Source organism: Paraburkholderia sp. BR10872, from assembly GCF_040965835.1.
Lineage (GTDB): Bacteria > Pseudomonadota > Gammaproteobacteria > Burkholderiales > Burkholderiaceae > Paraburkholderia > Paraburkholderia nodosa_A.
In genome coordinates, this window is sequence record NZ_JBFRCN010000016.1 from 1 (window position 1) to 57,671 (window position 57,671).

Below are 57,671 nucleotides of genomic sequence, written 5' to 3' on the forward strand. Positions count from 1 at the left end.
CTTCGTGTACGGCGCCTCGAAAGCCGCTGTGATAGGGTTGACGAAGGCTGTGGCCGCGGACTTCGTGACGCGCGGCGTCCGCTGCAATGCGATTTGCCCGGGCACGGTGTCGTCGCCGTCGCTGGAGGAGCGCATCGCCGCGCAGGCGGCGGCGCAGGGCACGAGCGTGGACGCGGCGCGCGCCGCGTTCGTCGCGCGCCAGCCGATGGGGCGCGTGGGCAAGCCCGAGGAAATCGCGGCGCTCGCGCTCTACCTCGCTTCCGACGAATCCGGATTCACGACCGGCCAGGCGCATGTGATCGACGGCGGATGGTCGAACTAGTTAGCCCGAACCATCGCCCCAGGCGATTCTGACCGACTGCAACGCACAGACACACGAGGAACACAGACGATGAAACTGCTTCGCTACGGCCCGAAGGGCCACGAGAAACCGGGCCTGCTCGACGCCGAAGGCCGCATTCGCGCGCTCTCGGGCAACGTGGCCGACATTGCGGGCGACGTGCTCTCGGACGCCGGCCTCGCGCAACTGCGCACGATCGACCCGGAAACGCTGCCGCTCGTCGAAGGCAATCCGCGTATCGGGCCCTGCGTGGGCCACATCGGCAAGATGGTCTGCATCGGTCTGAACTATGCCGATCACGCCGCCGAGTCGGGCATGCCGGTGCCGAGCGAGCCGGTTGTCTTCAACAAGTGGACGAGCGCCATCGTCGGCCCGAACGACGACATCGAGATCCCGCGCGGCTCGAAGAAGACCGACTGGGAAGTGGAACTGGGCGTGGTGATCGGAAAGCACGCAAAGAACGTGAGCGAGGCCGATGCGCTCAACTACGTGGCGGGCTACTGCGTGATCAACGACGTGTCCGAGCGCGAATGGCAGATCGAGCGCGGCGGCCAGTGGGACAAGGGCAAGGGCTTCGACACCTTCGGCCCGACCGGCCCGTGGCTCGTCACGCGCGACGAAGTGGCCGATCCGCAGAACCTCTCCATGTGGCTCGAAGTCGACGGCCATCGCTACCAGAACGGCAGCACGCGCACGATGATCTTCACGGTCGCGAAGCTGGTTTCCTATCTCTCGGAGTGCATGAGCCTGCAGCCGGGCGACGTGATCTCCACCGGCACGCCGCCGGGCGTGGGCATGGGCGTGAAGCCGAATCCCGTGTTCCTGAAGGCGGGGCAGACGGTGCGCCTTGGCATCGAGGGCCTGGGCGAGCAGCAGCAGAAAACGCGCGCGGCAGAGTAAGCGCGCCTGACGCACGAAAAAGCGCGCGAGGGGAGGCGGGACAAACCCGCTTCACCTCGCGCGCTTTGTTTTGCGGCGCAGACTTTTCAGTTCGTCGGACTTTTGTCTTCCGGCCCGCTGCCTTCCGCGAGCCGGTTCACCGTCCCCTGCGCCAGCGCCACGAGCTTTTCGTCGCCGTTTTCCATCACGTACACGCTGCACTGGCAGGTGGCCTGGTGGCGCCCCGCGTGCACTACACGGGCGCGCGCCATCAGCGTGCCCTTGAGCGCCGGGCGCAGATAGTTGATCTTGTATTCCCCCGTCACCACCCGCGGCCCAAGGGCCAGCGCGCCGGCAAAGGTCAGCGCGTTGTCGGCGAGATAGCTGATCACGCCGCCATGCACGTAGCCGTGCTGCTGCTTGAGGTCGTCGCGTACCGGCAGGCGCAGGGTCAGCTCGTCCGCTCCCACGTGTGTCAGTTCCGTTCCGAGCAGCACGCTGAACGGTTGGGCATGCAAAGCGCCGCGTGCGCGGTCCACAAGATCTGTCATCGTCGCATTCCCTGGGTCTATCCCCGAGTGGTTTCCTAACCACTCTAGGAAGCCTTAGCGTCGAGTCAAGGTGAATCGAATCGAGCTGCCAACTTACATTAGTTGCGTATACGAAAAGGGCCCAATTACGTATACGAACGACTCCCCTGTCAGCAAGCATTTGATTGCAAAATGTATACGGAACTAGCCCATTTGGCGCCATTTTCCCATCTTGGTCGTCAATTCTTTGCAAACACGGCGTGATTTTCGCTGGTCGTCAGGCCGTCAGCCCGTCAGCTCAAGCGCTGCCATCCTCCTTGCGAGGAACATGAAGCCCTGCGCCCCAACGCGCTAAGGTGTTGAAAGAGTGGAGACAAAAATGGGACCAGCCGACTTCGGCGCATTCGAGCACGAAGGTTGGGAACGTGTCGCGCAGGCCTATCACACGTATTTCGGCGATTTGACTGCCCAGTCGAACCGCGCGATGCTCGAGACGCTTGGCGTGGGGCGTGGCACGCGCTTTCTCGACGTCGCATGCGGGCCTGGCTACCTCGCTGCCGCAGCCAGGCGCCGTGGTGCGGACGTCGCCGGCGTGGATTTCTCGGTCGCGATGGTCGACAGACGTATCGGCGCGATGCCCGACCCGAACATCCTTCGTCCGCTTCGGATACTCCTCGAGGCGGAGGGCTATCGTGTGCTCACGGCGCTGAACGGCCTCGCGGCTATGCCTGTCACGGCAGCCGGACGCCCGGACGTCATCGTCACCGACTGGATGATACCGGCGGTCGATGGCGTTGCCTTCTGCCGGTGGCTGAAGGCCGACCCTGCGACGGCAACCATTCCCGTTGTGATGCTGTCGGCTGCGCTACCGCCCTGTCCGACAGGCAACCTATGGGACGTCCTCCTGATGAAGCACACGCCGATAGGGCGCCTGCTTCATGTCATCGGCCGGCTACTGGACGCGCACGGCACCGCGACCTGACGCCGACGCGCCCGCGATGGGCTAAGGTCCCGGTTACGCGCGGCGCCGGGCTTTTTCAACTTCCGCGTCTCAGCGAATCGATAACCGTCGCAGCCTGGCTATCTGCGCAGGATGTCGGCCAGCCGCCACCGGACGCACCGCGTCCACTGCCTGCGCTTCGCGGTGCCGGGCTCGTGCAGCTCAGCGCGCAGGGCGAAGTCATGCGCGTGACGACCGCCCCTCGTGCAGAGCCCGACGGGGTCGTGCTGCGCAAGGGTACCGTCATCAAGCTGGCGCCTGACCCGGCGCAGCAGTCCACGAGCCTGTTGCGCCTAGGCGCGAGCGTCGCCGCTATACGCCGCGAAACGTTCTTTTGAGCGCCGCAAGCGCTTGTCTGCACGGGCACACGCTACCCGTGCGAGTCCACCCACGCGCGAGCCTAAGCCAGTCCCGCCACCTGCGCGTCGTCTGGCGTGCCGAAGATGCCAAGTATGACGGAAGCCTCGACCGGTCTTTGCTCCCGAGTAATCGGGCCGCTTGCGGCATAACGCACCGGGGCAAGGAGTTCTGTTGCGCGATGGCGTGCCCCCATAGCACGTAACCTTTGTACTCTTCCTGCTCCATGTGCAAACGGCCTCGCCCGACGTGGTAACCCAACGCCGATTGTATGAGAACCTTCAGCACCGGCTGTCACGCTGCGCAGCTCGGCATACCATCCGCCTCCAATCCACGTCGTCGCGCGTTCGCAGGACTTCAAACACGCGTGCAAACGATTGTCTGCGTATTCGAGCAAGCTAGATGTCTACCGACGCCTCGTCAACTCCATCTGCCACGCATGTGCAATTGCGACCTTGTCGTTTGGCGGCATAGAGCGCCGGTCCGCTGCAGCCACCAGGAGCGTCGGGTCGTGACCATCGCTCGTGTGGAGGACGGCGACACCGAGGCTGATGGTAACAATCCCGGAATTGCTCCCCCGGTGCGGAAGACGGAGGCTTTCTACCGCCTGTCGGATTCGCTCGGCTACGACTAGTGCGCCATCCCGGTCGGTGTCGCGCAATATCAACGCAAATTCTTCGCCGCCATATCGCGCTACGGTGTCAGTAAAGCGCGCGGCCGACGATGCAATTGTTCCGGCAACGATGCGCAGGCATTCATCGCCGCGTTGATGGCCGTAGAAGTCGTTATAGCTCTTGTACGCGTCAACGTCCGTCATGATGACGGCCAGATATCCCCGCTTGTCGGCACGCGACTCCTGTTGCCAGTGATGCGCCAGCTCGCGGTCGAAATGGCGCCGATTGAACAGTCCAGTCAGTCCATCCCGGAAGGCGAGGCCGCGTAACTCGGCTCTTTCTTCAGCGGCACGTTTCTCCAATAGCGTTCGTTCAGTGATGTCTCTGACCGTAGCGGTCAGAGAATCGGGCTTTCCCGAGAACGGTTCGATTACGCAGCGCAGGTGGGCCTCCATCCATAGAACGCTACCGTTCATGTGTCGGAGGCGACTGGTTTCAGAAGCTTCGACCTCACCCGAGGCTACTTTCGCTATGGCCGCTGCGAGCGCATCGCGGTCATCGGCTAACGCCAGGTCGGTCAGGTGTGTACCGGTGAGGTGCTCGGGCGAGTGCCCCAACAATGAGGTGATACGCGGGGACACGTAGGTCAGCCTGCCGTCCAACCCGAGACTCATGACGATATCAGTCGCGTTTTCGGCGAGCACCCGATATCGACGTTCGCCGTCACGCAGCATCATGAAGAGCCGGTTGCGCTGGGCCTGGGTGGCGGTGATGGGCAAAGCGATGCCCAATGCGGCGACGAGGAAAAGCTGCAGGCCGAAGATACGACCTTGCATCGTTTCATAGGGGAAGACCCATAGCGGGCCCGTTCCGCGCAGGGTGAAAGAGACGGCGATTGCGAGGCACAGAAGCAGGCCAACCATGACACCTGCGAGGTCTGCCTGAAATGCGAGCAGGACAATGGGCGGGAGCGCCCAATACAGGAGCGGAAAACGGCTTTGGCCGAACACGCCTACCGTGGCAATGCAAACCACCAGTAACAGGAACGCAGTCTTGCGGCGCTGGTCGGCGCGCAGCAAATGAGCCACGTCACCAGTCCAGAAAACAAGCGCGGCAGGCGTGAAGATGGCGAGACTCAGGGCATCCGAAATAAACCAGTTGGCGAGGTCAGGCAGCAGCCGCCCACTTAGTCGTCCATGCAGTAGCGTCATCGCAAGGACGCCCGACACCGCAGGCGCAAGCAGTACGCCGCCCGCCACAAATCTCGTCAGCGGCCTCGCCCGAACCATCTCGGAAACGGTCGAGATGCGTGGTGCAAAGGCAAGGGCGATAAGTACCTCAACGATGTCGGCAGACGAATAGGACGCAGATACGCCGAAACTCTCGCCCACGAAAAGATTGGCAGCCAGATTGCCAAGCACACCACCGGCGAAAACCGAATACCGTCGCCGAGGCGGTGCAACCATCAGTTGTGACAGCAGCACCGCGTTGGTTAGCCATATTGGCGCGATTTCTCCCGCCATGGTTTTGAGCGCTCCGCTGGCGAGACAGGTGAGCGTTGTTACCATGAACGCTAGCAATAGGTGCCAGACGTCCGCAGGGTGGCTGGCAAGACTTGACGACCGCGAATCTGCTCGCAAATCGGGCGAGCGGCGAGCAGCCGAATTCCCCATCTTTATCTCTCTGTATTCTTGGTCTTCGCTTGCATCCCGGATGGATGCGCGGCGCCCATGTGCATGTTCGGAAGGCACGTTAAGCAAGACGCCTTGCTGCCTCACGAATCCATTTATCGGCCAGGAACGGCGAAACTTTACGGGGCACCATGCTGGACGGCTCTAGTTCTGTGGACCGTCTGCGGAAAATACCTGTTTGTGCCGCCAGTGCAGGCACCCCCGCAAGCGGACCGCGAGGAGAAGGCCACGGAAGTCCGTTCTGCTCAATCCGAACTCTTCCAAAACTGATTGCGAAAGTGTCTTGAACAATAGTCAGAGTGTATTACGTCACGCGTGCAACCGATGTAGTTGCGTGAACAACTATTAGGGATTTAATTCTAAAACTTGCACTCGACGACGTTGAGAAACATTTGCGTCCTGGTTTCCCCCGTATGAACGCAGTCTTCGCCGCTGCGCTGGTTCGCTGGGCCGTTTGTGTTCCTCGGTTTGGTGCCCGCGCAAGCATATCCCGCCCGGGGTGCGCGTCTTCGACACGATGAACGCTCGGTCGGAGAGCGTTTCGCACCTTGCTCAGGACACGAGCTTCATTTAAATGGCTTGCCGCCGTCAATTACACAAACTTACACTATTTGGACAAAACGGCCGGGCTCACGCCTGCAGTTGCACAGCTTGCGGTTAAAGTCTGCTGCCACGAGTCTAGGTGTCCACAAGCTCGTCGACCGCGTGAACTGCATGCGCTCTTCGCGTCACGCACCTATTTTGGTCTTGCATATACTGGGGCGCGAAGCATGGCACGAAACTATTGCTGCGGTGCCGACCATAAACCCGTCATGATGACTCGGATGGCTGTGCCAGGACAGCGAGCCAGCAAACCGCGCCCCAAAGATGCTCGGTAGCCCATCAGAGTCGATAGACGCGCTCTGCATTGTCGTGGAACAGTGCACGACGCTCGGATTCAGAGAAGTCCTTCGTAATTGCCTTGAAGGCATCAAAGACCGCATCGTAACTGCTGAACAACTTGTCGACAGGAAAGTTACTCGCGAACATGCATCGCTCGACGCCGAATGCATCGATTGCATCGAGAACAAACGGCCGAATGCTGTCGACTGTCCACTTCCAGTCCGCCATCCCGAGCCCCGAAATCTTGCACGAAACGTTTGGCGCGGATGCCAGCATCCTCATCCCTTTTCTCCAGCCTTCGACTTCGGCGGGCATACGGTCCACCGGCATGCCAGTATGGTTGAGAATGACAGGAGTATCGGGATAAGCCTGGGCCAGCGCCGTCGCTTCTTCCATCTGCGTGCAGTACAGTTGCAAATCGAAGGACAGGTTGTAGCGTCGCAAGAGGGAGTAGCCCGCTCGCCATTGCGGGTCGCTCATGAGGTGCGGACTGTCAATGAACGTCTTGACTGGGTCACGATGGAAGTTAAGACACTGTCGGATTCCGCGCACGTTCGGATATTCGAGATGTGCCTCCATTACCTCCTGGACCTTCGGTGACGACAAGTCTGCAAAGGCGACGATTCCGTGCGGATAACCGTGCTTGTCTGCCACGCCCTGGAGCCACCGCGTTTCCGCCACCGGGTCATTATGGTCATATTCAACCTGCAGGTGGACCGTCTTGACGACATTCTGGTTCTTGATGTCGGCCAGAAAGTTTCCAATCAGATAGTCCTCACGAATCGCCGAGTAATCACCGAAAACGCGCTCAAGCATGGGCCCCTGAAGCCACGGATAGTCGCCGTTCTTCAGGTCGTAAAGATGATGATGCGGGTCAATGATGGGAAGGTTGTCCACAATGTCTCCGAATACGTTTGAATCAAGGCACGTGGCCGCCCGTTCGTCCACAGGCGGCCGTCGCACGAGCAAATGCGCTTAGTAGCTGCCGGCCGACGGCGGATACACGCGCTTCACAGTAGCCTGGGTGGCGGGCTGGTCAATCGTTTCCTTGGTAACGAGCGGCTCTTTAAGCGCCAGCTCCTGAGTCGTTGGCTTCTTGTTCAAGGCGTTGTTCACCTGAGTGGTGGCGTCGACACCCTGGCCAACGGCTTCCTGCAGGAAAATTCCCTGGACGGCACCATCACGCAACAGCTTGATGGTGGTCGGGCTTCCATCCGCCGTCACAACGGCAACCTTACCTGTGAGTCCCCGCGTTTGAAGCGCTTTGGCCGCGCCCGTCGCCGCTTCATCGTACATCCCGTAGATGGCCTTAACGTCGGGGTGGGCGGTCAGAATGTCGTTCGCCTGCGAAACAGCCTCGTTGACGGTCAGACCGTGGGTCTCAAGGACCTGAACCAGGTCGCAACCGTCCGCAGCAAACGATTCCTTTGCGCCCTTCATATATTTTTGCGCGTTCTCGCGGTCTTGCGGAAGCGACAGCATCGCAATTTTGTTACCGCCGCGCTCCTTCGCCAGCTTGCAGACATACGAGCCCTGTGCCTTGCCGGTTTCATAATTATTGGCGGTGACCGCCGACGTATAGTCGGTCTGTCCAGCCTGTGGACCGATGCCAGCAAACGCGATGGGGACAGACTTTTCCTTTAGCAGCCTCAATACCGGAGGCGTGCTCGTCGAACTGACGGGCCCCATGACAATAGCGGAGACGCCTCGCGTCAGCGCCGTCTTTACGTTGTCCATCTGCTTGGCAGGAGAATTCTCGGAGGTGAATTCCACGTAGTTCATGCCCAGTTCTTTCGCGCGCTCTTTCACTCCGTACGCGACCCATTGCCAGTACGAAATGTCCAAGGACGGTGCGATGTACGCAACCGTCTGTTTGGCCTGCGCGAGCGCCGACTGTGATGCCATCGCGACGCAAGCCAGCGCGCTACAGACAGCCATCGTGGTCAACGGCTTCCCAAGGTGGTGAAATTTGGCGAGTCGAAAGACGTTCATCATTGTCTCCTTGCTGAGTGTTGTGCCGCCGGCTTATCGCCGTGCTTTGGTGACGCGGTCGACAAGCACCGCGATGAGAATCACGACACCTGTCACGGTGCCTTGCCAGAAACTGTTCACGCCAATGAGATTCGCGCCGTTCTGGATAATCGTTATCATCAGCGCGCCGAGCAGCGCACCGATGGCCGACCCGGTGCCGCCGAAGAGGCTTGCGCCCCCGATGACCACCGCCGCGATTGCCTGAAGCATCAGGGCGGACCCCGCCGTTGCCTCTGCATTACTGATGTACGAGATGCTCACGATGCCCGCAAATGACGCGAGCAATCCCGAAATTACATACGCGGACAAACGAACGCGGTTAACTGGAATACCTATGACACGAGCGGAAGAGCTGCTGCTACCCACCGCATAGAGCCATCTCCCTGCTACAACCTTTCGCAGGCAAAACTCGATAAGAATCAGCAGCAGCACGCACCAGAGCACGTAGTTGATGACTCCTGGAATCAATGTTCCGGAGTTGAGCAGCCAATAGTTCGGGTCGTTGATAGGTAGCGAGTGGCCGTCGGTGACGATGAACGACAGACTTCCGGCAATGGCATACGTACTAAGCGTGACGACGAATGGCGCGAGACCTACGAAGGTCACGAGTGCGCCATTAATCGAACCGATGATGAAACCGACAGCCAGGCCTGCGATGCTGCTGACGACGGCGCCATAGCCATGTGACATCGCGAGACCGGTGACCATGCCTGTCAGGGAAAAGACTGAGCCGACTGACAGGTCGATACCACCCGTGATAATCACGAGGAGTACACCGAACGCCATGATGACGAGCGGTGCCGCAGCCTGGGTAACGTTCGCTAAGTTTCCCATCGATAGCGCAGCCGGAACGACCATGCCGACAGCAAGTTCGATGACAACAATGGCAATCGCGATAGCAATTTCGGTACGATAGGTCGACAATATGCGCCGGATACCACCGCCAGAATCCTTCGAGCCGCTCCGTATTGAATGCGTCACTGCTTTCATGTTTTGTCTCCTGACTTAATCTTCGATGTCCGAAACGTTCAATGTTTCAGGCGGCCATTCCTGTAGCGCTAGCAAGGCTCTCTTCACTAACGTCTGTGTGACGAAGAATGCCGGTCGGCCGCCCGGAAAGGTCAAATGCGAGCACCGTGTCACAAAGTTCGACCAGTTCCAGGTACTCAGTCGACCACCAGACGACTGCCGTGCCCTGTCTGGCGAGCTTGCGAACGAGTGCGTAGATTTCCCGCTTTGTCCGAATGTCGACTCCGCGCGTGGGTTCCTCGAGCACCAGCAGTTTCGGTTTCAGATTCAGCCAGCGCGCAACGAGGATTTTTTGCTGCGTGCCACCGCTCAAAGTTGAAGGGAGGTGCCATAGGGAACCAGCACGTATCTTGAGCGCGTCGAGGAGGGCTTGCCCCTGCCGAAGCTCTTCGTCACGAGCTATCTTTTTTCGCTCGACGATGCGCCGCGCTGCCATCAGGTTGTCGATGATTGGAAGCGTTGCGAGAATGCCCTTATTTGCGCGGTCGCCAGATATATAGCCGACCCCGGCGCGAGCCGCGCCTGACGGCCCGCGATGCTTGACCGGTTTGCCAGCGCGCTCGATATCCCATCGAGATTTTGGGCCGAGTCCCGTTAGGGCCTCAATGAGAGCCAGAGGACCGGTCGGAGCGCCCGCGAGTCCCACAATGGCCCCCGGACGTATTTCGAGTTCGATATCGTCGAGGCGGACAATGATGGGCCTTTCCGCGGTGCCACCGTTGTCGTGACTTGTGTCGTGACCTTCCCGCAAATCCGATGCAGCGTCCAGGCTGACCTCGGTTTGTTGGACAGGCTCGACGGATTGCCCCATATAGTCGACGATTTCGCGGTCCGTGATGGCATTTAGAGGCGCACGGTCGACGGCTGTTTTTCCGTCGCGAATGATGGTGCAAACGTCAGCAATCTGACGTATCTCGCGCATGCGATGAGATACGAACAGGACGGCAAGACTTGTCTCCGCTACCAGCCTTCGAATGACCGCAAAAAGACGCCCAGTCTCGGCAGCAGTGAGGTTCGCTGTCGGCTCGTCAAGCAGTAGCAGCCTCGCGCCAGAGCGGAGTGCTCGAGCGATTTCGACGAGCTGTCGCTCGTGAAGCGATAGCTCACCCACCAGACGGCTAACCGATTCCCGTGCGAACTGCGGGTCAATCAACGATAGAGCATCAATCGCGAGAGCACGTGATGCTCGCTCGCTATAGGTCCCGAGCGCGCGTTGCATCCGAGGCATGGCGATATTTTCCGCGACCGACAGATGCGGCAGCAGTGCCAGCTCCTGGTTCACAACCGCAATCTCCCCTGTGTCAGCGGGCGATGCTGAGGAACCACCGAGGTCGCGTCCGGCGAATTGAAGCGTGCCCCCGTCCCGTTGATGCTGGCCAGAGATAATCTTGATGAACGTCGACTTCCCGGCTCCGTTCCCACCAAGGAACGCGTGTACCTCTCCTGGACGGACAGACAGGTCGAAGCTCTTGAGGACGCTGGTAGCCCCGAAGCTTTTGACGATTGACTTCGCGAGCAACAACGTAGGTTGTTCAGACATTGCGCATCTCCGTCGCGAAAACAGCGAACGAACGGCTCCAACCGCAGGTTGCGAGAGCCGCCTGCAGTGAGTGACAAATTTCGGAGGCTTAACTGAGTGGCTACAAATGCAGCGAGCCGAACTCAGTGCCGGTCGCGCTCCTTAGCTGGGGGCGACCACGTAGCGACAGACGCATCGCTCGCTGGGAGGGGAATTCAGGGTATTCATCTACGTCTCCTGTGCGGTTGCTGCACCGCGCCATATTTATATGAGGCAATGTTTTAGGCCACTGGGTGACCTGACACGGGGTAACATTTCAACTGTTTTCCTGTCCGTATCGTTGATGTCGAGGATGGCAGCGACCACCGTCAGAAGGCAATGCAGTTTTGTTCAATCGCGACTGAAAAAAATTTGACCATGCGAATTCCTCCGTTGAAGGCCATCATTGCTTTCGAGAGCATTGCACGCACGAAGAGCGTCAACCGGGCAGCGGAAGAGCTTGACCTTACGGCGTCGGCCGTCAGCCATCAGTTAAGCAACCTCGAATCAATGATTGGCCAATCCCTGTTTCAACGGACAGGTCGTGGTCTCGTCCTGACACCGACCGGGGAGCGATATCTTGCCGATGTGACGGGGTCGCTGGCAGACCTCAGCCGGGCAACTGAGCGTGCCTCGAGCCAGAAGGAAGTCGACATCCTGCGCGTGCATTCGAGCCCGAGTTTCGGCCTGATGTGGCTATTGCCGCGGCTATCCTCGTTTCAGGAAGCAAATGGCGACGTTCAGTTGAACGTCGCCTGCTCATACGAGAACGTATCGTTTTCGAACGGGTATTACGACATCGACATTCGTCATGGCTATGGAGAATGGAGCAACCTTGAAGTGCGCACGGTCCGGGGCGAATTCATTGCCCCGCTGGCGTCGCCGGCCTATCTCGAGCGGCATCCGGTGAAGACTCCAGATGACCTGCTGGCCCAGCGGCTGGTCTATTCGGAGACGCCTCTCGTTCAGTGGCGGCAATGGTTTGGGCGGGCCGGGGTTGCTGGTGCGAACAAGACGTTCGACTTCTCGTTCGACCGTTCCTACATGTCCATCGAGACAGCTTCGCTAGGGCTCGGAATTGCTCTGGAAAGCGTGATGATGGCTTCGCAAAAGATAAAGGACGGCGCACTTGTGCAGGTCTTCGACAATAGCCATTCGGTCGAGGTTGGCGCACATCATCTCGTTTACCCTAGCCAGAACGCCGAATTGCCCCGAGTTGCAAAATTTTTGACCTGGATTGAAGAGGAAATTGAACGCTGCAAGGTGGGCTCGCAGGGATAACCCTGGGGGCTGAAAATTTCTCAGCTATGGTTGAGGGGAACTGCGTTGATGCAAGGTTCGCCGGCGGACAAACTTCGCCTACACCTAGTTCATCAATGGAGACACCCACATGTTGCTCGGGAATCAAGTCGTTATCGTCACGGGCGCGGCATCGGCACGCGGCATCGGTAAAGCGACGGCAAAGGCGATGGCAGCACACGGCGCGCGCATTGCAATTCTGGACCTGAACCTGGCGGACGCGGAAAGCGCTGCGCGTGACCTCGGGGAAGGTCATCTCGGTCTGGCGTGCGACGTCACCGACAAGGAAGCCTGCGTCGCTGCAGCAGATGCAGTCGCTGCTAAATACGGCCGAATCGACGCGTTGATAAACAACGCCGGGATTACGCAGCCCATCAAGACACTCGAAATCTCGAAGAACAACTTCGACGCAGTCGTCGGCGTGAGCCTGCTGGGGACGCTGTATATGTCACAGGCCGTCATCCCGCACATGAAGAAGCAGCAGCGTGGCAGCATCGTTTGCATGTCTTCCGTTTCCGCGCAACGCGGCGGCGGCATTTTCGGCGGCCCGCACTACAGCGCAGCGAAAGCTGGCGTTCTCGGGCTTGCCAAGGCGATGGCTCGTGAATTCGGCGGCGACCATATCCGCGTCAATTCCATTACGCCCGGCCTTATCCAGACGGACATCACGGGCGACAAGCTGACCCCTGAGATGCGCGCAGACATCATCAAGGGCATCCCACTGGGGCGTCTCGGCGAGGCAAACGACATCGCCAATGCCTGCCTGTTCCTGGCAAGCGACCTCTCCACCTATCTGACCGGCATCACTCTCGACGTCAACGGCGGCATGCTGATTCATTGAAGTGACGTGCCCTCTTTCGCTTCCGACATTGCATAAACATACGACGCACTTGGCCTAGCCGGGGCGTCTTGCCGCCAAAGCGGCACAGAGACATGGCGCTGAGCCCGTCACCGTGACGAGCTCAGATGACAGGAGACAACCCATGAAATCCAGACTGGCCACACCGGGAATCGGTGCAGACCTCTCGGCTTCGAGCGACTCATCAGACTTTGAGGCGCGAACTTACGCAAGAGTCGCCCGTCGCCTCATTCCCTTTCTGATGCTTTGTTACCTCGGCGCGTATCTCGACCGGGTGAACGTGGGCTTTGCAAAGCTGCAGATGCTCAACGACCTGCGCTTCTCTGAAACCATTTATGGCATCGGTGCAGGCATTTTCTTTCTGGGCTACTTCCTCTTCGAAGTCCCGAGCAATCTCATTCTGCACAAAGTCGGCGCGCGAAATTGGCTCGCGCGCATCATGCTGACCTGGGCGGTGATTTCCGCAAGCTTTTTGTTTGTGAAGACGCCGACCACGTTTTATGTACTGCGCTTCCTGCTCGGCGTCGCGGAAGCGGGGTTCGCGCCGGGCGTGATTCTGTACATGACCTACTGGTTCCCGGCCGCCCGGCGCGCAAAAGCGCTCTCGATGTTTTTCATGGCGATTCCAATGGCTGGCATCCTCGGTGGCCCGCTTTCCGGCTGGATTATGCATTCCTTCCAGGGAGCCCAGGGACTTGCAGGATGGAAATGGCTTTTCATGCTGGAGGCACTCCCGTCGTTGCTCCTTGGCATCGCAATTTTTCTGTATCTCGACAACGGAATCGCCAGTGCGAAATGGCTGTCCGATGACGAAAAGGCACTTCTCAAGCGCAACGTGGAAAGCGACCGTACGGCGGCCACCGAGCACGTGTCCATCCGTGCGTTTGTCCGCGACCGTCGTCTCTGGCTAATGGCTGGAATCTACTTCTGTGTAGTTCTCGGTCAATACGGCCTCACCTTCTGGCTGCCGACAATCATCCGTCGCACAGGTGTCGCGGACCCGCTGTGGGTTGGTGTCCTGACCGCGATTCCGTACATTTGCGCCATCATCGCGTTGCCGTTACTCGGAAGTAGCGCCGATAAGCGCCGCGAACGCCGTTTGCATCTGGCGATTCCGATGCTGGTTTCTGCCGCCGCTTTCGCCACACTGCCGATGCTCGGAAGCGTGGGTCCCTCGATTATCTGCGTGAGCATCGCTGCTGCCGGCATCCTCGCGTCGTCGTCATTGTTTTGGGCGCTTCCTACTGCTGTTCTCAGCGGTATGTCCGCTGCGGCCGGAATTGCCGCGGTCAACTGTTTCGCGAATCTGGCCGGCTTTTTCTCGCCCGCCATTGTCGGATGGCTAAATGACTTAACCGGCCACGCGACAGCAGGCCTCATCTTCATTTCGACGGCTGTCGTTCTGGGCGCGGTTCTGGTGTTCTTCGTGCCCGCAAAGACTGTCAATCGCTGAACGAACTCTTTCCAGGAGACGAGTAAATGAGTACAACCGTCATCGAGGATGTGTCGCTCGCTGAGCGCGCATACCGCATCCGCCGTAACGCTTTGCTAATGGGCGAAGTACAGGGCCAGGGTTATATCGGCCAAGCGCTCGACATCGCTGACGTTCTGGCCGTTTCATATTTCGGCGCGATGAACTACCGCGCGGCGGAGCCAGACTGGGAGGACCGGGACCGATTCCTGTTGTCGAATGGTCATTACGCAATCGCGCTGTACGCTGCATTGTTCGAAGCGGGCATTCTTCCCGAAGAAGAACTGGAGACCTACGGCAGCGACGACAGCCGTCTGCCCATGTCCGGAATGGCGAGCTACACCCCGGGGATGGAGATGTCCGGTGGGTCGCTCGGCCAGGGGCTAACGATTGCCGTGGGCCGGTGTCTCGGACTCAAGCGCAAAGGCTCTAAATCGTTCGTGTACACGCTCTTCTCCGACGGCGAACTTGACGAAGGAGCCATCTGGGAAGGTCTCCTCTCGGCAGCGCACTGGAAGCTGGACAACCTGATTGCGATGGTCGACGTCAATAACCAGCAGGCCGACGGCCCGTCGACGCAAATCATGGCCTTCGAGCCACTCGTTCCGAAGCTCGAAGCGTTCGGGTGGTACGTGCAACGGGTGAACGGCAACGACATCAATGCCGTGAAGACTGCCTTCGACAACGCTCGCAAGCTGGAAGAGCCGAAGCCTCGCATCATCGTGTGCGACACGAAGATGGGCTGCGGCGTGCCTTTCCTCGAGCAGCGGGAGAAGAACCACTTCATCCGGGTGGACGCTCATGAATGGAAGCTGGCGCTGGATGCACTTGATGAAACTTTTGCAGGGAGCAAAGCATGAACTCGGTCGTCGATAAAAAGCCTCGTCTGAAGACCTCGGCGATGATTGCGTCCATCGCCGGCGAAGGCCAGGTGACACGCTCTGCGCCGTTCGGGCATGCACTTGTCGAATTGGCTCGCGCGAAGACGAATGTCATTGGCATGACGGCCGACCTGGGCAAGTACACCGACCTCCATGTCTTCGCAAAAGAGTTCCCGGACCGGTACTACCAGATGGGCATGGCGGAACAGCTTCTGATGGGCGCTGCCGCCGGCTTCGCCCACGAAGGAGCGCAGCCGTTCGTCACCACCTACGCCGTGTTCGCGACGCGTCGAGCGTATGATTTTATTCATCAGACCATCGCCGAGGACAACCTCGACGTCAAAATCGTCTGCGCGCTGCCTGGCCTGACGACCGGGTACGGCCCGAGCCACCAGGCCGCTGAAGACCTTGCGCTCATGCGCGCAATGCCAAACATGACGGTAATTGACCCGTGCGATGCGCTCGACATTGAACAGATGGTACCGGCCATCGCGGCGCATAAGGGTCCGGTCTATGCGCGCCTTCTGCGTGGCAACGTGCCCGCGGTGCTCGACGAGTACAACTATCAGTTCGAACTCGGCAAAGCCAAGATGCTGCGCGATGGCAACGACGTCCTCATCATCTCGTCGGGCATCATGACAATGCGTGCGCTGGAAACTGCGAAAGCGCTGGCGTCGGACAAGGTGGACGTTGCAGTGCTGCACGTTCCGACCATCAAGCCGCTCGACACGGAGACCATCATCCGCGAGTCGAAGCGGACGGGGCGCATGGTCGTCGTCGCTGAGAACCATACGGTTATAGGCGGTTTGGGCGAAGCTGTCGCAACCACGCTCTTGAGCGCCGGCGTTTCGTGTACGTTCAAACAGGTCGCGCTGCCCGACGAGTTTCTCGACGCCGGTGCACTGCCGACGCTCCACGACCGCTATGGCATTTCGACAAATGTCATGGCGGCCAACATCAAACAGTGGCTGACTTAAACGTCAGCTGGTCAGCAGGCGTTCGCGTGTAGGAGATGCGTACGCTGGCGATACTCGCTTTTCAAGCGTCTCCTCCATGTATCACGTGGAATGGACTAGGCCCACTACCGGTGGGCCATTTTTTATCCAGGTCTCGCGCCGCGGGAAAGCGATGTGATGGCATCTATAGCCCGTGGTGACCTCGCCGTGTTTCTTGCGAGCGTCAGGCACCAGCCAACATGGATTGAACTCAGGGCTCAAGAGACGACCTCGGACTAGCGTATTCGCGGCAGGCTTCGCATACTGCGTTTGACGGGCCGTGCACCGGTTTCTGCACAGCTAGGTTTGCGAAGGCGGTGCCTTGGCTGCGTACTGAGGAGGAGACAAAACGAGCTCTTCTCTCGGTACGCATTCCGCCTCGTTATTTTTTGCCCTTGAGGGTGAACGGAGCGAGGAGCGACTGAATGTCGACCTGTTGTCCCTGAAGCAAAAGCAGACGAGCGTGGAGCACCGTGTTCTCGAGAACAAGCTTCGCGGTGCTCAGCAGGTACATCGCATGGAGGTCCGAGTCCGACATCGCCGCCTCTACAACGTGGTGCCGTTCTACCAGCGAGCACATGACAAGGCGTCGTAGCTCCTGTTCGCCGAACGGTAGGTCCGCATAGTCGATTGGGTCTTCTGCCTCGACTTCACACAGCATCTCAACAAGCGCTTCGGTGCTCACTTCCATGTGCCAGCTCCTTGACGGTGGTCAGACTGTTCATGAAGTGCTTCCAGATTAACGTCTTCCGTGTGGAACGTCCAACGTTCTCTGCAACGCGATAGCTCCTTGTATAAGTCATGATGTAAGCGCTACCGAGCGATTGACCGACTAGCACGAAGGGGGCGCGTTCCCCGGCGACCTGCAATGCGCGATGCAAACCTTCAGCAACCGATTTGGCATCTTGTGCTTCTGAGCTGCGGTCGCTCCACATGATTCCTGCGCGACTATATGAACAGGCGCGGGTGACCTTCGAAACGGATGGCTGGACGGCCGACCAGTCCAGCGAACCGCTAATGCCCAAGCCGGATTCGAACACCACCGTCGGAGAGCCATTGCCATTGCCAGTGCAGTTGAGCTGTATGCGCCGGTCGCCGATGTTCACCATCTCACCCGGCGGTTGATGGTTCTTCGCCGCGAGGTGCCGCTGGAGCGCTTCGTAGCCCGTTCCCGCAATAAGTAGCGCGGCGAGTATTGACAGCAAGACTAGGCCAATTCGGAAAATCAGGCGCACGGTCCAGTTCCTGGAAGTTAGTTTATGGCTGTGTGGTGGACTTGCAAAGTACGGGAATAGTTGCGTCTCCGGGTGATTATTCAAGAGAGGCGGCCGCTAATGACGAAATTGCTCATCATAGATTTTCTGAAACGCCCGCGAGATGCGTCATCAAACGACTCGCCAGTGGCGATTTTTTTCACGAGGACCGATACGCCGGCGTACCGCCGTATGCCCCAACTCGACTGCTGAGGAATATCAAAAGGAGAACGCCAAGGCCGCTCAGGGCCGCCAGTCATCGCGTGGCACCCAGAGTGAGCACGGCAGTCATGACGTTTTCATCAGGGAATGTTAAATGTCGAGGGCTTCAATCAGACGGAATTGTCGAGCCGGAAAAATCCCCTTATGATTTCGGTCGACTTTAAGGGATGCCCCGACAAGGAAAATCTAAATGGGAGCGCAGGACATTATCTCATTTATGCAGTCTGCATTATTCCAGGCTGACCGGCTCGTAAAACTCGACTCCCCTGCGGGGGCGAATGCGCTATTGCCGCAAATCGTGACGGGTACCTCACGGCTTGGCCGTAACTTCGAATACGTCATCGACGCTGTCTCGACGAACAGCTCGCTCGAGCTGAAGTCTCTTATTGCCCAGCCTGTCACGCTCTGGCTGCAGCGCGCCGACAAGTCCTATCGCCCGCAGCATGGCTACGTCCATACCGCGCGCCGGCTTGGCGCCGACGGGGAGCTAACGAGTTACCAACTGGGCTACTCCTCATGGCTGCATTTCCTGAAGTTCCGCAAGGACGCGCAGATTTTCCAGGACAAGTCAGTAGAGGCTATCCTCGAATCTGTTTTTCAGATGCATCCGCAGGCGGCCGGGGCATTCCGGTTTGACATTCAAAACGCATCACCGGTCCGGTCATTCTGCGTTCAGTACGAGGACGATTGGACTTTTGTGCACCGGTTGCTCGAGTCCGAAGGCTGGTTCTACTACTTCGAGCATGCCGACGATGGTAAGTCGCACACGCTTGTCGTTACCGATGACCTCTATTCGCTCAAGGCCATGTCGCCCCAGGAGGTCGACTTCTACCGTGCCGGCAGCTCCAGCCAGACGGAAGCGCTTGTGCAGTGGTCCGGCACGCGCACGCTTCAAAGCACGAGCTACAGCTCGCGCACCTTCGACTACAAGAATCCTGGCACCAGCAAGGAGACTTCGTTTCCAACCGTCGGGAATCAAGGTGACCTGCCACAACAGGCGGAGGTCTACGAATACACAGGCGCCTATAGCTGGCAGGAAAGCGACCGTGGCGACAAGCTCACCAAGCTCAAGCTGGAAGAGTGGGAGTCGCGCGCGAAGCGCTTTTTTGGCGTCGGAGGCCTGCGCAGCATCGACGTCGGCCGCTGGTTCTCGCTGGACAACCATCCCGCGCACGAGCAGGACGACGGCGAGGACCGGAAGTTCGCGGTCATCGAAGCTTCGTGGTACATCCGTAACAATATCCCGGTTAGCGAGACTCACGCGTTCCCGCATAGCCTCTCTGAACGTCTGGCGGCGGTTCGCGCTACCTATGAGCAGTGCGCGGCTGCGTTCTCGGTCGAAGATTCTGTCGGCGATGGCAGCGATGGCTTCTTTCTCGTCGAGGTCGAGGCGCAGCGACTGAAGGTTCCGTTTCGCAGCCCGTTCGAACACCGCAAGCCGGTCATGCACCTTCAGACGGCAACGGTGACGGGCCCGGAGAACGAAGAGGTCTACACCGATTCGCTCAACCGCATCCTCGTGCGCATGCACTGGGACCGACGTGAGGCGTCCGCCGCGACGTGCTGGGTGCGCGCCGCGTTCTCGGACACGGGAAACGGCTACGGTAGCGTCCACGTGCCCCGCATCGGCGAAGAAGTGACCATCGACTGGGTCGGAGGCGATTGCGACCGGCCCATCGCGACAGGGCATGTCTATAACGGCGCGACGCAGCCGCATTGGCACTCGAATGGCATCCTCTCTGGCTTTCGGTCGCGCGAATACGGTGGTGCGGGCGGCTTCAACCAGCTCGTCATGGACGACGCAACAGCCCAGAATCGGCTTCAATTGCTGTCGTCCCAAGGCAACTCCATGCTGCACATGGGTTACCTCATTGCCCAGGACGGCAACACGCGTGGCAGCTATCTCGGCAGCGGCTTCGAACTACGCACCGATGCCTACGGCGCGCTGCGCGCGAACCGCGGGCTGTTCCTCTCGACTCACGCAGCCGCAGGCACGAACGCGCAGCAACTTGACGTAAGCGCCGCACGAGGGCAGTTGTCAGGCGCAGGCAACCTTCTCGAATCGCTCAGCAGCGCGAGCACGACGCATCAGGCCGAAAGCCTGCAAGCAGGCCAGGACGCGCTCAAAGCCTTCACCGCAGCGTCGACTGATAGCGCCCAGGGCCAGGCGAGCGGGGGGCGTACTGCCGGCGGCGGCACTGGTTCGGCCAATGCGTTCAAGGAGCCCATTCTCCTGGCGGCAAGCCCGGCGGGAATCGGCGTCTCGACGCAGCAGTCAGTGCACGTGAGCGCCGACGAGCAGCTCACCCTGGTCAGCGGTCAAAGCACGCATATCGCCACAGGCAAGTCGCTGCTTGCGAGCGTGACCGACAAAATCAGCCTCTTCGTCCAGAACGCAGGGATGAAGCTCTTCGCCGCGAAGGGCAAGGTCGAGATTCGCGCGCACTCGGACAACATCGAGCTGACCGCGCAGAAGACAGTGAAGGTGCTGTCGGCCTCCGAAAACGTGGAAGTGGCTGCGAGCCAGGGCGTCCTGCTGACCGCTGGGGGCGCGTACATCCGCATCCACGATGGCAACATCGAGATTCATGCTCCCGGGCAGATAGACATCAAGGGTGCGCAGCATGCGTTCAACGGCCCCACGAGCAGTCCCTATGACCTGCCCACATTGCCGAAGGGCGACCTGCACAACAAGCTCGAGCTGAACCTGATGGACGACAACCTGAAGGCCGTGCCCAATGCACCCTACAAGGTGGCGTTCGAAAACGGCACGACGATGGCGGGCAAGCTCGACGGCAACGGGCATGCCCTGCTTCGGGACGTGCCCGACGGGCCCGCCAAGGTCTTCTTCGGAGAAGACGCGCGACCCTTCACCCCGCAGCCCGTGCAGGCGGCGAAGGCGCTTGGGCAGGAAGACATCCTCAAGGAACTCCACGCAGGCGGCCATGACGGCATCACGGACGAAAACCTCTTCAGCCTGTTCAACAAATTCTCTGGCCGACCGGACGTGACATGAACGCTAACGACCAGCAGGCAATCGAAGATGCGGCCAAGGAGATTGGGCTGTCGATGGCGTCTAACGCCTTCCCGCTTTTCTACGTCGCGCAGAACGTCTACGACACGACGGAAAGCGTCTGGACGGTCTGGAACGCTCGCGAAAGTGTGGACGAGATAACGAAAATCGAGGCCGGCATCGACCTGGTATTCGCCGTCGTGGGCTGGGTTCCTGTCGTCGGCGCCGGCGTCAAGCGGACGTTTCGCCTGGTCAACCACAAGTCCGAAATATATGGCCCACTGCTGTTCGACATTCTGCGTCTGGTGCTTCAGCGTGCGCACCTCCAGACCAGCCCGGATGCGCTCATCGACAAGCTGTTCGATGCAACGGGCGTCAAGACGTACCTCACGGAGGCTCGTGAACATATCCAGAAGTCCTGGCTGTATCGCGAGATGCCTACGAGTGTTCAAGCCACGTTCATGCAGGCACTGGCCTTTGTAGAAACTAACCTGCCATACTGGCTCGCGCAGTTCGTCCAGCGCAAGCTGCTTCATTGGCGCAAAAAGCAGCCGAACTCGTCAGCCGTCAGCACGCTCGAGGAGCACCGAACGACTGACAAGCCAGGTGCAAAGGGCGAAGAAGCCAAAACAGGCCAGGACCGACCTGTGCCGACGCCCTCGCGCGGCGTCGTCAATGCCAAGCTCGCTGTCACCGACATCACGACGAATATCACGGGCATTCTGGGTGAGCACATCGGCGACTATTACTGCTATGAAAAGCTTAAATGGGGAAATGGCTGGAAGGACCACGACAAAGGCCTGAGCGGCAAGTGGAGTGAGCAGCCGGGGCTGCGGGTTATGGGCAAGCTCAACGATAAGGGCAAGCTGAACAAGCTTTTCGACGTCAAGGCACGTGGTCACGGCATCGACGGTGTTTGGCGTGCCGCCCCTTTTAGCAACCAGATGAAGGACTTCGCCATCGTCGAAATGAAATCGTCGACGACAACGCGAAAGCTGCAAGACCCGAACGCAAAGCACAATATCTCCAGCAAGCTCGGAACGATTAAGGAGGCGGTGCGCCCTCCTGCCCAGGACCTGCTTGAGCCGCCGGACGACGCAGGGCCAGCGTTGCCGACCAGAGGTAGCGGCAAGCCTGGCGGCGGGAAGCCTGCATCTGGCGGTGGAAAACCAACACCAGGTGGCTCCGCAAATGAGAGCAGTCCTGCGAGAAAGCAGCAGGCCGACTCCGCAACGCCGACAGCGGACACAACGCCGAAGGACAAGACCACCGCGACCGGATCGAGCAGTGCAAAAATCGCCCGGGTCCAGATGAGTCACGAGTGGATTGAAGCCAAACTCTCCGGAGCCGTTTCGGACCAAGGCCTGGTCAACACGATTTTGAGGTCCGGGTACTCGCGACATCTGCTGTACGTCCCGTTCTACCTTCCGTCCGCCGTGCAACACGTCGAAGCGCTCACGACGGGCGCTGAACACGACCATACTGACCACGACCTTCCCTTCACCCATCACTACAAGGAGGGAGAGGTTGAAGAAGCGGTCAAGCTGAAAGCGAGCAGGATAAGATAGCCTAGGGCTAAGAGATTATGGATATGAACGAAGACTTCGATTCGACACGGCGGCAACGCTTTCTTGGCGAGGACTACTTCAAGTGGCGTTTGGACCTCCTTGATGACGGCATCGCGTACTGGTCCGAAAATACTGCGCCAACCGGCAGCAATGAGAACGAGCGGAAGGCGCTGACGCAGCGCTACCTCGTTTCCGATGTCTATCGACGCTTCCTACTCCTGTATACAGGTGGAGCGGACCTCAAGCTGCTGCGTGGTGAACTTGAGCCGGTTCTCGAAGCCTTTGAACGGTACGCGAAAGCTCAACGGCTGAATCGACAGGATGCCGGCGAACCGCCATTGGTCTTTGAAGAAATTGGCGAATATGAAACGGCGATGCAGCTCATCGGCTTTTGCTACCTGCTGCATCGACGTGACCTGCTGCCGCGCATCGTCGAGATGTTTGACCCCTCCTATCGGGGGAAGGACACGTTGTATGAGGACCTGCTGGCTTACGAACTCGATGGTCGAATCAACGTAGATAGCTGGTATCACGACGTGCCGTATCGGCCCCTCGTGTTCAGTCTCTATCGCGAGACGAAGAAGGAATCTGTCGACGACATGACGGAATACCTCGAAGCCTGGTATCCGGGAATGGCCGCAGCTCCATGGCACGACGGACATCTGGAAGCCCAGAAGAATGGCAAGGGTACCTACGTCGGCTACTGGGCAGTTGAGGCGGCAGCGGTCGCATTTCTGCTGCAGCTGGACGACAGCTCTTTCCGCGACCATCTGCTGTATCCGAAGGACCTCGCTGATTTCGCGCGCAACTTCGATGCAGCGGAAGACGGCGCGCCAATACGCCGGGATAGTGGACCAATGACGGTACGAACGGGGCAGACGTGTCCGGAAACCGGCGTTTGGAAAGCACAAGGCCACAACGTACCTGGTGTGCTGGTAAATCAGGGGGATGCGATGCCGGATGTCTTCGCACCCGACCGGAATGGCGCGTACCGACCACAGCCGGCGCTGTGGGAGTTCGAACGTAAAGCCTGAGGTCTAGGTGAGTTCAGTCAGCAAGGGCACGCTGCGTACGGAAGTAGATTTCTGGGCGCGTCAGCAAATCAACGGAAGATTATTCGCCTGCTGACTGCGTGAAATCGAAGACACCCCGCCCACGTGCGAGCGGGAAGCGATTCAAAAATGACCCGAATCCTGATACAGAGGACTGTCTCGACCCTCGCCGTGGCGGTCCCTGCACTTGCGTGCGCCGTTGGCACGAGCCAGGCCAAACCTGTCAAGTACCGATGCACGGCGGACCGGAATATTGTTAGCCATTACCTGCATGTGACCGTCGACGACGAGAAGGTGAGCGAGTTCAGCTACACGGCAGGCACTCCGGCCGAGGAGAGCATCAACTCGTGCTCTGTCGACTCCAATGTAGCGACGGTGTCTGACACTGCACCGGGCGTTCAGTCTTTCTCCACGAGCGCTGGCGAGATTCTGGTGACAAGGAAGGGGAAAAAGTTCGTCTTCGACTTTTCCAAGCTTAAGGTGACCGACCTCTGCGGGCAATCCTCGACCATTGCGAAGCACATCGCTATTACGCCGGGCTCCCATCGCTGCTCAGACGTCGTCAACGTCGAATAGCCAACGGGTCGACAGTGAAACACTCCGTGCAGATCGCGACCAATGAAGTTTGGATGCACGAGCGTCCACTCAAGAGGAGGTTGGAAGAGTTCTTCGAGACTACCGATTTCCTCTCCGAACGATGAGCGCGCTCCGGTCACGAGACGCTATGCACAGCTTTTTACGCGTGAAGTGGCTCAGGCCGGACTGTGGCCAGTCTGGTACCAGCAAACGGGTCCCGTCGCCAGTCCACGTCAGCGCGCTTGCCCGATTGTGGTTCTGCTGGCACACGGATTGCAAAATGCTCGAGCGATTGGCCCGCGCTCGTCGCCTGCACGACCCACTGAGGGGTATTGCCCTTGCCGTCCCAGGTATTTCCAAAGGCGTCGCGGTACTTTGCCGCGCGCAGTCGCTCTTGGTCCGCGGCGATAGAAGCGGCGACATCCTCTGGGTCGATTTCGAGCTCAGCCATCCTGCGCCGAAGATAGGCCACTATGCTTTCGCGTTTCCGTCCGTCCATCTAGTTGTGCTCGCCCTGAATGCAATCCTTGAGCAGGTAATCGCAGGTCGCCAGGCTAACACAGGCTGATTACGACGCGCTCAGGGAGTCACCCGAGACATGAACGCGCTCGCCGACCTGGACCGGCGGCTGCGTTGAATAGTTGAAGTTCCGGTAGCTACCGTCCTGCATTCTGACCTGCACCTGGTAACTCGTCGCCTTGCGAACAGCATGCTCAATGCCATTGCCTGCAAGGCCACCGCCGACGGCGCCGGCAATCGTTGCCAGAACGCGACCGCGCCCCCCGCCGACCTGATTTCCCAACAGCCCGCCGGCGACCGCTCCGCCTACGGCCCCGAGACCCGTTGTCGGCTCGGGTTCCTGGACCGTATTGACGGCGACGACTTCTCCGGCGTTCGGGTCAACGGCGACTGGTCTCGGAGCCGGTTGTGCCGACGATTGATATGTGTCGTTGTTCGCATACCGCGGGGGCTGCTCAACTGGCACGCTATGGTGATGATGGACGCGCGGCTGGGCGGGCGCTTCCTCCCTGGTCACGCGCTGCTCCGCGCTCGATTGCGGTGAAGCGACCGGTGTGCTCGCGACTTGTGCAGCGACCGGAATAGCTTGCGTCGGAGGAGCGGTCACAGCTCGGGATGTCGGAAGCACGCCTGTCATCGCTGCGATACCTGTAGCGCTGGCCAGGATGACTGCCACGGCTGCGCCGGCAACCAAAGGATGAATGCGACTACGCTGCGGTGAACCGGAATTCAGATTGGTGCTCATGTCGCGCTCCGTTGAGGTGTGTCAGCAAGAACGCCGCAATCGACACAGCGGTGCACCGGGCCAGTGTGAGATTTGTAAGCAGTTGTAGTGCTCTACGGAGGGGCAAGGGAGAGCGTCTTCGAGGGCGGACCGTTAAAGTGTCAAGGACGTCAGCTCTGTCTCCGAGCCCTGATAATTCTCTGGTTGCGTCGCCTGTCCGTGGTACTAATCGTCCAAAGAGGTGACTTGGCTGGGTACGTGCCTCGCACTGCCCCAAGTGAATTGCGGCCAGAGAGTAGCCCAGTCGCTCGACTCACGCCGAACGACTGGCGCTAACACGGCGATGCAAGTTACCTTTGCGACGAAACACCAAGCCGCTTTTCCCCGATACGGCGAAAATTTTCGACGGTGGTCCACTCGAATCCGACCTGAAGCGTTCATTCCGAGCTTCCAGGCTGATGGTTTCGAATTGCGCAGCAAAGTCGCGATGATGCTCATATAGCCAACGGCTCACGCGCTCATTGCTGAGGAGTGTTGCAATATAAGCGGCTGACACCGTGAGATGTAGCTGCTCGATGCCATGGCGTTCATCGGTCTGTGCTACACCAGTTTGAAGGGTTGCGAGTTCACGGTCGAGATCAGCGAGCTGCTCTGACACTTCGTTGCCCGGTTTCCCACGAGTACCTGCATCAATTTCGAGTTGCTCCGGCGGAGTGGCAGCAACAATCGCCCGCGCAAAGGCTGCCGTTAAGTTTCCCTGCCCACATGAGCTCGACAGCCTCCATTTGCCCAGAAGGCTTCATCTGCTTCAGCGCCTTGAAAGTTGTCGCCGGGCAGGCTTTGTCGGCATGCAGCACGGCGGCCTCATCCGATATGCCGTAAGCGTCCAGCCGGCATTCTATTGTTGCGAGAAATGCATGGAATGACCGTGTAACCATTGCCGAAATGATCCGTTGCGCATTTTGGGGCATTTTTTCACCGTTTAGGGCTCAAAAACCGGCTTTGCGTGGCCGTAAACGCAGTGCGGGCCCGAGCGATCACATGCTCGCGCCTCACTCATTCACTGCCATCCAGGTGTCCCGATGTTCAGCAAGATCAAGGTCGCATCCGGCCTGTTGTGTGTCCTCGTCGCGTTCTGCGTACTACAGCTCGTGACCGCAGGACTTGGCTACTGGTCGCTTACGCGCACGCACGACGACGTGGCCGACCTCTCGAAGGTGGCGTTGCGGCAGGCTAGCGCCGCCAACGTCATCACCCAGCAGTTGATGGACGCCCGTATCAATCTCTCGCGCGCGGGCACGCGCATGGTCCGCGGCGGCACGGTGCCGACCGACATGGTCAATCACGCGCGCGACCAGCTGGCCGCCGCCGACACCACGTTCGCGGCGCTCATGGCCGTCCCGCCGATCAACGACGACAATCGCGCGCGCGTCGCCGCGCTCGGCGAGCGCTATCAGGTGTACCGCAAGGCGCTCGGCGAGCTGATCGACGACCTCAACGGCAACAATCTGCAGGCCTTCCTCGACCAGCCGACGCAGTCGTACCAGGACGCCTATCTCGCCGAACTGCACGCCTTTGCGCAGTTCAACGCCGCGGCGAGCCGCGCTTCGCTCGATTCGATCGACTCGCGCCTCGCGCTCTTCCAGATCGTCGGCATCGTCATCCTGGTCCTGCTGATCGCACTCGCGACCGGCGTGCACCTCGCGCTGCGCCGCGGCGTAGTGGAGCCGCTCGAGGAGGCGGGCCGCCATTTCGAGCGCATCGCGCGCGGGCGCCTCGACGAGCGCATCGCCGCGCGCGGCGAGAACGAGATCGGCCGGCTGTTCCAGGGCCTTGCGCTGATGCAGTCGAGCCTGGCGCGCACGGTCCACACCGTGCGCGAAACGGCGGGCTCGATCAACGTGGGCGCCGACGAGATCGCCACCGGCAACGCCGATCTTTCGGCGCGCACCGAATCGCAGGCGGCGTCGCTGGAGCAGACGGCGGCGAGCATGGAGGAACTGACGGGCACGGTGCGCAACACGGCCGACAACGCGCGCGAGGCGAACGCGCTGGCCGAGGCGGCGCTCGACGCGACCGCACGCGGCGGCGCCGTGGTGGGCGAGGTGGTCGAGCGCATGCGCGGCATCGCGCAAAGCTCGGACAAGATCGCGGAAATCATCGGCGTGATCGACGGCATCGCGTTCCAGACCAACATTCTCGCGCTCAACGCGGCCGTGGAAGCGGCGCGCGCGGGCGAGCAGGGCCGCGGTTTCGCGGTCGTGGCGGGCGAGGTGCGCGGGCTCGCGCAGCGCAGCGCGCAGTCGGCCAAGGAGATCAAGACGCTGATCAGCGAGTCGGTTTCGCAGATCCGCGGCGGCTCGGAGCTGGTGGAGCGCGCGGGCGAGTCGATGCGCGAGGTGTCGAACTCGATTTCGCGCGCCACGCAGATGATGGCGGGTATCAGCGCCTCGTCGCTCGAGCAGAGCACGGGCATTGATCAGGTGAATCAGGCCGTCTCGCAGATGGACCAGATGACCCAGCAGAATGCGGCGCTCGTCGAGGAGGCCGCGGCTGCCGCGGCTTCGCTGCATCAGCAGACGCGCCAGCTTTCCGAGGCCGTGGCGGCGTTCGAGATTTCGCCGGCGGTGCTGGCGGCCTAAGCGACTCGAGCGGTCTGGGCGCCTTGGCGGCGGGCTTGCGCCCGTCTGCCTCGGCGCTTCGCGTGGTTGTGCCTCAAACGCCCATGCCCTGATAGGCCGTCAAGAGGTGATACGGCGTCGTGGACGGCATGTCCGCGCGCGCCACGTCACCGTTTGCGCTGCGGCATTCCACCCAGCCCTGCGGCGTGAGAAAGCGCGGCGCGAAGCGCCCGATCTGCGGCGCGAGCGCGGCGCGCACCGCGGCGTCGCCGTGCGTGGCGAGCGCGCGCAAGTATTCCGTTTGCGCCCAGATACGCTGCGTCGCATCGATCACCCGGCCCTGCTCGTCGAGCGCGGCCGCCACGGCGCCCGTTTCCGGGTCGACGCCGTGCTTCTGTGCAAAGACGAAGGCGCGCGCGAGCGCTTCGTCCAGTCCCGACGCGCCCAACCGGGCGCCCGCACGCGAAGCCAGCCAGAACCATTCGAACTGATGACCGGGCTCGAGGCGGTTGTCCGCCGCGCCGACCGGCAATTCGGCGATGCAGCCCGTCGGCGCGTGCAGGAAGCCGCGCGCGAGGGCCTCGACGAGCCGCGTGATCGCCGTGTCGAACGCGCTGTCGCCGGTCGCCTCGCTCGCCGCGAGCCAGGCCTCGGTGAGGTGCATGAGCGGATTCTGCAGCGGGCCGCCGGTAACGCTCGCGAAGGACGCGTCGAGCGCCGCGTTGAGCAGGCCGTCGCGGGCCGCGAAGCGGTCGACGATCAGCGAGGACGTTTCGCGCGCGACGTCGAGCGCCTCGGTGGCGCCGAAGCGCTGGCCGTAGGCCGCAGTGGCGAACACCACGAAGGCGTGCGTGTAGAGGTCCTTGGTGGTGTCGAGCGGCGCGCCGGCTGCGTCGACGCTATAGAACCATCCGCTGTGCTGCGGGTCCCGATATGTGTGGCGCAGCGTTTCGAAGAGCGTTTGCGCGTGCGCGGCGTCGCCGGCCTGGGAGAAAACGAAGAGCTGGCGGGCACACGCCATCGCGCGGTAGCGCGTGACGGGTAGTGGCTGCGCGCCGGCCGCATCGAGCGCCTCGTAGGGCAGGCGCAGTTCGGCATTGAAGCCGGGGCCGCGCCACATCGGCAGGACGACGCGGTCGAAATGCTCGCGCAGGCTGGCTGCGCTCGTAGGTGTGTTCATGGCGAAAAGTTGCGGCGAAGCGCGTCGCATCGAAAGAGCAATGCCGGCGATTGTACGCATTCGCAAACTGCGCGGGACATTCCAGGCGGCGCAGCACGCTCGCCCACGACTGCGCACCTGGCTGACCTGCGCGGGGTGTCGGTCGATGCCGGCTGGGTAAGTCGGGGAAGAGCCCTTGGCCGTGCGTTCCGGCATGCGACAATGCGCGTTCGAACCAGAACACGAGGACGTCGCCAAGCGGCCGTGACCGGCCGGCGCGCGACGCGAACCGCATCGCTGACACATGGCTGATTACGCAGATACCGCATCCTTGAGCTCTTCGCATCCCGAACGCAACGCGCCGTGGCAGCCCCACGCGACGTCCGCGCCGTCCGACGTGACTGAATCCCCGCTTGCTGTCGAATCCGATGCTCCGCACGCACTTGCCGTCGACGGGCTCGCGGCCGTTGCCGAAGCGGATGCCGCCGTGCGTCAGGGCACGCTGAGCGGCTTCGAAAGCCCGGAGTCGGCTCAAGCGGTGGCAATGCCCGTCGACGAAGCCAGCGCGACGAGCCCTGTTGCGGCTGCAACGACTGCGCGCCGCGCGCCGCGGGCGAAACGAGTTGCTGCTCCTGCCGTGGCCGAAGCGGTGGAGCCGGGCATTGGAGTGGTGCAGGAACCGGGTCCCGCAGCCTTTGTCGCCGAGCCGTCGTTTGCCGCCGGCCCCGCCGAGGGCGTGGAGCCCATCGGGTTCGCGTCCGAAGCGGCTCACGCGGCCCCCGAGCCGGACGCGCTTACGCAGCGCCTCGACGCGCTCCAGGGCGCGCTCGCCGAGCAGCGCCGTATGGCGGTCGCCTCGTCGCGGCAACAAAAGTGGGTGCTTACCGCCGCGTCGGTGGCGGTGCTCGCATCGGTCGGGTTCGGGATCGCGCAGTCGGTGCGGCTCGACAGCCTCGCAAACGAATCCCGCGCCGACGAGGCGCGCCTCGAGCAATTCATCCTGAAGCAGCAGTCCACGCTCGACGACCTGTCGCAGCGCATGGCCGCGCAAACCGCCGCCGCCGCGGCTGCTGCGGCCACTGCGGCCGCCGCCGCGGAAACCCCGGCGCCGCCGCCCGCACGTGTGTCGTCCAGAGCGGTGTCCGCCAAGGCCTCGCCCGCGCCCGCGCACCGCGCAGCGGCCCATTCCACGCGTACGCCTCACGCGAAAAGCGCCCAGAAAGCCACGCGCTGACCGGCTTCGCCCCGCGATCCTGCCCCTGTACCTGAAATCTCGATGCGTTGTATTGCTGCAACGCATCGATTGCGCTCGACCCCGTGCGACGGCGCGTCGCAGTTTTTTTGCTGCGCTGCACTAGCGTTGCCCTAGGGAAAACCCTATAATTCGTTCTGTCTTAGGGAAAACCCTGAACCGCAGCCTAACTGGGAGTCGCCATGAGCTTCATCTTTGCCCTGTTCCAAAAGGTAAGCGACCTCTTCGCGTCGCCGTATCTGCCGATGGATTCGGAATACTCGTACGAAGCGCGCCACCGCGAAGCGGAGCGCGTTCGCCGTTCGCACTACATGCCGTTCGGCATGCCGCGTGACTGATCGAAGCTGAAACGCTTCGGGTGGCGCGCGCCGTCCAACGCGTTTCTCCGGTCAGACCGCCAGGTCTTCAAGCAAGGCCGGCTCTCGCAAGAGAGCCGGCCTTGCTGCGTTTGGGGGCGGCTGCAAGCCACTGGCTTGTCGGCAGCCGCGCGCGGCTCGTGTCATAGTGGTGCCGCTTCGAAATCGCTAAGCCTCATCATGTCCAATACCTACTTCTACGACCCCGCCCAGGGCCATGGCCTGCCGCACGATCCATTCAAGGCGATCGTCGCGCCGCGCGTGATCGGCTGGATTTCCAGCCGCGCAAAAAGCGGCGCGCTCAATCTCGCGCCCTACAGCTTCTTCGGCGCGTTCGCCACATTTCCGCCGATCATCGGGTTCTGCAGCGAAGGCCGCAAGGACAGCATCGGCAACATCGAAGAGACCGGTGAGTTCGTCTGGAATCTCACGTCGAAGGCGCTGGCGCCGCAGATGAACCGCACCTCCGCGCCGGTCGCCGCCGACGTCGACGAATTCGCGCTCGCGGGCCTCACGGCCGCGCCGGGCCGCAGCGTGGCGGTGCCGCATGTGGCCGAGTCGCCTGCCGCGCTCGAATGCAAGCTGCTGAAGGTCGTGCGGCTCAACACGCTGGACGGCGCGCCCATGGACAACTGGCTCGCGCTGGGGCAGGTGGTGGGTGTGCACATTCGCGAGGAATTCCTGAAGGACGGCCTGTTCGATACGCAAGCGGCCCAGCCCGTGATGCGGGCAGGCTATCGCGCCGACTACGCGCAGATCGGCGAGATGTTCCAGATGGTGCGGCCGAGCGCGTAAGCCGCTGCGGGCGTGCGCGTCGGGATGAACGGATCGCGGCGGCGTTGCCGCGTGCTGCCCGCCCGCCGATAATGGCCCGACAGCGCGAAGCGCGCAGGGAGGCAATCCATGCAATCTCCGACGGGATCGGTGGTGGCGCTCAGTTCTGCCGCCTCGACGATGTTTTCGATCGGCCTGATCGCACTGGGCTACTGGGGGCTGCACGAGCCGTCGGCTTGGCGCATCGGCGACCGGGTGGTCGTCGGCATCGCGCTCGCGGGCTTCGCGTGCCTCGGCAGCGTGCCCTGGCTCGCCACATCGCCCGCGAAGCCCAACGACGAGTCGCGCTTCCTGATGGCGCGCCGCGCCTTTCTCTGCGGCGCGGCTGCCGTGTGGGTGTCGATCGCGCTTTCGCTCGTGTTGTGACGAGAAGCACGATCAGAAGCGGGCGCGCAACCCCACCGTGCCCACCACTTGATTGGCCGTCGTCGACGCGCCGCCCGCCGTGTTGATGAACGCCACATAGTTGTGTCCCGAGGCGTGCTGGTACATGGCCTCGCCGTAGAGGTCGGTGCGCTTCGAGAGGCGGTACACGACCTGTGCGTCCACCTGATTCCACTTCGGATCGGCGCCGTAGGTCGTCGTGTTGCTCACGTGGCCGTCCGTGAAGGTGTAGGCGAGACCGAGACTCCACGCGGGGTTCAACTGATACTTCCCGTTCACTTCGTAGTTGTTGAAGCTCATGTCGCCGCCCTGCGAGCCGAACGAGCTGGTGCCCGCATACTCGCTGCGCGTGAAGACGAAGCCAGCCGTCGCCGGCCCGAACGTGTAGTTGATACCGCCGCCGAACGAACGCAGGCGGTCGGCGCCGAGCGCGAAGCCGCCCTTGCCGTTGGCCGTCGATTCCGCGAGATCCACCGCGCCCGGGCTGCTTGCCGTTGCGCCCTGGGTGCCGTTCAGCTGCAGATAACCGGCCGCGATGGCGAGCGGCCCGTTGGTGTAGCTGGCGCCGAAGCTGTAGGCGCGGTTCACGGCGAAGTCGGTCTGGTTCGAGAACGCGTACAACGCGCCGAATTTCAGGCCGCTATACGTGTTGCTCGTGAACTTGACGGCGTTGCTCATGCGCAGCGAGTGGTTCAGGTTGTCGTTGTCGAACGGATGCGCGAAGCCCGTGTCGCCGAAGGTGCCCGCCGTGGCCGAGAGCGGCGCGACGAAGTCGACGAGCGAGTCGTACTGGCGGCCGAGCGTGAGCGAGCCGAACTGGTCGCTCGCGAGGCCCACGTAGGCCTGACGGCCGAACATGCGGCCGTCCTGGCCGAGCTTGCCGTTCTGCACGTTGAAGCCGTTTTCGAGCACGAAGACCGCATGCAGGCCGCCGCCCAGGTCCTCGCTGCCGCGCACGCCGAAGCGGCTGCCGTTCACGTTGCCGCTCGTTGCCTGCCAGAGCGCGCCGCCCGACTTGCCGCTCGCGACGTTGTTCGTGTACATGATGCCGGCGTCGATCAGGCCGTAGAGCGTGACCGAGCTTTGCGCGTGGACGGCGGGCGCGGCGAGCGTGCCGAGTGCGCCGAGCACGGCGGCAGCGGTGGTGAGCGAGAGGGGGTTCTTCATTCGAGGTTCCTGTAGCGTTGTTGTTTCGCGGCGTATGCAAAAGCGGGTTTGCAACAGCGACAGGAGTGTAGGCAGTGACAGGCGCCGGAAAAACCGGCTGTGACTGGAGAGGATTCTTCCTCGATCTGGAAGGATGATTTCATCTCTCTGTCATAAATCGATTCGGGCATCGACTTGGGCGATGCTGGGCTTGCGCCCGGCCCGAAGCAGGAGCGGCCTTGCGAGTTTGGTACGATTCACGCTTTGCCAGCCGACCCTACCTGCCGCGTGAAGCGTTACGTGCCGTTGATCCGCGATCGAATCGCGATGTCGTTGTCCCGCCTGAGGCCTGCCGCCGCGCGGCTGGGCGGGTTTGTCCGTCCCGCATTCGCGCGTGCGCTCCACCATGTGCGGCATCCCACGCGGCGCGGTGTGCTCATGACGATTGGCGCGTTGCCGGCGCTCGTCGTGCTCTACGTGCTCGTGCTGATTCCGTTCACGCCGGGCATTGGCGACATCCGCAAGGCGCGGGTGGACGAACCGGCCCAGATTCTGTCCGCCGACGGCAAGGTGCTCGCCGAGTTCAAGCCCTCGAATCGCGAATGGGTGCCGCTCGCGCAGATCTCGCCGCACATGGTCGATGCGCTGATTTCCACCGAGGATCACCGCTTCTACGAGCACCACGGCATCGACTTCAAGCGCACGGCGGGCGCGGCGCTGCACACGTTCTCGGGCGAGCGCCAGGGCGGCTCGACCATTACGCAGCAGCTCGCGCGCAATCTCTATCCCGATGAAATCGGCCGCGCGCCCACGCTCACGCGCAAGATCAAGGAAGCGATCACGGCGTTCAAGATCGAGGCGGTGTACAGCAAGCAGCAGATTCTCGAGACGTATCTGAACACGGTGCCGTTCCTCTACAACGCCTATGGCATCGAGATGGCGGCGCGCACCTACTTCGGCGTGTCGGCGGATCAGCTCGACATCCTGCAAGCCGCGACGCTCACCGGCATGCTCAAGGGCAACGCCTACTACAACCCGGTGATCAACCCCGAGCGCGCGCTCGCGCGGCGCAACACCGTGCTCGGCCAGATGGTGAAGTACGGCAAGCTCAGCGAGGCGCAGTACGCCACGCTTTCGAAGAAGCCGCTGCGCCTCGACTTCGAGCGTCAGACCGAGCCGCCCGGCCCCGCGCCGCACTTTGCGCTGCAACTGCGCAAGTGGCTGATTTCGTGGGCCGACCGCAACGACTACAACATCTATTCGGATGGCCTCGTGGTGCGCACCACGATCGATTCGCGCCTCCAGCAGATGGCTACCGCCGCGCTGCGCCAGCACACGAACCAGCTGCAGGGCATCGCCAACGGCGCATGGAGCGGACGCAACGGCTGCGTGGCCGGCAACGACCTGTTCGCGACCTTCATGCGCGAAACGCAGGACTACAAGAGCGCACGCGACGCCGGTGCGAACGACGCCGACGCGCTCAAGCGGCTCGCCGGCGACCGCACCTTCATGCGCAACCTCTGCAAGAGCAAGACCGCGGTGGAGGCGGGCTTCCTCGCCATCGACCCGCGCAGCGGGCAGATCAAGGCGTGGGTGGGCAGCCGCGACTTTACCGACGAACCGTTCGACCACGTGCAGCAGGCACGCCGTCAGCCGGGCTCGACGTTCAAGCCGTTCGTGTACGGCGCGGCCTACGCGGCGGGCGCAAAGCCGAGCGACACGTTCATCGACCAGCCGGTGGAAATCCCGCTGGCGGGAGGCGAAATCTGGAAGCCGACCGACGACGTGCCGCCGAGCAATCGTCCGATGACGCTGCGCGACGCGATCGCGTTCTCGCGCAACCGCATCACCGCGCAGCTCATGCAGACGGTGGGCCCGGACAAGGTCGCGCGGCTCGCGCGCGCGATGGGCGTGCGCGACAGCCAGCTCGCCCCGGTGCCGTCGCTCGCGCTCGGCACGAGCCCGGTCACGTTGAAGGAGATGGTCTCCGCGTACAGCACCATCGCCAACGACGGCGAGTACCTCGAACCGCGCATGGTCACGAGTATCGAGGACCACAAGGGCAACGTGCTCGCGCAGTTCGAGAGCGCTTCGCCCGAGCGGGCGCTTTCGGCAGAGGCGGACCGCACGCTGCTCGACACGATGCGCGACGTCGTGAACCGCGGCACGGGCTCGGCCATCCGCACGCGCTTCGGCATACGCGGCGACGTGGCAGGCAAGACCGGCACGACCCAGGGCAACACGGACGGCTGGTTCATCCTGATGGACCCGCAACTCGTGGCGGGCGCGTGGGTGGGCTTCGACGACGGCCGCGTGACGCTTGACGACTACTGGGGGCAGGGCGCACGCAGCGCACTGCCGATCGTCGGCGACTTCTTCCAGCGTGCGCTGCGCTCGCGCCTCGTCGATCCGCGTGCGCGCTTCAACACCGAGGTGACGCCGGGCGCGTTCGAAACCTTCCGCGAGAACCTGCGGGCGTGGATGGACAAACTGTTCGGCAAGCACGAAGCGCCGCCTCCCGCCCCGCCGGTGCGGCATGCGCCGCCGCCGCGCGTGAGCGCGCCGGCACCTGCATCCGTGCCGGCTGCGGCTTCCGAGGCGGGCGCATCGGTGCCAGCGGAGGCATCGGCGCCGTCTGCTGCTTCGGCGGCGGCCGCCGAATCCGCCGCGCGCGCCATCATGGGCCTGCCACCGATCATCGGGCCGTCCAGCGCGCCGGCGGCGCAGGCCCCGCAGCCTTCGTATCCGGCACAGGCGCCGGCGCTCGCACCGACCCCGACGCCCGACGAGACGGACCCTGACACGCCGGGCGCGAGCGCGAGCTACACGCCGCCCGTGGCCCAGCCGCAGCAGGGGCAATGAGCGGGGCGTCGCGCCGTTAACAAAAAAGGCAGCGTCTTTGTGACGCTGCCTTTTTCATTTGTTGGGCACTGCGAATCATGCTCTGAAGGTGCTACGCGTGCGTTACTCGCGCACCTTGAACACGGAGACGAGTTCGGCGAGCGCCGCTGCATGATCGTTGAGCGCGGCGGCGGCGCGCTCGGCGTCGCCCACCAGCGCGGCGCTCTGCTGCGTCGCCGCGCCGATCTGCGAAACCGCGATATTGACCTGCTCGATACCGCCCGATTGTTCGCGAGAGGCCACGCTGATCTCGCCGATGATCGAGCGCACTTCATCCACGCGCGCGACGATGCCGCGCATGGTCGTGCTCGCTTCGCCGGCGATCCGGTAGCCCGTTTCGACCGTCGACGACGATTCGGTGATCAGCGCCGAAATTTCCTTCGCGGCCGCCGCGCTGCGCTGCGCGAGCGCGCGCACTTCGCTCGCGACCACCGCGAAGCCCTTGCCGTGCTCGCCCGCACGCGCGGCTTCCACGGCCGCGTTGAGCGCGAGGATGTTGGTCTGGAACGCGATGCCGTCGATCACACCCGTGATCTCGGCAATCTTCTGCGATGCGCGGCTGATGTCGTTCATCGTTTCCACGACGCGGCTCACGGCGCGCCCGCCGTCGAGCGCGGCTTCGGCTGCGCTCGTCACCACGGTGTTGGCGCGCGTCGCGTGATCGGCATTCTGCTGCACGGTGGACGTGAGCTCTTCCATGCTCGCCGCCGTCTCCTCCAGGCTGCTCGCCTGGCTCGCGATGCGAGAAGCGATCTCGCCGCTGCCTTGCGCGATGCGCGAGGTGTCCTCGCTCATCTGCGCGGTGGCGCTGCGCACCTGCGCGACGATCTGCGCGAGGCCCACGCCGATGCCGTCGATGGCGCGCGTGAGGCGGCCGATCTCGTCGGCACCCGCCGTGCCTTGCGCGTGCGCTGCATCGCCTTGTCCGATGCCGTTACGGCTGTCATTGCCGATGCGCACCGTGAGGTCGCCCGCGGCGAGCTGGCCGGCGGCGTGCGCGGCGGCGTCGAGCGGCCGGCTCACGAGGCGGCGCGCCGCGTAGATCGACAGCGCGGCGAACAGCGCGACCAGCACGAGGCCGATGGCCGCGAAGCGGTCGCGCGTGGCGTTCACGTCGGCCATGATTTCGTCGCGCACGGCGACGCCGCCCACGAGCCATTGCCACTGCGGCACGCTCACGAACGAGACGAACTTGGCGCGCGCGTCGCCTTCACCTCGCGTCGAGTCGGCGGAGGTGTAGTCGAGCGTGCCTTCGCGCGTTTCGAGCATGCGCGACCAGGGCGCGGCGGCGTCGTCGTAGTGTTTGCCGACGGCGCTCGGGTGGACCAGGAAGGTACCGCGCGTCGGGCCGTTCGAAGCGTCCATCACGAAGTAGTAGCCGCTCTCGCCGATCTTGAGCTTGGCGATCTCGCTCTTGAGCGCATCGATCTGCGCGCCCACATCCACGCCGACGAACAGCGCGCCGATCACGTGGCCGCTGGCGTCGAGAATCGGCTTGTACTGCGTGATGTACTGCTTGCCGAACAATTGGGCGAGGCCGGTAAAGGTGCGGTTGGCCATCACCGGGCCATACGCCGGGCCCTTGCGGTCGAGCAGCGTGCCGATCGCGCGCGAGCCGTCCTGCTTCTTGAGCGACGTGGTCACGCGCACGAAGTCGTCGCCGCTGCGCGCGAAAACGGTGGCGATTTCGCCGCTGCGCGCGAGAAACTGGTCGGGGATCGTGAAGTCCAGATTCAGCACGTGATCGCCGGACTTGAAGACCGGCGTGGCCTTGCCGGCAATGTCGACCGTTTGCGTGGGGTCGAGCGTGAAGGCGCCGGGCAGGAAGCTCTCGAAGAGCTGCATGGCACGGTCGACTTCGGTTTCGAGCGCGCCGTTGATGAGCGAGATCGACGAGGCGACCGCCTGATCCTTTTCGGCAATGCGCGAGCGCACCTGGTGGCCGACCTGCGTCGCCGCCGAATGCGTGATCGCCCACGTGAAGGCGGCAAATATGGCTGCGACGAGCACGCACGATAGCAAGGCGAGGCGCACGCCGACACTCGCGCGGCTTGATAAGCGTGAAAGCATGGATTCGGTTCCGGAAAGAGCTTGTAAAGAAGGAACCTGCGCCTTCGAGGCGCTGGCATGACGCATTACGGCGCGCGCGCGCGATCCTTTAGGGCTAGAACCGAAAAACCTTACAATCGCATAAAGATTACCGATGGATTACGCCATTTTCGGTGTGCAGATTGTGGGATATTTCGGAACCCAAAATAACGCCACCACAAAGAAAGGGCGCATGAAGCGCCCTTTCGTTATGTTTCTCGCGATACGTCGCTCGCGCTGTGCAATCCTCTGCGCGGCCGTCAGCGGCGGGCTCGCCACGTTCTGAGCAAGAGCGCGTTGGTCACGACGCTCACGCTGGAAAACGCCATGGCCGCGCCCGCGAGCATGGGGTTGAGCAGGCCGAAGGCGGCGAGCGGAATCCCGATCAGGTTGTAGAAGAACGCCCAGAACAGGTTCTGCTGGATCTTGCGCCACGTGCGCCGCGAAATATCGATTGCGGCGGCAACGAGCGCGGGGTCGCCGCGCATCAGCGTGATGCCTGCCGCGTGCATGGCGACGTCGGTGCCCGTGGCCATGGCGATGCCGATGTCGGCGGCGGCGAGCGCCGGCGCGTCGTTGATGCCGTCGCCGGCCATCGCGACGATACCGCCGCTCCTGATCTTGAGGTCGCGGATCGTGCGCGCCTTGTCGTCGGGCAGCACCTGCGCATGGACTTCGCGGATACCGAGCTGCGCGGCCACGGCCGCCGCGCTGCCCGCGTTGTCGCCGGTCACGAGCACGCTGCGGATGCCCATCGCCTCGAGGCTCGCAATGGCTTCGCGCGCCGTGGGCTTCACGGTGTCGCCGAAAGCGAGCAGGGCGAGCACCCCGCCGTGCGGCTCGAAGAGCCACGACACCGTATTGCCCGCCTCTTCGAGCGAACGCGCGCGGTCCGCGAGCGCGGGCGGTACGGCGAGCGCCAGTTCGTCGAGCCAGCGGCCGCTGCCGATGGCGAGGCGCCGGCCGTTCACTTCGGCCTCCACGCCGCGCCCCGGCACCGCGCGCGCATGGGCGGCGACAGCCAAAGCGGCTGACGCCTGGGCTTCGGCCTGGGCGTCATACGCCTGCACCACGGCCTTCGCGAGCGGGTGATCGCTGTGCCGCTGCACGGCGGCGGCGAGCGCGAGCGTCTCGCCATGCTCGAGGCCTTCGGCCGCATCGAACGCGGTGAGCGAGGGCTGGCCGAGCGTGAGCGTGCCGGTCTTGTCGAAGGCGACCACGCTCACGTTGTGGGCGGTCTCCAATGCTTCGGCGTCCTTGATGAGCACGCCGTGGCGCGCGGCCACGCCGGTCCCGGCCATGATCGCGGCGGGCGTGGCGAGGCCGAGCGCGCACGGGCAGGCGATCACGAGCACGGCTACAGCGTTCAGGATCGCCGTTTCGGCGCTCGCGCCCGCGAACAGCCAGCCGCCCAGCGTGATGGCCGCGATCACGAGAATCGCCGGCACGAACACGGCGCTCACGCGGTCGACGAGACGCTGGATCGGCGCCTTTTCGGCCTGCGCGCTTTCCACGAGGCGAATGATGCGTGCAAGCGTGGTTTCCGCGCCGATGGCCGTGGTGCGCACGGCGATCGCGCCTTCGCCGTTGATCGAGCCGGCTGTGACGGGATCGTCGGGCGCTTTCGGCACGGGCAGGCTTTCGCCCGTGATGAGCGATTCGTCGATGTGGCTGCGGCCTTCGAGCACGACCCCGTCCACGGGCACACGCTCGCCGGGGCGCACGACCACCACGGTGCCCACGCGAACCTGGGCGAGCGGGACTTCGCGCTCCTCTGCGTTGGCGCCATTTGCACCGCCGACGCGGATGCGCGCGCGATCGGGCCGCAGCGCGTTGAGGGCGCGGATTGCGTCGGTGGTCTGGCGCTTCGCGCGCGCTTCGAGCCACTTGCCGAAGCGCACCAGCGTGATCACCACCGCCGAAGCCTCGAAATACAGATGGGCCATGTCGCCGGGGTGCGCGAGCATCGCATAGACGCTCACGCCATACGCGGCCGAGGTGCCGAGCGCGACCAGCAGATCCATGTTGCCCGCGCCGGCGCGCACGGCCTTCCACGCGGCGCGGTAGAAGCGCGCGCCGAACACGAACTGGACGACGCTCGCCAGCGCCAGCTGTGCCGCGGCGGGCAGCATCCAGTCGAGGCCGAGCCAGTGGCCGAACATCGGCAGCACGAGCGGGGCCGTGAGCACGGCCGAAATCAGCACGGCGCGCCATTCGCGGCGCGCTTCGTCGCTGGCGGCGGCGCCTTTCTGCGGGGCGGCGGCGCCTTCGTCGGCGGCGAGTGGCGTGGCTTCATAGCCGGCCTTCTTGACGGCGGCGACGAGCAGGTCCTGCAATTCGCCCGTGAGCGGCGAGCGGGTGTTGACGGTGGCCTGCTCGGTGGCGAGGTTCACGCTTACGCCAGCCACGCCGGGCACGCGCGCAAGTGCCTTCTCGACGCGGTTCGCGCACGACGCGCAAGTCATCCCGCCGATGGCGAGCGTCGTGGCTTCCGTGGCGACGGGCACGGCTTCATAGCCGGCCTTTTCGACGGCGGCGACGAGCGCGGCGGGCGCGACGCCGCCGCTGGCCTCGACGGTGGCCTTTTCCGTGGCGAGGTTGACCGAGGCGCGCGTGACGCCCGGGACCTTGGCAAGCGCTTTCTCGACGCGCATGGCGCACGAGGCGCACGTCATGCCGTGGACTTCGAGTTCGGCCACGGCGGTATCGGTGCGTTCTGCTACGAGGGGTTCATTCATGATGGGGTGCGAGCACTGGCTGTCATCGATGTTACGCAGTATCTACGTTCCCATCATGGGAAGGTCAAGGGGCGCGACACTACGCCCCTTTCGTTTCAGAGGGAAGTCCTGAGCGCAAGCTCTCTGCCTGTAAGGCAATATTCCACGCCACAGTCTTTTCAGGCCCATGCGCGAGCGATACGATACCAACCGGCGGCATTGGCGCCTTGCCGCGTGCATTTCACTACGGCCCTGGGGGGGCCGCGCGGAGTGGCCAGCCGGTCGACGTCACTTCATGGACCGCCCGCACCGAATACAACCAACAAATGACAACAATACATCGAGCATTCTCTACGTACCGTAGCTGCTCCGCGCTCGCCTGCCTTGCCCTGATTGCCGGATGCGCCTCGGCGCTGGGCGACGTTGCGCCGAAGAGCAACGGCTGGATGAAGGACGAAGTCTCCGACTCCTACGTGTTTGGCTATCCGCTCGTGCTGATGGACGTGGCGCGCGAATCCGCCACCGGCAGCGGGCCCGGCCAGGCCGCGCCGAACACGCTGCGCCACGCGCAGTCGCTGCCGCCCGTCGGGGCCTCGAGCCCGCTCGAACCCAACCTCGACACGCTGACTTCCAGCGGCTGGCTCGACGTATCGAGCGAGCCGGTGCTCGTCACGCTGCCCGACACGCACGGCCGCTACATGGACGCACGCGCGCTCGACATGTGGACGAACGTCGTCTGGTCGACCGCCGCCGCGCAGTCGGGTGAACGTGTCAGCGGACTGAAAGCGCAAACGATTGCATTTGTTCCGGCCGGCTGGAAGGGCACGCTGCCCGCGCGCGTGAAGCGCGTCGACGTGTCGACGCGCTACGTGTGGTTCCTCGCGCGCATCCAGACACGCGGCGGCGCCGACCTCGCGGCCGTGCGGCGGCTGCAGCACGGGCTGCAGGTCACAGCGCTGTCCGGGTGGGACGAGCGCGGCGCGCGCGGCAAGGCCGGCGCTCACCGCGTCCGCGGCAACGAGCCGACCGGCGCCACGCAGAGCGGCGATCCGGTGGCGCCGGGCACACCGTCCGCCCAGGTCGCGGCGCTCGACGCGCACGGTTTCTTCGACCGGCTCGCCCTGGCGCTGGAAGACAACCCGCCCACGGCAGACGACGCGCACGCGCTCAAGATTCTCGGCGACATTGGCGTACACCCGGGCGACCCGGCGCAGCTGCCCTCGGGCGCGAAGGACGCCGCGGTCATCAAGGCGGGTCTCGCCGATGGCCGCACGCGCGCCGCGACGCCGCCGTCCAACCTGCTGGCGGGCAACGGCTGGCTCTGGGTGGGCGACGACGCAGGCAACTACGGCCCCGACTACTCGCTGCGCGCCTACGCGGCGTACACGTCGCCGGGTCTGCCGACGACCCGCGACGAAGTGCGCGCCCGCGTGAGCCAGGACAGCGACGGGCATGCGCTCAACGGCGCGAACCGCTACACGATTCACTTCACGGCGAAGCAGCTGCCGCCGGTGCGCGGCTTCTGGTCGATCACGGCCTATACCACCGACGGCGCGCTCGACGCCGACGCGCCCGTGCGCGTAGCGTTCGGCGACCGCAGCGGCGCACGGCGCAACCGCGACGGCTCGCTCGACGTGCAGGTGAGCGCCGAGCGGCCGCGCGGCGGCGCGAACTGGGTGCCGGCGCCGCATGGCGACTTCCGGCTCGTGATGCGCCTCTACGCCGCGAAGCCGCAAGCGACCGACGGCAGCTGGCAGCCGCCCGCCGTCGAGCGGCAGTAATCGCTGAACCGGCCTGAACGAAGCGTTGGCGGGGCACGGTCCCGCCAACGTTTTTTTTTGCGCCGTATAAGCCCGTTCGAGCGCGCCACGCCCGGCTTTTCCGCCCGCGTTTTCATGCATCGCGCAATACGCGCGGCGCACATTGCGCAATCGCCGGGCCATCGCCTTTGCGCTGTTACTTCTTGTTGCGCAATACCTGCGCCGCGGGCGGCGTTTTCCCGTCGTCCGATCTTCTATCGGACCTATACTTCCGGCTGTCGGCATCCCCGGATTTCCGACATCAGACCCACATCCCGCGGCGGGCCTGTTGCCGCCTCATCCGCAAGCAAGCATGGCAAGCCTCAACAAAGCGTCGCTCAACTCTTCCTTGCAGTCGGTGCGCGCGGTCGCGCGTGCGCCCCGCACCCGGCACATCCTCACGGGTGTCGTCATCTTTCTGATTGTGTTCGGTCTGGTCGGCTTCTTTGCCGCGCCGCCGATCATTCGCCATGTTGCCGAGCAGCAGTTGAGCAAGCAGCTCGACCGGCCCGTCACGATCGGCCGCATCGCGCTCAATCCGTACACGCTGCGCCTCGAAGCGGACCGTGTGCATATCGGCGAGCGCGGCGGCAACGGCGACTTCTTCGATGTCTCGCGCGCCGTCGTGCAGGCGTCGTGGTCGTCGATCTTTCGCGCGGCACCCATCGTCGACGAACTGCGGCTCGACTCGCCGCGCGCCACGATCGTGCGGCTCGACGCGCAGCACTTCAACTTCTCGGACCTCATCGAGAAGTTCTCGACGCCCACGAAGGCCGGCAGCAAGCCGACGCAGTTTTCGGTTTCAAACATCCGCATCGAGAACGGCCAGATCACCTTCGACGATCGCCTGCTCAACGAAAAGCACGTGATCGACCGCTGGTCGCTCGGCATTCCGTTCATCGCCACGCTGCCTTCCAAGACCGATATCTTCGTTCAGCCGATGCTGCGCGCGCGCATCGACGGGGCGAGCACGCTCGCCATCGACGGCAGGACCAAGCCCTTTTCCGCGACACGCGAGTCGGAAGTGGAGCTGCGCCTGACCGACCTCGACGTGCCGAAGCTCCTCACCTACGCGCCGACGAAGCTGCCTGTCACAGTGAAGAGCGGCAAGCTCTCGACCAACCTCAAGCTCGATTTCGTGATGTCGGGCGAGAAGCCCACGCTGCGTGTGGCGGGCACGACCGACCTGAACGACTTCGACTCGACCGACAACGCCAATGCGCCGTTCTTCGGCGCGCGCAGTCTGCACGTGGCGGCGGCCTCGCTCGAACCGTTCAGCAACGTCTATCGTTTCGACGACATCCATCTCGACGCGCCCACCGTGTGGGTCGCACGTGACAAGCAAGGCGTGCTGAGCATCGAGAAGCTGATGGGCGCGCCGGCCGCGCAAAACGCGCCGGCCGCGAACGAGGCCGCGAACAAGGCCGCGAGCGCCGCGCCGGCCTCGGGCGCCTCGGGTGCCCAGAGCGCGCAGGCGGCGCCCGAGGAAGCGAAGCCCGCGCCGCTCGATGTCTCGATCCGCCAGTTCGCGCTCACGAACGGCACCGTGCACATTGCCGACGATCTGCCCGCGCGGCCGGTGAACGTCGAACTCACGCAGCTTTCCACCACGCTTACGAACTTCTCGACGACTGACAAAGCCGGCGCGCCGTTCACGTTTGCGACGAATGCGACCGACGGCGGCACGATCAAGGCGTCGGGCACGGTGAGCCTCGCGGGCAAGAACGCCGAAGCCAACATCGCGCTCGAGCGCGTGGGTCTGCCGCAAGCGCAGCCGTATATCGACAACCTCAGCAGCGCGCAGATTCTGGACGGCAGGCTCAATCTCACGTCCACGCTCAAGGCCGACTGGGCGCAGCAGCCTGCCGTCGTGCAGGTCGGCCAGAGCACACTCGGCCTCGAATCGCTCAAGCTCGCGGCGCGCGGGGCGAAGGTGCCTGCGATCGCGCTCGACCGCGGCACGGTGCAGGTAAGCGGTATCGACCTCAATGCGCGCAAGGCGCAGATTGCATCGGTCGACGTGACCGGCCTCGTGGTGAACGCCGAGCGCCAGAAGGACGGCAAGGTCGACCTGGCGCAACTCGCCTCCACGCAGCAGGCGGTGCCCGAGCGCACGGCGATTCGCGCCGCGCAGAAGTCGGTGCAGGAAGGGCCGGCCTGGCGCTACACGATCGACGCTTTCACGCTGAACAACGGCACGATCAACTTTACGGACAATTCGACGCCGCGGCCGGTAAAGCTCGCCATCACGCCGTTCGACCTGAAGATCCAGCAGATCAGCGACGACCTGAGGCACCCGCTGCCGATCGACCTGAAGGCGACCGTCAACCGTAAGGGCACACTCGCGCTGAGCGGCAAGATCAACCCGACGCCGCTCACGGCGCAGCTGAAAATCGACGCGAACCGGCTCGACGCCGCCGCGTTCGAGCCTTATTTCGGCAATCAGCTCAACGCGGTGATCGCGAGCGCGCTGCTCAACATGAACGGGCAACTTTCTGTGGAGCAGGGCAAGGCGCTCAAGGCGAACTATCGCGGCGATGCGGCGCTCGTGGACGTGCGCATGCTCGACAAGGCCACATCCGGCCCGTTCGCGGGCTGGCGCTCGCTCGCGCTCACGAACCTGAAGGCGAACTACGACGACGCGCGCGGCACCGACGTGGACGCGAGCCGCGTGACGTTCGCAGGCTTCTATGGCCGCGTGCTGCTCGACGCGCAAGGCAAGCTCAATCTCAAGGACGTAGTCGCGCATCAAACGGGCGCCGCCCAGTCGCTCACGCAGGACAAGAGCGGCAAGCCTGGCGAGCGCGAGCCGGTGCCGCTCACGCCGCAGGCGGCGAGCGCGCCCGTGCAGACGGCTTCCGCACCGGCGTCGGCCTCCGCGCCGGCAACGGTCGTGGCCGCGCAGCCGCCGAAGAACCCCGTGCGCCTGCACTTCGGTGAGCTCGTGCTGCAGGACGGCCGCGTGAACTATACCGACAACTTTATCAAGCCGAACTACTCCGCCGATCTCGTGCAGATCCACGGCACGGTGGGCGCGTTCGGCACGCAGTCGACCACGCCTGCGCCCGTGGATGTCTCCGCGAAGCTCGCGGCGAACGGTCCGCTCTCGATCAAGGGCACGGTGAATCCGCTCATCGACAAGCCGTCGCTCGACCTCACGGCCAGCGCGCACGATATCGAGCTCACGAACCTCACGCCGTATTCGGCGAAGTACGCGGGCTACCCGATCACGAAGGGTAAGCTCAACGTCGATCTGCACTACCAGCTCGCGAACGACGAGCTCACGGCGAACAACCATATCTTCATCGACCAGCTCACGTTCGGCGATCACATCGACAACGACACGGCCACCAAGCTGCCGGTGCGGCTCGCGATTTCGCTGCTCAAGAACCGCAGGGGCGAAATCGATGTGAACATCCCGGTGTCAGGCTCGCTCTCCAACCCTGAGTTCAGCCTGGGCGGCCTGATCTGGAAGGCGGTGCTCAACCTCATCGCGAAGGCGGTGACCGCGCCGTTCACGCTGCTCGCCAATGCGTTCGGGGGTGGCGGCGAAGACCTGGGCTATGTCGAGTTCGCGGCCGGCACGGCAACGCTCACCGATGCCGACCAGAAGAAGCTCGACACGATCGTGAAGGCGCTCGACGACAAGCCTTCGATCAAGATCGATCTGATCGGCCGCGTCGATCCGGCCGTGGACACGCCCGCACTGCGCGAGCAATACGTGGATCGCCTCGTGCGGCTCCAGAAGGTGAAGGACACGGTGGGCAACGGCGAGAGCGTCGATACCTCGCAGGTCAAGGTGGACGACAAGGAGTACGAGAAGTACCTCGCCAAGGCCTATAAGGATGCGGACTTCAAGAAGCCGCACAACATGATCGGCCTCACGAAGACGCTGCCCGTGGACGACATGAAGCAGGCGCTGGCCGACCACGCACCCGTTGACGACGCCACCTTGCGCAATCTCGCTCAGGATCGTGCGCAGGCGGTGCAGCAGTACTTCGAAGGCAAGGTCGATCCGAGCCGCGTGTTCATCGTGGCGCCGAAGCTGGACGCCAAGGGCATCGACGACAAGGGCGCGACGACGCGGGTGGATTTCGGGCTGAAATAAGCCGTGGTTTGGTGATTCGATGCAGCGGCGCGTTTCGGTCTAACCGGCGCGCTGCAGCTTTTTCGGGCTCGCGAACGCGTGTTCTTCGATGACCTGCGCGAGCGTCGCAAAGGCCGGCGCGATCTCCTCGTGCGGCACGCACGCATAGCCCGTTAGCAATCCTTTGCGGTCCTGGCGCACGCTATAGTAGGCCGCAAGCGGCCGCACGATCACGCCTGCGTCGTAGGCGGCCGCAGCGACGGCGCGGTCGTCGGCATGGTCGGGCAGGCCGAGCACGAAGTGCAGGCCCGCTTCGTCGCCCATAACGGGCAGCGCATCGCCGAAGTGGCGCGTGACCGCGTCGATCAGCAACTGGCGCCGCTCGCCATAGAGCGTGCGCATGCGGCGCACGTGCGAAGTGAGATAGCCATCCATGATGAACTCGGCGAGCACGGCCTGCTGCATGAGCTGGCCTTCGCGATACAGCTCCGCCACGCCCGTGCGGAATGTGGCGGCGAGCCGCTCGGGCACGACCATGTAGCCGATGCGCAGGCCGGGAAACAGCAGCTTGCCAAGGCTGCCCACGTAGATCACGCGGTCCGATTCGTCGAGACCCTGCAACGAGGCGAGCGGCCGGCTGCCGTAGCGGAACTCGCTGTCGTAGTCGTCCTCGATGATCCACACCTTGTGCTGGCGCGCGTATTCGAGCAGCGTGCGGCGGCGCGCGAGGCTCATGACCATGCCGAGCGGATATTGATGCGAAGGCGTGACGAGCGCGATGCGTGGCGGGTCGCGCAGGTCCTGCTCACGCGGATTGAGCCCTTCGTCGTCGACGGGAATCGGTGCGAGCTTCAATCCCGAGGACTGCAACACACTGCGCGCGCCCCAGTAGCACGGTTCTTCGACCCACGCCGTGTCGCCGTGGTCGGCGAGCAGCCTCACGGCGAGATCGATGGATTGGTGAATACCCGTAGTGATGATGATCTGGTCCGGCGTGCAGCGCACCGAGCGTGCCACGCGCAGGTAGTCCGAAAGCGCGCGCCGCAGCGGACGGTAGCCGCCGCCGGGAGCGTAGGTAAGCAAACCATGATTCGCCGATTTCCACAGGCGGGCCTGCAGGCGGCTCCACGTGCGCGCCGGAAACTCGGCCACGTCGGGCACGCCCGGCATGAAGGCGCCCCACTGCCTGGCGGACACGCCCGCCTCGTCGATGAGCCGTTGGCCGCGCATCGACATGTCGCCGCGCGGGGAGGCGCCGTTCTCCTCGTCGTCCTCGTCGGCGGGGGCGGCCGCTGGCGTCGGCGTGCTCACGGCGGCCGAGTCGGGGCGCGTGTCGGCGACATAGGTGCCGCTGCCCGTGGTCGAGATCACGTAGCCCTCGGCGCTCAGCTGGTCGTAGACGTGCAGCACGGTGTTGCGCGCCACGCCGAGGTCGACCGCGAGCGTGCGCGAGCTGGGCAGCTTGGTGCCGGGCGCGAGCCGACCCGTCAGGATGGCCTGCTGCATGAGCTGGAGCAGCTGACGGTAGGCGGGCTCGGCGCTTTCCTTGTCGAGTTGCGCAGCGAGCCATTCGGACAGGATGACCATGGCCAAGTGGTTCCATCGATAATAATGAAATGGCTCCATTGAATAGAGCCGGGACCATCTATAGTAATTCGCACGTCAGGTTCGGTTAATGCCTGTGACGTATTTATTTAATCGCGTCAGAAGGCCGGCCGGGAAAAGAGCAAGCAAAGGAGACAGGGCGAATGAAGACCTCGGATGTGATCGTCAGCTTTCGCGGCGTGCGCAAGACCTACGACGGCGAAACACTGGTCGTCAAACAACTTGACCTTGATATCTACCAGGGAGAGTTTCTGACGCTGCTCGGGCCGTCCGGCTCCGGCAAGACCACCTGCCTGATGATGCTCGCCGGCTTCGAGTTTCCCACCGGCGGCGAGATCCGTCTCGAAGGCAAACTGCTCAACAACGTGCCGCCGCACAAGCGCGACATCGGCATGGTGTTCCAGAACTACGCGCTCTTCCCGCATCTCACGGTCGAGCAGAACGTGGCCTATCCGCTGGGCGTGCGCAAGGTGCCGACCGCCGAGCGGGCGCAGCGCGTGAACGACGCGCTCAAGATGGTGCGCATGGAAGGTTTCGCCAGGCGCTATCCCGCGCAGCTCTCGGGCGGCCAGCAGCAGCGCATCGCGCTTGCCCGCGCGCTCGTCTTCCAGCCCAAGCTCGTGCTGATGGACGAACCGCTCGGCGCGCTCGACAAGCAGTTGCGTGAACATATGCAGTACGAACTGAAGTCGCTGCACGAGAAGCTTGGCGTCACATTCGTCTACGTCACGCACGATCAGGGCGAGGCGCTCACGATGTCGGACCGCGTGGCGGTGTTCGACAAGGGCCTCGTGCAGCAGCTTGACAGCGTGGACCGGCTCTACGAGTCGCCGTGCAACGAGTTCGTGGCGAACTTCATCGGCGACAGCAACCGGCTGCGCGGCACCATTGCCGCCGTGGATGGCGAGTACTGCGAAATGCATCTCGCCGACGGCACGCGCCTGAAGGGCCGCAATGTGGCGGGTGCGCAGGCGGGCGCCTCAGCCATCGCCTGCATTCGCCCCGAGCGCATGAAGCTCGCGAACAGATCGAGGGGTAACGGTGCGAACGCGCTGGCGGGCGAAGCGCGCGGCCTGATCTATTTCGGCGACCACGTGCGCATGCGCTGTGGCTTGCCCCAGCAGGACGAGTGCTTCGTGAAGGTGCCGCTCGGCACCGAGGCGCTCGACGGTTTCGCGCCCGGTCAGCCGGTCGCACTCGAATTCGCGCCGGAGCATCTGCGCGTGTTCGCTTGAGGCGTGCGGGCGCGGCGCGCAATCTCGCGCGCCGTCGCCTCGCGAAGCAGGCGTCTCGACGATCGGGCCACGTTTCTCGCATCGAAGGGCCCGGCAAGACAAACCACCAAGGAGAAGGGACTCAACCATGAAGCAGATCGGCAACATGCGCGTTGCAGCGGTCGCGGCCGCGCTCGCACTCTCGTTCGGCGTGGCGAATGCCGCGGAGCTGACCGTCGTGAACTTTGGCGGCGCCAATGGCAATGCGCAGAAGGCGGCGTTCAACGAGCCGTTCCAGTCGCAGACGGGCAACAAGATCACCGCCGTCGAGTACAACGGCGAGCAGGCCAAGGTGAAGGCCATGGTCGACGCGAAGCACGTGGACTGGGACGTGGTGGAAGTCGAAACCGGCGACATCGCGCGCGGTTGCGACGAAGGTCTCTACGAGAAGCTCGACTGGGCCAAGCTCGGCAACAAGGGCGACTTCATGAAGGCCGCGCAGCAGCCCTGCGGCGCAGGCTTCTTCGTGTGGTCCACGGCACTCGCCTATAACGCCGACAAGCTCAAGACCGCGCCCACGAACTGGGCCGACTTCTGGGACGTGAAGAAATTCCCGGGCAAGCGCGGCATGCGCAAGGGCGCACGGTACAACATGGAATTCGCCCTGATGGCCGACGGCGTGGCGCCGCAGGACGTCTACAAGGTGCTCTCGACGAAGGCCGGTCAGGACCGCGCGTTCAAGAAGCTCGATGAGCTGAAGCCGAACATCCAGTGGTGGGAAGCCGGCGCGCAGCCGCCGCAGTTCCTGGTCGCGGGCGACGTGGTGATGTCCACGGCGTACAACGGCCGTATCGACGCCGCGCAGCGCGAAGGCAAGAACCTCAAGGTAGTGTGGACCGGCAGCATCTACGACCTCGACTACTGGGCGATCCCGAAGGGCGCGCCGAACAAGGCGCTGGCCGAGCAGTACATCGCTTACACGCTTTCGCCGAAACCGCAGCAGGAGTATGCGCAGCACATCGCGTATGGCCCGGTGAACGCGAACGCGATCAAGGCGCTCGATGCGAAGACGCTCGCCAACCTGCCGAATTCGCCGGCCAACGGCAAGAACGCCATCCAGGAGAACCTCACGTTCTGGACCGACCACGGCGACGAACTGGAGCAGCGTTTCTCCTCGTGGGCCGCGAAGTAAGGGTGGGCTAGACGCTCCGGCGTGCGAGCGCCGGAGCGTTTTGTAGCATGGCAGGGGGAGACCAGGTGTGACTACGATGACGACCGTGACCAACGTTGCCGGCGCGGCACGCGAGGAGACCGCGCGGCTGAAGCGCGAACTGCGCGTGGCGCAAGCGAAGAAGCGCACGATGGCGCTCATGCTGATCGCGCCGCTCGCGATCTTTCTGCTGCTGATTTTCGTGGTGCCGATCGCGGCACTGCTCACGCGTGCGGTGCAGAACCCCGAAGTGGCGACAGCGCTGCCGCATACCATCGCGGCGCTGCGCGGCTGGGACCGCAAGAGCGCGCCACCCGACGCGGCTTACGCTGCGCTTGCGCAGGACCTCACCGTCGTAAAGGAAGGTGATGCGATGGGCGCGCTGGCGCGCCGCCTGAACGTGGAAATCGCGGGCTTCCGCTCGCTCGTCGCGAAGACGGCGCGCGCCATGCCGCTCGCCGACGACGACGGCAAACCGCTTACGCTCACTCCCGCGCAAACGCGCGCCAAAATTGTCGAGCTCGACGACCGCTGGGGCGACGTGACCTACTGGCAAGCCATTGCGAAGAACAGCTCGCGCATCTCGCCGTTCTATCTGCTCGCCTCGCTCGATCATCGTCAGGATGCGTTCGGCCGCATCGTGGCCGCCGATCCCGAGCAGCAGATCTATCTCGACGTGTTCGCGCGCACCTTCGTCATCAGCGTGTTCGTCACGGTGTTCGCGCTGCTGCTCGGTTACCCGCTCGCTTACTGGATCTCGACGCTCTCCGAGCGCCGCGCGAATCTCGTGATGATCCTCGTGCTGATTCCGTTCTGGACGTCGATTCTCGTGCGCGTGGCGGCGTGGATCGTGATCTTGCAGGGCGAGGGCCTCGTCAACAAGGCGCTGATGGGCTCGGGCCTCATCTCGCATCCGCTCGCGCTGCTGTTCAACCGCGTGGGCGTCTACATTTCGATGACGCACATCCTGCTGCCGTTCATGGTGCTGCCGCTCTACAGCGTGATGAAGTCGATTCCGCCGACTTACCAGCGCGCGGCCGTGTCGCTCGGCAGCCATCCGTTCGCGGCCTTCTGGCGCGTGTATGTGCCGCAGACGTACCCCGGCGTGGGCGCGGGCGTGCTGCTCGTGTTCATTCTCTCGATCGGCTACTACATCACGCCGGCGCTGCTCGGCGGCCCGGGCGACCAGATGGTCAGCTACTACGTGGCGTACTTCACCAACGTGTCGATCAACTGGGGCATGGCCTGCGCGCTCGGCGCGCTGCTGCTCGCGGCGACCACGGTGCTCTATTTCGTCTACGGGCGCTTCACGCGCACGCAACTGAGCCTTGGCTAAGGGAGGCGCGATCATGAAATTTGCCAAGCCGCTGTTTGCGCCGCATACGTCGGCCGTCGAACGCGTGTGGTACTTCGCGCTGCGCGCGCTCGTCGTGCTCACGCTGCTGTATCTGATCCTGCCCGTGCTCGCGATCGTGCCGCTGTCGTTTTCGTCGAGCACGTTCCTCGTCTACCCGATTCCGGGCTGGTCGCTGCGCTGGTATGAAAACCTCGTGATGTCCGACGAATGGCGCATGGCCGCGAAAAACAGCTTCATCGTGGGCCCCGCCGCCACAGTCGTGGCGACCGTGCTCGGCACACTCGCGGCCATCGGCATCACCAAGGCCGATTTCCGCGGCAAGACACTGCTCATGGCCGTGCTCATTTCGCCGATGATCGTGCCCGTGGTGGTGGTGGGCGTGGGCATGTATCTGTTCTTCGCGCCGCTCGGCCTCGCCAATACGTATCTCGGCCTGATCCTCGCGCACGCGTCGCTGGGCGTGCCGTTCGTCGTGACGACGGTGGCGGCAACGCTGCAGGGGTTCAATCACAATCTCGTGCGTGCGAGCCTTTCGCTCGGGGCCAATCCGGTCACGACGTTCTTCCGCATCACGCTGCCCGTCATCGCGCCGGGCGTGATTTCGGGCGCGCTGTTCGCGTTCGCCACGTCGTTCGACGAAGTCGTCGTGACGCTCTTCCTCGCGGGCGCCGACCAGACCACCTTGCCGCGTCAGATGTTCACGGGCATCCGCGAGAACATCAGCCCGACGATCGCTGCGCTTGCCACGATCCTGATCGTGTTCTCCACGTGTCTGCTGCTCGCGCTCGAATGGCTGCGCGGCAGGAATGCAGCGCGCGCGGTGAAGGCGTGATGGCTTGAGATGTCGATGAAAAAAAGGCAGCGCCGTGGCGCTGCCTTTTTTTGCCTCTGCGCACTACGCCTGCAGCAGCGGCGGCACACGCCGCTTGACCCACTGCGTGGCCTGATCGTACGCGTGGGCGAGTTGCAGCACCGAGAGGTCCGCCTGCGGCTTGCCGATCACCTGCAGCCCCATCGGCAGGCCTTGCGCATTGAAGCCCGCAGGCACGCTGATGACAGGCAGCCCCGCGAGACTGCCGCCGATTACGACTTCCATCCAGCGGTGATAGGTATCCATCGTGCGGCCCACGATCGACTTCGGCCAATGCTCGCTCGCGTCGAACGGGAAGAGTTGGGCGCTGGGCAGCACGAGATAGTCGTAACGCTCGAACAGCGCGAGCAGCGCGTTGTACCACTGGCTGCGCGTGACCGAGGCGTTCCACACGTCTTCGCCCGAGAGCTTCAGGCCGCCTTCCACTTCCCATTGCGCTTCCGGCTTGAGCAGCGCGCGCTTTTCCGGGTCGCGATAGAGCGCGCCCAGCGTGCCCGCGCACGAGAAATGGCGCAGCGTGAGCCACGTCTGCCACACGCGCTCCATGGCGAAGTCGGGGCGGGCGGCTTCGACCTTGCAGCCTATCGACTCGAAGTCCTTGAGCGCCGTTTCGCAGAGTGCGAGCACGCCGTCTTCCATGGGCAGATAGCCGTCGTAATCGCCGAGCCAACCGATGCGCGCGCAACCAAAGTCGCGCTCGAGCGAGCCCGCGAACTGCGCGGGATCTTCGGCAATGGAAAGCGGCGCGCGCGCGTCGTAGCCCGCCTGGGTAGAAAGCAGCATCGCGAGGTCGGGCACATTGCGGGCCATCGGTCCCGCGTAGCCGAGCTGGTGGAAGAACAGCTCGTGCGCCGGCACGGAGGGCACGCGGCCCTGCGACGGACGAAAGCCGAACACGTTATTCCAGCCCGCGGGATTGCGCAGCGACCCCATCATGTCGCTGCCGTCCGCCACGGGGAGCATGCGCAGCGCCAACGCCACGGCCGTGCCGCCGCTGCTGCCGCCCGCGCTGCGCGTGGGATCGTAAGCGTTGCGCGTGGTACCGAAGACCGTGTTGTAGGTGTTCGAGCCCAGGCCGAACTCCGGCGTATTCGTCTTGCCGATGAAAATTGCGCCCTGTGCGCGCATGCGCGCGGCCATCAGGGAATCCGCTGCGGGCACTTCGTTGCGGAACAACGGCGAGCCTTGCGTGTACGGGATGCCGGCCGTAGGCGTGAGATCCTTCGGCGCTTGCGGCATGCCGTGCATCCAGCCAAGGTACTCGCCTCGCGCGAGCTGGGCGTCGCGTTCGCCTGCTTCAGCGAGCAATGTGGTGCGCTCGCGTAGCGAGACGATGGCGTTCGCCGGCGTATTCACGCGCTCGATATGGTCGAGAAACGCCGTCATCACTTCGCGGCAGGACACCTTGCGCAGGCGTATCCATTCCGAAAGCTCAAGCGCGTCGGCCGCGACGAGGTCGTTGGGGGACAGACTTGCGGGGGACAGCGATGCCTGGTTCATACGTGTCTCTCGTTTGCGGATGGAGCAGGGAGAGGGTCATTGTCGCGCAGGCGCGGTGCAAGCGAAAGGAAACGAATGGTTGCCGCCGCGGGTTGATGGTTGCCGCGTGGGGCGGCCAGGTTACCGGACGGTCGCGGCAGGCGCCGATGTGTCGTTGCCTTGCCCTGGCGGCGCGGTGCCGGGGAGCGGGGCGCCACCGAGGGCTTGATAGAGCGCCGCGGTGTCGGTCAGGCGATCCGCATGAACGCGCGAGCGGTCGAGCGTGGTCTGGAGTGCCTGGCGTTGCGCATCGATCAGCGAAAACTCGCTCACGCCGCCTGCGTTGTAGCGCGTTTGTGCGATCGCCGCGTTGGCCTGGGCCTCGCGAGCGGCGTCGTCGCGCGCCTGCAGTTCGGTCGCATCGTTCTGGAGCGCCTGCAGCGAGTCGGCGACCTGCTGCAGCGCCTGCAGAACGGTCTGCCGATAGTCGGCGAAAGCGGCTTCATAGGCGGCTTCTGACGCGCGTTTCTTCGCGCGCAATTCGCCGCCATGGAACAGCGGCTGCGTGAGGCCGAGCCCGACGTTCCAGATGTTCAGCCCGCTGATGACGTCCTCGATACGCGTGCGCTCCGACCCGATACTTGCCGAGAGCGAGATCTGCGGAAAAAGATTCGCCGTCGCTACGCCCACGTTCGCGCCGGCCTGGTGCAGCAGCGCCTCGGCGGCGCGTATGTCGGGACGCTCGCGGGCCAGCGTGGAAGGCACAGTGAGCGAAACCGTATCGGGCAGATGCAGCGTATCGAGAGAAAGGGCATCGAGCGGCGCGGCGAACTGCGCGGGCGCGACGCCCAGCAGGGTGGCGAGTTGATGCTCGGCAGCCGCGCGCTGCGTTTCGAGCGGCGGCAGCGAGGCGCGCGTTTGCGCGAGCAGGGTGCGCTGGCTGCGCAGGTCGATCTGCGCGACGCCGCCGGCCGCGTAGCGTGCCTGCATGATCGCGAGCTGGCGCGCCTGCGTCTGCGCGAGTTGCGTGGTGAGATCGATCTGGCGTTGCAGCGATGCGCGGCGGATGGCGGTGGACACCACGTTGGCGGCCACCGAAAGTCGCGCCGCCTCCATTTCGTACGCCTGATAATCGACCTGCGCGAACGTGGATTCCAGCGCGCGACGGTTGGCGCCGAACAAGTCGAATACGTACGAGACGCTGACCGAAGCGTTGTAGAGCGTAAAGGGCGGCGGATTCGGCACTTGCGTAATGCCGAAAGCGGCGAGATCGACTTTCTGGCGCGTGCCGGAAAGTTTCAGATCGACAGAGGGAAAGTTCGTCGCGCCTGCCTGCGCGTTGTAGTTTTCGCGCGCCTCCACGAGCCTGGCGCGCGCCGAGTCGAGCGTGGGACTCGCGCGCAAGGCCTGATCGACGAGTTCATTCAACTGCGCGCTGCCATATTGTTTCCACCAATCGTTTGAGGCGTGTTCCGCGGCCGTGAAGGTCTGCGCGCCGCCGCCGGGGCCGGTGGCGCTGGCGGTGGATGCCGGCACGGGCTCGCGCGTCCAGCCCGTGGCATCGGGCGCGGCAGGCGGGTGGAAATCGGGGCCCACGGTGCAGCCCGCGAGCATGAGCACAAGCAGGAGGGCAACGGTGGCGTCGCGCGTCATGGTCGTGTGCCTCGCGCTAGTCGAGCGTGCGCCGGTAAAAGCGCACGGCGATCGCCATGACCGCGACCGTAAAGACGGCGAGCGGCCAGACCGCCGGCCACAAGTCGGTCCAGCCGTTGCCCTTGAGCAGGATGCCGCGCACGAGCCGGTTGAAATACGTGAGCGGCAGCAGATTGCCGAGCCATTGCGCCCAGCGCGGCATGCCGCCGAACGGGAACATGAAGCCGGAGAGCAGCAGGCTCGGCAGGAAATAGAACATCGTCAGCTGCATGGCCTGCAACTGGTTTTGCGCGAGCGACGACAGCGTGATGCCCACCGTGAGATTCGCGGCAATGAACAGCAGCGCCGAAAGATAGAGCGTGACGAGACCGCCCGCGAACGGCACGTGAAAGACGTAGCGCGCGGCGAGCACAATGATGGTCGCCTGGATCAGCCCGATCGCCACGTACGGAATGATCTTGCCCGTCATCACCTCGATGGGCAGCACAGGCGTCGCGAGCAGGTTCTCCATCGTGCCGCGCTCGCGCTCTCGCGTGATGGCGAGACCCGTCATCATCACCATTGTCATCGTGAGGATCACGCCCATGAGCCCGGGCACGACGTTGTATTGCGTGATGCCCTCGGGGTTGTAGAGCCGGTGCACCTGCACGTCGAACGCGGCGGGGGTGCCGTTCAGATGCGCGAGCGGGCCGGTGAGGTCCTTCGCGGCCACCGGCGCGACAAGCCCGGGCAGCGCCGCGAGCGCGGTGGTGATGGCGGTGGGATCGCTCGCGTCGGCTTCGACGAGCAGCGAAGGGCGCTCGCCGCGCAGCAGGCGCCGCGAGAAATCGACAGGAATGCTGAGCACGAACTGCACCGTGCCGCGCGCGAGCGCATGACGCGCCGAGGCATCGTCAGGCAGCGTTTCGATCACGTCGAAATAGGCGGAGTTACGCATGCCCGCGACGAAGCTGCGCGCGAACACGCTGTCTTCGCGCACGACGATGGCCGTGGGCAGGTGCTTGGGGTCGGTGTTGATTGCATAGCCGAACAGCGTGAGCTGAATGATCGGCAGGCCCACGATCATCGCGAACGTGATGCGGTCGCGCTTGAGCTGCAGGAACTCCTTGAGCACGATGCTCCACCAGCGCGCCACGGAAAACGGGAACGAGGCGCTCACGACGTGACCCCGTAATTGTCCTGAGCATGGCTCATCAGGTAGATGAAGACATCTTCGAGACCAGTGTCGATGCGTTCCGCGCGCAGCGGCTGGCCTTCTACGGCACGCTCGACCGCCTTGGCGAGCGCTGCGTGATCGCGTCCGCTCGCATGCAGCGCGGAGCCGAACACCACCGTCTGGTCGATTCCCGGCGCGTCGCGCAACTGCGCGGCGAGTGCGCTGAGCCGCTCGCCATGAATCGCCCACGTTTCGAGGTTCTGTTCAGCGATCACCTCGGCCGCGGTGCCTTGCGTGAGCAGCTTGCCGTAGGCGATATAGGCGAGCTTGTGGCAGCGCTCGGCTTCGTCCATGTAATGCGTGCTCACGAGCACCGAAATGCCCCGCGCGGCGAGCCGGTGCAACTCCTCCCAGAAGTCGCGGCGTGCGGTGGGATCGA

At 63.5% G+C, this 57,671-nt stretch carries 45 protein-coding genes and 1 pseudogene (1 of these 46 running past the window's edge); 25 read left to right on the plus strand and 21 right to left on the minus strand.

What is annotated here, in order from left to right:
• Both AB4Y43_RS14805 and AB4Y43_RS14810 read left to right on the plus strand, forming a co-directional pair.
• Positions 1–322 (plus strand): SDR family oxidoreductase (locus AB4Y43_RS14805; protein ID WP_368728086.1); only part of this gene is annotated, 322 nt, incomplete at its 5' end.
• 69 nt (positions 323–391) lie between these two features.
• Positions 392–1,240: an ureidoglycolate lyase gene (locus AB4Y43_RS14810; protein ID WP_028202870.1), complete on the plus strand. Its 849-nt coding sequence runs from the start codon at positions 392–394 to the stop codon at positions 1,238–1,240.
• Positions 1,241–1,326: 86 nt separating this feature from the next.
• Here the strand turns inward: AB4Y43_RS14810 and AB4Y43_RS14815 are convergent, their stop codons facing one another.
• Positions 1,327–1,770, minus strand: coding sequence for a PaaI family thioesterase (locus AB4Y43_RS14815; protein ID WP_069261437.1), 444 nt, complete (start codon positions 1,768–1,770; stop codon positions 1,327–1,329).
• A 358-nt stretch (positions 1,771–2,128) separates the two neighbouring features.
• Here AB4Y43_RS14815 and AB4Y43_RS14820 point away from each other — a divergent pair, with 358 nt between their 5' ends.
• Both AB4Y43_RS14820 and AB4Y43_RS14825 read left to right on the plus strand, forming a co-directional pair.
• The gene (locus AB4Y43_RS14820; protein ID WP_368728087.1) at positions 2,129–2,731 is read left to right on the plus strand and encodes a response regulator; all 603 of its coding nucleotides are present in this window, start codon (positions 2,129–2,131) and stop codon (positions 2,729–2,731) included.
• A 173-nt stretch (positions 2,732–2,904) separates the two neighbouring features.
• Positions 2,905–3,087 (plus strand): hypothetical protein, encoded by a 183-nt coding sequence (locus AB4Y43_RS14825; protein ID WP_368682384.1) that lies wholly within the window; start codon positions 2,905–2,907, stop codon positions 3,085–3,087.
• 62 nt (positions 3,088–3,149) lie between these two features.
• On the opposite strand, the pseudogene AB4Y43_RS14830 reads toward AB4Y43_RS14825, so the two are convergent.
• The 6 genes and pseudogenes from AB4Y43_RS14830 to AB4Y43_RS14855 form a co-directional block, all read right to left on the minus strand.
• Positions 3,150–3,334, minus strand: a pseudogene (locus AB4Y43_RS14830) (hypothetical protein).
• A gap of 178 nt (positions 3,335–3,512) precedes the next feature.
• Positions 3,513–5,288 carry a diguanylate cyclase gene (locus AB4Y43_RS14835; protein WP_368728088.1) on the minus strand — a complete coding sequence of 592 codons (1,776 nt, stop codon included), beginning with the start codon at positions 5,286–5,288 and terminating at the stop codon, positions 3,513–3,515.
• A gap of 1,005 nt (positions 5,289–6,293) precedes the next feature.
• Positions 6,294–7,190: an amidohydrolase gene (locus AB4Y43_RS14840; RefSeq protein WP_069261435.1), complete on the minus strand. Its 897-nt coding sequence runs from the start codon at positions 7,188–7,190 to the stop codon at positions 6,294–6,296.
• A gap of 78 nt (positions 7,191–7,268) precedes the next feature.
• Complete coding sequence (locus AB4Y43_RS14845) at positions 7,269–8,288, minus strand: substrate-binding domain-containing protein (protein WP_368728089.1); 1,020 nt, start codon at positions 8,286–8,288, stop codon at positions 7,269–7,271.
• A 30-nt stretch (positions 8,289–8,318) separates the two neighbouring features.
• Positions 8,319–9,314: an ABC transporter permease gene (locus AB4Y43_RS14850; RefSeq protein WP_368728090.1), complete on the minus strand. Its 996-nt coding sequence runs from the start codon at positions 9,312–9,314 to the stop codon at positions 8,319–8,321.
• A 46-nt stretch (positions 9,315–9,360) separates the two neighbouring features.
• Positions 9,361–10,893, minus strand: coding sequence for a sugar ABC transporter ATP-binding protein (locus AB4Y43_RS14855; RefSeq protein WP_368728091.1), 1,533 nt, complete (start codon positions 10,891–10,893; stop codon positions 9,361–9,363).
• Between the two features lie 396 nt (positions 10,894–11,289).
• On the opposite strand from AB4Y43_RS14855, the gene AB4Y43_RS14860 reads away from it, so the two are divergent.
• The 5 genes from AB4Y43_RS14860 to AB4Y43_RS14880 all read left to right on the plus strand — a co-directional run bounded on the left by AB4Y43_RS14860 (position 11,290) and on the right by AB4Y43_RS14880 (position 16,398).
• Positions 11,290–12,192 (plus strand): LysR substrate-binding domain-containing protein, encoded by a 903-nt coding sequence (locus AB4Y43_RS14860; RefSeq protein ID WP_069261846.1) that lies wholly within the window; start codon positions 11,290–11,292, stop codon positions 12,190–12,192.
• A 109-nt stretch (positions 12,193–12,301) separates the two neighbouring features.
• Entirely contained in the window at positions 12,302–13,051 is a 750-nt protein-coding gene (locus AB4Y43_RS14865) for an SDR family NAD(P)-dependent oxidoreductase (RefSeq protein ID WP_069261432.1), read from the plus strand.
• 142 nt (positions 13,052–13,193) lie between these two features.
• Positions 13,194–14,522: an MFS transporter gene (locus tag AB4Y43_RS14870; protein WP_368728092.1), complete on the plus strand. Its 1,329-nt coding sequence runs from the start codon at positions 13,194–13,196 to the stop codon at positions 14,520–14,522.
• A gap of 26 nt (positions 14,523–14,548) precedes the next feature.
• Positions 14,549–15,400, plus strand: coding sequence for a transketolase (locus AB4Y43_RS14875; RefSeq protein ID WP_368728093.1), 852 nt, complete (start codon positions 14,549–14,551; stop codon positions 15,398–15,400).
• Positions 15,397–16,398 carry a transketolase family protein gene (locus AB4Y43_RS14880; protein ID WP_368616494.1) on the plus strand — a complete coding sequence of 334 codons (1,002 nt, stop codon included), beginning with the start codon at positions 15,397–15,399 and terminating at the stop codon, positions 16,396–16,398. Before AB4Y43_RS14875 ends, AB4Y43_RS14880 begins: the two co-directional genes overlap by 4 nt.
• A gap of 400 nt (positions 16,399–16,798) precedes the next feature.
• On the opposite strand, the gene AB4Y43_RS14885 is transcribed toward AB4Y43_RS14880, so the two are convergent.
• On the minus strand, positions 16,799–17,107 hold the full coding sequence (locus AB4Y43_RS14885; protein ID WP_069261428.1) for a hypothetical protein: 309 nt from the start codon (positions 17,105–17,107) through the stop codon (positions 16,799–16,801).
• Positions 17,079–17,651 carry an alpha/beta fold hydrolase gene (locus AB4Y43_RS14890; protein ID WP_368728094.1) on the minus strand — a complete coding sequence of 191 codons (573 nt, stop codon included), beginning with the start codon at positions 17,649–17,651 and terminating at the stop codon, positions 17,079–17,081. The genes AB4Y43_RS14885 and AB4Y43_RS14890 overlap by 29 nt, the downstream gene beginning before the upstream one ends.
• 430 nt (positions 17,652–18,081) lie before the next feature.
• On the opposite strand from AB4Y43_RS14890, the gene AB4Y43_RS14895 reads away from it, so the two are divergent.
• The 4 genes from AB4Y43_RS14895 to AB4Y43_RS14910 all read left to right on the plus strand — a co-directional run bounded on the left by AB4Y43_RS14895 (position 18,082) and on the right by AB4Y43_RS14910 (position 24,100).
• Entirely contained in the window at positions 18,082–20,907 is a 2,826-nt protein-coding gene (locus AB4Y43_RS14895) for a type VI secretion system Vgr family protein (protein WP_368728095.1), read from the plus strand.
• On the plus strand, positions 20,904–22,472 hold the full coding sequence (locus AB4Y43_RS14900) for a hypothetical protein (protein ID WP_368728096.1): 1,569 nt from the start codon (positions 20,904–20,906) through the stop codon (positions 22,470–22,472). Before AB4Y43_RS14895 ends, AB4Y43_RS14900 begins: the two co-directional genes overlap by 4 nt.
• Positions 22,473–22,495: 23 nt before the next feature.
• A complete protein-coding gene (locus AB4Y43_RS14905) occupies positions 22,496–23,506 on the plus strand; it encodes a PoNe immunity protein domain-containing protein (protein WP_069261845.1) in 1,011 nt (336 codons plus the stop codon).
• Positions 23,507–23,653: 147 nt separating this feature from the next.
• A complete protein-coding gene (locus AB4Y43_RS14910) occupies positions 23,654–24,100 on the plus strand; it encodes a hypothetical protein (protein ID WP_368728097.1) in 447 nt (148 codons plus the stop codon).
• 160 nt (positions 24,101–24,260) lie between these two features.
• Here the strand turns inward: AB4Y43_RS14910 and AB4Y43_RS14915 are convergent, their stop codons facing one another.
• From AB4Y43_RS14915 to AB4Y43_RS14925, 3 genes are all read right to left on the minus strand, one after another.
• Positions 24,261–24,599, minus strand: coding sequence for an H-NS family nucleoid-associated regulatory protein (locus AB4Y43_RS14915; RefSeq protein ID WP_368728098.1), 339 nt, complete (start codon positions 24,597–24,599; stop codon positions 24,261–24,263).
• Between the two features lie 69 nt (positions 24,600–24,668).
• A complete protein-coding gene (locus AB4Y43_RS14920) occupies positions 24,669–25,364 on the minus strand; it encodes a glycine zipper 2TM domain-containing protein (protein WP_342946945.1) in 696 nt (231 codons plus the stop codon).
• 292 nt (positions 25,365–25,656) lie between these two features.
• Positions 25,657–26,136 (minus strand): plasmid partitioning protein RepB C-terminal domain-containing protein, encoded by a 480-nt coding sequence (locus AB4Y43_RS14925; protein WP_368728136.1) that lies wholly within the window; start codon positions 26,134–26,136, stop codon positions 25,657–25,659.
• A gap of 289 nt (positions 26,137–26,425) precedes the next feature.
• Here AB4Y43_RS14925 and AB4Y43_RS14930 point away from each other — a divergent pair, with 289 nt between their 5' ends.
• Positions 26,426–27,985: a methyl-accepting chemotaxis protein gene (locus tag AB4Y43_RS14930; protein WP_368604934.1), complete on the plus strand. Its 1,560-nt coding sequence runs from the start codon at positions 26,426–26,428 to the stop codon at positions 27,983–27,985.
• Positions 27,986–28,058: 73 nt separating this feature from the next.
• On the opposite strand, the gene AB4Y43_RS14935 is transcribed toward AB4Y43_RS14930, so the two are convergent.
• Positions 28,059–29,144, minus strand: coding sequence for an AGE family epimerase/isomerase (locus AB4Y43_RS14935; RefSeq protein ID WP_368728099.1), 1,086 nt, complete (start codon positions 29,142–29,144; stop codon positions 28,059–28,061).
• A 376-nt stretch (positions 29,145–29,520) separates the two neighbouring features.
• On the opposite strand from AB4Y43_RS14935, the gene AB4Y43_RS14940 reads away from it, so the two are divergent.
• The 4 genes from AB4Y43_RS14940 to AB4Y43_RS14955 all read left to right on the plus strand — a co-directional run bounded on the left by AB4Y43_RS14940 (position 29,521) and on the right by AB4Y43_RS14955 (position 31,931).
• Positions 29,521–30,357 carry a hypothetical protein gene (locus AB4Y43_RS14940; RefSeq protein ID WP_368728100.1) on the plus strand — a complete coding sequence of 279 codons (837 nt, stop codon included), beginning with the start codon at positions 29,521–29,523 and terminating at the stop codon, positions 30,355–30,357.
• A gap of 200 nt (positions 30,358–30,557) precedes the next feature.
• On the plus strand, positions 30,558–30,713 hold the full coding sequence (locus AB4Y43_RS14945; protein ID WP_165822904.1) for a hypothetical protein: 156 nt from the start codon (positions 30,558–30,560) through the stop codon (positions 30,711–30,713).
• Between the two features lie 198 nt (positions 30,714–30,911).
• On the plus strand, positions 30,912–31,526 hold the full coding sequence (locus tag AB4Y43_RS14950) for a flavin reductase family protein (RefSeq protein ID WP_368682366.1): 615 nt from the start codon (positions 30,912–30,914) through the stop codon (positions 31,524–31,526).
• A 108-nt stretch (positions 31,527–31,634) separates the two neighbouring features.
• Complete coding sequence (locus tag AB4Y43_RS14955; RefSeq protein ID WP_028202877.1) at positions 31,635–31,931, plus strand: hypothetical protein; 297 nt, start codon at positions 31,635–31,637, stop codon at positions 31,929–31,931.
• A gap of 12 nt (positions 31,932–31,943) precedes the next feature.
• On the opposite strand, the gene AB4Y43_RS14960 is transcribed toward AB4Y43_RS14955, so the two are convergent.
• A complete protein-coding gene (locus AB4Y43_RS14960) occupies positions 31,944–33,116 on the minus strand; it encodes a porin (protein WP_368728101.1) in 1,173 nt (390 codons plus the stop codon).
• 306 nt (positions 33,117–33,422) lie between these two features.
• On the opposite strand from AB4Y43_RS14960, the gene AB4Y43_RS14965 reads away from it, so the two are divergent.
• Complete coding sequence (locus tag AB4Y43_RS14965; RefSeq protein WP_368728137.1) at positions 33,423–35,957, plus strand: transglycosylase domain-containing protein; 2,535 nt, start codon at positions 33,423–33,425, stop codon at positions 35,955–35,957.
• Between the two features lie 102 nt (positions 35,958–36,059).
• On the opposite strand, the gene AB4Y43_RS14970 is transcribed toward AB4Y43_RS14965, so the two are convergent.
• Together AB4Y43_RS14970 and AB4Y43_RS14975 are read right to left on the minus strand one after the other, a co-directional pair.
• Positions 36,060–38,066, minus strand: coding sequence for a Cache 3/Cache 2 fusion domain-containing protein (locus tag AB4Y43_RS14970; RefSeq protein WP_368728102.1), 2,007 nt, complete (start codon positions 38,064–38,066; stop codon positions 36,060–36,062).
• A 278-nt stretch (positions 38,067–38,344) separates the two neighbouring features.
• The gene (locus tag AB4Y43_RS14975) at positions 38,345–40,822 is read right to left on the minus strand and encodes a heavy metal translocating P-type ATPase (protein WP_368728103.1); all 2,478 of its coding nucleotides are present in this window, start codon (positions 40,820–40,822) and stop codon (positions 38,345–38,347) included.
• Between the two features lie 305 nt (positions 40,823–41,127).
• On the opposite strand from AB4Y43_RS14975, the gene AB4Y43_RS14980 reads away from it, so the two are divergent.
• Positions 41,128–42,582, plus strand: a complete 1,455-nt coding sequence (locus tag AB4Y43_RS14980) for a DUF1254 domain-containing protein (RefSeq protein ID WP_368728104.1) — start codon at positions 41,128–41,130, stop codon at positions 42,580–42,582.
• Positions 42,583–42,913: 331 nt separating this feature from the next.
• On the plus strand, positions 42,914–46,708 hold the full coding sequence (locus AB4Y43_RS14985; RefSeq protein WP_368728105.1) for a DUF748 domain-containing protein: 3,795 nt from the start codon (positions 42,914–42,916) through the stop codon (positions 46,706–46,708).
• Between the two features lie 39 nt (positions 46,709–46,747).
• Here the strand turns inward: AB4Y43_RS14985 and AB4Y43_RS14990 are convergent, their stop codons facing one another.
• Positions 46,748–48,280 (minus strand): PLP-dependent aminotransferase family protein, encoded by a 1,533-nt coding sequence (locus tag AB4Y43_RS14990; protein WP_368728106.1) that lies wholly within the window; start codon positions 48,278–48,280, stop codon positions 46,748–46,750.
• A 155-nt stretch (positions 48,281–48,435) separates the two neighbouring features.
• On the opposite strand from AB4Y43_RS14990, the gene AB4Y43_RS14995 reads away from it, so the two are divergent.
• From AB4Y43_RS14995 to AB4Y43_RS15010, 4 genes are all read left to right on the plus strand, one after another.
• Positions 48,436–49,527: an ABC transporter ATP-binding protein gene (locus AB4Y43_RS14995; protein ID WP_368728107.1), complete on the plus strand. Its 1,092-nt coding sequence runs from the start codon at positions 48,436–48,438 to the stop codon at positions 49,525–49,527.
• A 145-nt stretch (positions 49,528–49,672) separates the two neighbouring features.
• The gene (locus AB4Y43_RS15000; protein WP_342918844.1) at positions 49,673–50,698 is read left to right on the plus strand and encodes an ABC transporter substrate-binding protein; all 1,026 of its coding nucleotides are present in this window, start codon (positions 49,673–49,675) and stop codon (positions 50,696–50,698) included.
• Positions 50,699–50,774: 76 nt separating this feature from the next.
• Entirely contained in the window at positions 50,775–52,052 is a 1,278-nt protein-coding gene (locus tag AB4Y43_RS15005; RefSeq protein WP_368616723.1) for an ABC transporter permease, read from the plus strand.
• Between the two features lie 13 nt (positions 52,053–52,065).
• Positions 52,066–52,905 (plus strand): ABC transporter permease, encoded by an 840-nt coding sequence (locus AB4Y43_RS15010; RefSeq protein ID WP_069261408.1) that lies wholly within the window; start codon positions 52,066–52,068, stop codon positions 52,903–52,905.
• Positions 52,906–52,968: 63 nt separating this feature from the next.
• Here the strand turns inward: AB4Y43_RS15010 and AB4Y43_RS15015 are convergent, their stop codons facing one another.
• The 4 genes from AB4Y43_RS15015 to AB4Y43_RS15030 all read right to left on the minus strand — a co-directional run.
• On the minus strand, positions 52,969–54,444 hold the full coding sequence (locus AB4Y43_RS15015; RefSeq protein ID WP_368728108.1) for an amidase: 1,476 nt from the start codon (positions 54,442–54,444) through the stop codon (positions 52,969–52,971).
• A 120-nt stretch (positions 54,445–54,564) separates the two neighbouring features.
• Positions 54,565–56,076: an efflux transporter outer membrane subunit gene (locus AB4Y43_RS15020; protein WP_342946958.1), complete on the minus strand. Its 1,512-nt coding sequence runs from the start codon at positions 56,074–56,076 to the stop codon at positions 54,565–54,567.
• 16 nt (positions 56,077–56,092) lie between these two features.
• Entirely contained in the window at positions 56,093–57,235 is a 1,143-nt protein-coding gene (locus AB4Y43_RS15025; protein WP_368616480.1) for an ABC transporter permease, read from the minus strand.
• Positions 57,232–57,671 carry the final stretch of an ABC transporter ATP-binding protein gene (locus AB4Y43_RS15030; protein WP_069261404.1) on the minus strand. It continues 514 nt past the right edge of the window, so only the last 440 of its 954 coding nucleotides appear in the window; its start codon lies beyond the right edge, outside the window — the gene reads right to left on this strand; it ends in the stop codon at positions 57,232–57,234. The genes AB4Y43_RS15025 and AB4Y43_RS15030 overlap by 4 nt, the downstream gene beginning before the upstream one ends.

Excerpts from the sequence above, each read along its gene's own strand:
- AB4Y43_RS14810 (WP_028202870.1), top strand. The coding sequence starts at position 392 with ATGAAACTGCTTCGCTACGGCCCGAAGGGCCACGAGAAACCGGGCCTG.
- AB4Y43_RS14815 (WP_069261437.1), bottom strand. The coding sequence starts at position 1,770 with ATGACAGATCTTGTGGACCGCGCACGCGGCGCTTTGCATGCCCAACCG.
- AB4Y43_RS14820 (WP_368728087.1), top strand. The coding sequence starts at position 2,129 with ATGGGACCAGCCGACTTCGGCGCATTCGAGCACGAAGGTTGGGAACGT.
- AB4Y43_RS14835 (WP_368728088.1), bottom strand. The coding sequence starts at position 5,288 with ATGGTAACAACGCTCACCTGTCTCGCCAGCGGAGCGCTCAAAACCATG.
- AB4Y43_RS14845 (WP_368728089.1), bottom strand. The coding sequence starts at position 8,288 with ATGATGAACGTCTTTCGACTCGCCAAATTTCACCACCTTGGGAAGCCG.
- AB4Y43_RS14850 (WP_368728090.1), bottom strand. The coding sequence starts at position 9,314 with ATGAAAGCAGTGACGCATTCAATACGGAGCGGCTCGAAGGATTCTGGC.
- AB4Y43_RS14855 (WP_368728091.1), bottom strand. The coding sequence starts at position 10,893 with ATGTCTGAACAACCTACGTTGTTGCTCGCGAAGTCAATCGTCAAAAGC.
- AB4Y43_RS14860 (WP_069261846.1), top strand. The coding sequence starts at position 11,290 with ATGCGAATTCCTCCGTTGAAGGCCATCATTGCTTTCGAGAGCATTGCA.
- AB4Y43_RS14865 (WP_069261432.1), top strand. The coding sequence starts at position 12,302 with ATGTTGCTCGGGAATCAAGTCGTTATCGTCACGGGCGCGGCATCGGCA.
- AB4Y43_RS14870 (WP_368728092.1), top strand. The coding sequence starts at position 13,194 with ATGAAATCCAGACTGGCCACACCGGGAATCGGTGCAGACCTCTCGGCT.
- AB4Y43_RS14875 (WP_368728093.1), top strand. The coding sequence starts at position 14,549 with ATGAGTACAACCGTCATCGAGGATGTGTCGCTCGCTGAGCGCGCATAC.
- AB4Y43_RS14880 (WP_368616494.1), top strand. The coding sequence starts at position 15,397 with ATGAACTCGGTCGTCGATAAAAAGCCTCGTCTGAAGACCTCGGCGATG.
- AB4Y43_RS14885 (WP_069261428.1), bottom strand. The coding sequence starts at position 17,107 with ATGGAAGTGAGCACCGAAGCGCTTGTTGAGATGCTGTGTGAAGTCGAG.
- AB4Y43_RS14895 (WP_368728095.1), top strand. The coding sequence starts at position 18,082 with ATGGGAGCGCAGGACATTATCTCATTTATGCAGTCTGCATTATTCCAG.
- AB4Y43_RS14900 (WP_368728096.1), top strand. The coding sequence starts at position 20,904 with ATGAACGCTAACGACCAGCAGGCAATCGAAGATGCGGCCAAGGAGATT.
- AB4Y43_RS14905 (WP_069261845.1), top strand. The coding sequence starts at position 22,496 with ATGAACGAAGACTTCGATTCGACACGGCGGCAACGCTTTCTTGGCGAG.
- AB4Y43_RS14910 (WP_368728097.1), top strand. The coding sequence starts at position 23,654 with ATGACCCGAATCCTGATACAGAGGACTGTCTCGACCCTCGCCGTGGCG.
- AB4Y43_RS14915 (WP_368728098.1), bottom strand. The coding sequence starts at position 24,599 with ATGGACGGACGGAAACGCGAAAGCATAGTGGCCTATCTTCGGCGCAGG.
- AB4Y43_RS14920 (WP_342946945.1), bottom strand. The coding sequence starts at position 25,364 with ATGAGCACCAATCTGAATTCCGGTTCACCGCAGCGTAGTCGCATTCAT.
- AB4Y43_RS14930 (WP_368604934.1), top strand. The coding sequence starts at position 26,426 with ATGTTCAGCAAGATCAAGGTCGCATCCGGCCTGTTGTGTGTCCTCGTC.
- AB4Y43_RS14935 (WP_368728099.1), bottom strand. The coding sequence starts at position 29,144 with ATGAACACACCTACGAGCGCAGCCAGCCTGCGCGAGCATTTCGACCGC.
- AB4Y43_RS14945 (WP_165822904.1), top strand. The coding sequence starts at position 30,558 with ATGAGCTTCATCTTTGCCCTGTTCCAAAAGGTAAGCGACCTCTTCGCG.
- AB4Y43_RS14950 (WP_368682366.1), top strand. The coding sequence starts at position 30,912 with ATGTCCAATACCTACTTCTACGACCCCGCCCAGGGCCATGGCCTGCCG.
- AB4Y43_RS14955 (WP_028202877.1), top strand. The coding sequence starts at position 31,635 with ATGCAATCTCCGACGGGATCGGTGGTGGCGCTCAGTTCTGCCGCCTCG.
- AB4Y43_RS14960 (WP_368728101.1), bottom strand. The coding sequence starts at position 33,116 with ATGAAGAACCCCCTCTCGCTCACCACCGCTGCCGCCGTGCTCGGCGCA.
- AB4Y43_RS14965 (WP_368728137.1), top strand. The coding sequence starts at position 33,423 with ATGTCGTTGTCCCGCCTGAGGCCTGCCGCCGCGCGGCTGGGCGGGTTT.
- AB4Y43_RS14970 (WP_368728102.1), bottom strand. The coding sequence starts at position 38,066 with ATGCTTTCACGCTTATCAAGCCGCGCGAGTGTCGGCGTGCGCCTCGCC.
- AB4Y43_RS14975 (WP_368728103.1), bottom strand. The coding sequence starts at position 40,822 with ATGAATGAACCCCTCGTAGCAGAACGCACCGATACCGCCGTGGCCGAA.
- AB4Y43_RS14980 (WP_368728104.1), top strand. The coding sequence starts at position 41,128 with ATGACAACAATACATCGAGCATTCTCTACGTACCGTAGCTGCTCCGCG.
- AB4Y43_RS14985 (WP_368728105.1), top strand. The coding sequence starts at position 42,914 with ATGGCAAGCCTCAACAAAGCGTCGCTCAACTCTTCCTTGCAGTCGGTG.
- AB4Y43_RS14995 (WP_368728107.1), top strand. The coding sequence starts at position 48,436 with ATGAAGACCTCGGATGTGATCGTCAGCTTTCGCGGCGTGCGCAAGACC.
- AB4Y43_RS15000 (WP_342918844.1), top strand. The coding sequence starts at position 49,673 with ATGCGCGTTGCAGCGGTCGCGGCCGCGCTCGCACTCTCGTTCGGCGTG.
- AB4Y43_RS15005 (WP_368616723.1), top strand. The coding sequence starts at position 50,775 with ATGACGACCGTGACCAACGTTGCCGGCGCGGCACGCGAGGAGACCGCG.
- AB4Y43_RS15010 (WP_069261408.1), top strand. The coding sequence starts at position 52,066 with ATGAAATTTGCCAAGCCGCTGTTTGCGCCGCATACGTCGGCCGTCGAA.
- AB4Y43_RS15015 (WP_368728108.1), bottom strand. The coding sequence starts at position 54,444 with ATGAACCAGGCATCGCTGTCCCCCGCAAGTCTGTCCCCCAACGACCTC.
- AB4Y43_RS15020 (WP_342946958.1), bottom strand. The coding sequence starts at position 56,076 with ATGACGCGCGACGCCACCGTTGCCCTCCTGCTTGTGCTCATGCTCGCG.